The following is a 55,928-nucleotide window of genomic DNA, read 5'->3' as shown; positions in this document are numbered from 1 at the left end:
GTTATCTCACGGATGATCGAATGGTCGTTTGCAGACGGGCTCATCCCCACACGACCGGCGCCCGAAGAGCTTTTCCTCAGTATCGCCTAGTCGGTGCAAATACGCAGCTTCCTGGATTGACGATCTGTTGCGCGATGGCGATGGCAGCTTCGTCGTCATCGCCATGTCAACCGCTCGGTAGTGGGCGCATCGCCCGCTACCGAAATCGGTTCAACCCTGCAGGGAAGCATCTCGCTCGCTTCGGGATAAGCGGGCTGCGCGTGGATCAGCTGCCCCGCAACGCGATCAGGTTGACGTCGATGGTTCGTGCCCTGAAGCCGGCTTCGCAATAGCAGAGGTAGAACTCCCACAACCGGCGAAAAGGCTCGTCGAAGCCGAGCGGTGCGATCTCGGACCAGCGCTCCAGAAAACGCCGGCGCCACTCCTTGAGCGTCAAGGCGTAGCTCTCGCCGAAGTCGAGTTGCTCGGTGACGGAGAGACCGGCTGCTTCCGCCTTGCTCTTCACCGCAGGGACGGATGGCAGGCAGCCGCCGGGGAAGATGTAGCGCTGGATGAAATCGGTGCCCTGCTGATAGTCCTCGAACATATGTTCGTCGATCGTGATCGCCTGCAGGACGACCCGGCCGCCGGGCCGTAGCGAGCGGCGCAAGGTGGCGAAGTAGGACGGCCAATATCCCCGCCCGACCGCCTCGATCATCTCGATCGAGACGATGCGGTCGAACTGGCCGGAGATGTCGCGGTAGTCCTGCAGTTGCAGGCTGACGCGTTCGCCCAGGCCGGCCTCGGCAATGCGCCGCTGCGCTGCCTCGAGTTGCGAAGGCGACAGGGTGATCGCGGTCACGCGGCAGCCTTCGCGGGCCAGCCGCTCCGCCAGCGCGCCCCAGCCGCAGCCGATCTCGAGGATATGCTCGCCGCCGGAAAGGTCGAGCATGGCGACGATCCTGTCGAGCCTGCGCTGCTGCGCGGCTTCGAGGGTTTCCGTCGGCGTTTCGTAGAGCGCCGAGGAGTACATCATGCTGGCGTCGAGCCAATGGCCGTAGAACGCGTTGCCGAGGTCGTAATGCGCCGTGATGTTGCGGCGGCTGCCCGCGCGGGTATTGGCATTCCGCACATGCCGGAAGCGATTGAGCAGGCGTGCCGGCCACGCGCCGGAGGTCAGCCGGCGCAGCGTGGCATCGTTGCGCGCGCCGAGCTCGATCAATGCGGTGAGATCGGGCGTATCGAGATCGCCGTCGCGATAGGCCTCGGCCAGTCCGATATCGCCGTCGAGCAGCAGCCGCCGCATCGCGCGCCACTTCTTCAGGATCAGCGTGGCCTGAGGGCCGGGTGCGCCATGTCCGTTCTGGAGGCGCTCGCCCTCGGGCGTGACGACGGTCAGGCGGCCGACGGCGATGCGCGCGAGCGCGCGGCGCAGGAACCAGCGCGACAGGCTGATGCCGCGCGGCAGCTCAAGCGATTGCTCGACCATGGGGAGATTCTGCTCTGTCTCGGGCCGGCTCATGGCTGTATCGGTCCTTTCGCATGAGGCGTCACGGCGTTGCCCGGGCTGAAGGGCTGTTCCGGTGGGGCCGGATGCGGCCGCCAGGGAATGCGCTTCGCCAGCAGACGTAGCGCATGCCAATGAATGGCGGCGGTGACTTTCAAGGTCAGGAGCGGGTGGCTCGCCAGCAGCCGCAGCAGTGCCGCGTCGCTCACTGCCGCGCGCCTGCCGCTCATCGTGGCGGCGATCAGCCGGCCCCCGGCATCGTGACCGTCGATGGTGATTGAGACATTCTCTGCGGGCGGTACGACCTGGAAGGCATAGCGCATCGCCAGACCCATGAAGGGCGAGACATGGAGGAGCTTGCGGGCCTCCTGCCGGAGCGGCTCTCCCGAGGCATCGGCCGGCGCGACGTAGCTGTGGATCTCGCCGAAGGTGTTGTGCACCTCATAGACGGTGGCGCAGAGGCTGCCGTCACGGCGATGGCAGAAATAGGTGCTGATCGGGTTGAAGGCGTAGCCGAGGATACGCGGCATCGTCAGCAGCCGGATCGGGCCATCGTCCCAGGGGATATCGGCGCTCGCCAGAGCTTCGCCGATCTGCGCCCGCAAGGGTCGCCCGCTACGGTCGCCGTAATCGGCATCGCGAAAGGCGTAGAGATTGAAGCGATTGCGCGAGAAGGTTCTCAGGCTCGCGGCGAGCGCATCGATCTCCTCGAGGTCGAGCAGCATCCAGAAGACGCGATAGGCCAGGGCATGCGGTTTCGGCCGGAACCGGCGGTGTCGCACCTGCCCGACGTAAAGGGCGGAGTTCCAGCTCATGCCGCCTGCTCGCGCTGAGCGGGCAACGGGATGCGGCCGGACTCGTCGCGCACGCGCCAGGGCCGCCGCACGCCGCCGAGCGCCTCGGCGACCGCGAGCCCGGCCTGTAGCCCGTCCTCATGAAAACCGGATCCGAAATAGGCGCCGCAGAACCAGCTGCGCCGACTGCCCTGCAGCGACCAGAGCCGCGTCTGCGCGTCGAGCGCGGCGGCATCGAACAGCGGGTGCTCGTAGATCTCCTCATGGAGGATGGTCTCCTTGCGGAGCGTGTCCGGCGGGTTGAGGGTGACGAAGAGCGGCCGCTCCTGCGGCAGGCCTTGAAGCCGGTTCATCCAATAGGTGACGGCGCAGGCGGCCTCTGGCCGGCTCCGGTCGCCGATATGGTTCCAGCTTGCCCAGGCTCGCCGGCGCCGAGGCATCAGGGCCGTGTCGCCATGCAGCACGGTACGGTTGCGGCTGTAGCGGAAGGCACCGAGTGCCTCGGCCTCCGCCGTGCCGGGGTCGGCGAGCAGGGCCAGCGTCTGGTCGGCATGAACAGCGAAGACGACCTGGTCGAAGCGCTCGCTCCAGCCGTCGCCCGCGAGCACGACCTCGTTCGGCCCGCGCCTGACTTGCCTCACCGGCGAGCCGGTCCTGACCTCACCCGAAAAGGCGTTGCGCAGCCTCTCGACATAGACGGCGCTGCCGCCGGTCACGGTGCGCCAGGCCGGCCGATCGGTGAGCTGGAGTAGCCCGTGATTGTGATGGAAACGCAGGAAGGCCGCGGCAGGATAGGACAGGATTTCCGCGCAGGGCGCCGACCAGATCGCCGCGGCCATCGGCAGAAGGTGGTCGTCCCGGAAGGCGGCGCCATAACAGCCGGCTGCGAGGTAGTCGCCCAGCGAAATCTCCGCCGCAACGCCGATCAGAGCATCACGCGATGCGGCGCGGTAGAAGCGACGGATGTCCTGCAGCATCGCCCAGAAGCGCGGGCGGAACAGGTTGCTGCGTTGAGCGAACAGCCCGGTGATGCTGGTGCCGCTATATTCCAGGCGGCCGTCGTCGAGCGATACTGCAAAGGACATCTCGGTCGGCTGCGTCGCGACGCCAAGATGCTCCATCAGCGCGATGAAATTCGGATAGGTCGCCTCGTTGTAGACGATGAAGCCGGTATCGACCGCCGTCTCGCCGCCATCCCCGGCGACGCGAACCGTGTTGGCGTGCCCGCCGAGCCGAGCGGCGGCCTCGAACAGCACGACGTCGTGCGCCTGTCCCAGCAGCCAGGCGGCGGAGAGGCCGGAGATACCGGCACCGATCACAGCGATCCTCATCGGCTTGTCCAGCGCCCGTTCCATCTCCGCATCCCCGCTTTTCATGAGGGGTATACGCGGGGGGCTCCGTTCTGGATTTGCCGCGGATCGTCAAAAGCGCGTTGGCCGGGTGACCCGAAGGCCGGGCTGCGGCGTAAGCGAAGAGGGATCGGAGAGTCGCGAGGGTTGGGCGATGAGTGCGAATGGCCTGAAGCGAGTGATCGCGGCGATCGGCGCCTATGCCGCGCATCCCGACCCGCGAGCGGCGATCGCCAATACCATCGCGCTCGTGATCGTCTCGAACCAGCCTTTCTATCCGCTTTATCTCTACTGGGCGGTGTCGCCGACGATCTCTCCGTCCTACGTCACCTTCCTGTCGACGCCCTTCTTCGCGGCGGTGCCGGCCGCGATGCGCCGCAGCCCACTTCTCGGGCGCTCGCTTTTGCTAATGGCTGGCATCGGCAACACGCTGCTGTGCCGCGTCGCGTTCGGCCCGGGCTCAGGCGTCGAAGTCTTCCTGTTTCCTTGCCTCGTGCTCGCGCTGCTGCTGTTTCGCCGCTCCGAACGGGCGTTTGCCCTGGGCTTCGCTGCGCTCGCATTCGTCGCCTATCTGCTGCCTGCGGAGATGCTCGGCGCGCCGCTGCATCTCTACGAGCAGGGCGAATATGCGGCGCTGCAGCGCCTGAATTTCCTGAGCGCGGCCTCGCTGACCGCGCTGATCGGCTGGCTCTTCGCTGCCCGCCTCGACACGATTTCGCGCTCCGATGAAACCGGCGGCGCTCGTGGCGCGTAGACGAGGGGCATTCGCTGAAAGGACATTGCCATGAGGCGTTTTCCGCTCGCTCTCGCTTTCGCGTCTCTTTCGGCCGCGAGCGCGGCCGCTACCGATCTCGACGGCACATGGCTGCGCGACGACGGCAATGCGCGCGTGCACATCGCGCCCTGCGGCGACAAGATCTGCGCCACCAATCTCTGGATCGGCGACACCAGCAAGGGCGAGGCGGCCGGCGACAAGCTCATCATGACCATATCGCGCCAGCCCGACGGGACCTTTTCCGGGAACGCCTACGATCCCAAGCGCGACTGGAGCTATTCGATGACGATCACGGCGACGGCCGGCGCGCTCACCACGCGCGGCTGCATCGTCGGGCGCCTGATCTGCCGCGACGTGAACTGGAAGGCCGCCGAATGATATCGGCTCGTCCTGCCGGAGCCCATCGGCCGGTGATCCGGGGCGGCGACGCCGGCGTATCTCGCATATGGTTGCCGCACTCGCCCTGACTGTCGATGGCATGCGCAAGGCGGGAGCAGCGCAAGGAGGTCGTTTCGTCGTCTTGTTCGACCCCAACACATTGATTGCCGCGATCGCATGCTCGGGTGACCGGGCAGCCTTCGTCGCGCTGTTCGACCATTTCGCGCCGCGCGTGAAGGGGCTGCTGATGCGCGGCGGTACCCCTGCGGAGCTGGCCGAGGAGGTCGCGCAGGAGACGCTGCTGACAGTCTGGCGCAAGGCGGCGCTGTTCGACCCCGCGAAAGCGAGCGCATCGACCTGGATCGCGACCATCGCGCGCAATCAACGCATCGACATCGCCCGTCGGGAAACCCGGTCGCGGCTGTCCCAAGTTTACGAGATCCTGGATGAAGAAGCCCCCGAACAACCCGACACGACCCTCGCTGGAGCCGAGCGCGAGGCGCGCGTGCGGGCTGCGATGACGCAGCTTTCTGCCGATCAGTATCGCGTCGTCGAACTGGCCTTCCTGGAAGGCTTCAGCCACCAGGATGTTGCTCAACGCCTCGCCATTCCGCTCGGCACGGTCAAGTCGCGGCTGCGGCTGGCGCTGTCGCATCTGCGCGGCAAACTGGAGGATTTGCGATGAGCATCGCGCATCGTCCATCCGATGAAATGCTGGCTACGTTCGCCGCGGGCCAACTCGACGAAGGCCTTGCGCTGGTGGTCGCCGCCCATGTCGAGGCGGATCGCGAGAGCCGGAAGCGGGTGCAGGAACTGCAGGCTGTGCAGGGCGCCCTCCTCGATGCGGTCGAGCCCGTCGCGATGGATATGGGGCCGCCGTATTCGCGGCTGGTCGGGCCCGATGCTGCAGGGTTCGGCCAAGCTTCGCCGGCGACCGAGCATGGGCTGCCCGGAGTGCTGCGTCCCTATGGCCTCGGCCCGTGGCGGCCGATCGGTATCCGGATCGCCCTGCGGCGCGTCGAGGTTCCCGGCGCGGAAGCGCGCGTGTTCATGCTGCGCGCCGGGCCGGGCATCGCATTGCCGCATCACAAGCATAGCGGCCTCGAATGGACCACGATCCTCTCGGGCGCCTACGAGCACGAATACGGGCGTTATGCGGCCGGCGATTTCGACGAAGCCGATTCCGACCATGATCACACGCCGCGCGTCGACCCGGTCGAGGGCTGCACCTGCATCGTCGCCATGACCGGAAACGTGCTGTTCCAGGGCTGGCTCGGCCGGCTGCTGCAACCGCTGGTGCGGCTGTGACCATCGCCTCCTTCGCCATGGCCGTCGTTTTCACGGCCGTGGCGATGTCGGGGTTCATGGCGCTGGCGACGCTGATCGAACGCCGCAGCGGCAATTCCGGCTGGATCGACGTGGTCTGGACCTTCGGCCTTGGCGCGACCGGCATCGCCGGCGCGTTGCTGCCGTTCGGGGCGGGACCGATGTCGCGGCACTGGCTGGTGGCCGGGCTCGCGCTTGCCTGGGCGCTGCGGCTTGGGCTCCACATCGCGCGCCGGACCAGCGGCATCGCCGAGGACCCGCGCTATGCGAAGCTCAAGCGCGACTGGGGTAACGATGCCCCTAGGCAGATGGTCCGGCTGCTCCAGATTCAGGCGCTGGTCAGCATTCCGCTGGCGCTGGGGATCGTCCTGGCGGCGCATAGCCCTGCGCCTGTGCTGGGATGGCAGGACCTCGCCGGTATCATCGTCTTCGTCGCCGGTCTGGCGGGCGGTGCGGTCGCGGACGGGCAGCTGCGTGCCTTCGCCCGTTCCGGACGGGGCGGCGTCTGCGATCGTGGCCTGTGGCGCTGGTCGCGACACCCAAACTACTTCTTCGAATGCCTGCTCTGGTGCTCCTACGCGGTGATCGCGCCCGGCATGTCCTATCCGTGGGGCTGGCTCGCTCTGCTGGCGCCGGCCTGCATCACGCTGCTGCTCACGCGCATCTCGGGCATCCCGCCATTGGAGGAGCACATGCTCGCCAAGCACGGCGCGGCCTATCGGGCCTACCAGAACCGAACCAGCGCGCTGATCCCGCTGCCGCCGAAAGGAGCGATGCCATGACCTTCATGCAGAGGCTCTCGAACTGGGGCGAGGGGTTGCCCGTGCCCGACGCCGTCAGCCGCATGGTGATCGCCTCGCTGGTCGGGCGCACGGATCGGTCGCTCGCGACGCAATCCGCCGATGCGGCGGCATTCGCGCGCGGGATGGCGGCGTTCCCGATCGCTGTTCATACCGACACCGCCAATACACAGCATTACGAGGTGCCTGCCGCCTTCTTCGATCAGGTTCTCGGAGCGCGGCGGAAGTATTCCTGCTGCTACTACGCCGACCCCGGGGATACCCTGGCGACTGCGGAAGAGACGGCGCTGACGCTGACGGCGGAGCATGCCGACCTCGCCGATGGGCAGGATATCCTCGAGCTCGGCTGCGGCTGGGGCTCGCTCTCGCTGTGGATGGCCGAGCGCTATCCGAAGGCGCGGATCGTCTCGGTCTCCAACTCGGCCTCGCAGCGCGCCTTCATCGAGGAGCAGGCCGTTCGGCGCCGGCTCGTCAACCTGCGGGTGGTCACGGCCGACATGAACGATTTCGCCTCGGAGGAGCGCTTCGACCGCGTCGTCTCCGTGGAGATGTTCGAGCATATGGCGAACTGGCAAGCCCTTCTCGGGCGGATCCATGGCTGGCTGAAGCCGGACGGGCGGCTGTTCTTCCACGTCTTCGCCCATGCGCAGGGTTGCTACCGTTTCGATGCCGCCGATACCGGTGACTGGATCGCGCAGCATTTCTTCACCGGCGGGCTGATGCCGAGCGCTGCGCTGGCCCATCAGTTCCCCGATCTCTTCGCCGTCGAGGCGGAGTGGCGCTGGAGCGGCGAGCACTATCGGGCGACCGCCGAGGACTGGCTGGCGAATTTCGATCGCAACCTGCCGACGATCGACCCGATTCTACGCCAGGTCTACGGTGCGGAAGCGCCGCTCTGGCGTCGGCGCTGGCGCCTGTTCTTTCTGGCGACGAGCGGGCTGTTCGGCCATGCGGCCGGGGCGTCATGGGGCGTCAATCACTATCGCCTGCGCCCGGCCTGACGGGCAGGGGCTAAACCCAGCCCCATTCCATGGCGCGGCGGACCGCGCCATAGGCGATCCAGCTGCAGAAACCGACCACGACCGTGCCATAGGCGAGGTCCGCCAGCGTGATCGTCAGCGTCCACGGGCGCAGCGTGGCGTAGTTCGTCAGGTCATAGGTCGCATAGGCGAGGAGGCCGATCAGGGCGCCGTTGATGAGCGCGGCGCTCGCACTTCCATCGCGCAGGGCAGGCATGAGCGCGAAGTGCACGACACCGAGCGGAAAGCCGAAATAGAACAGTGCCGCGGGCCAGTAGCGCACCTGCTCGACGATCAGGTCGCCGAGGGCCGGCCGATAGAGCCTCGCCGTCATCGTGCCGAGCCAGATGGCATCGCAGATTCCGAAGGCGACGAGGAAGGCGATGTAGGCGGCGACGAAGCGCATGACGACCTCCGGGGCTGTGCATGGAGATACGTCGCGCATGCGGCCCCGGTTCAGTAGCGGCGTCGCTTTCGCATGATCGGCCCCGCGGATCCAAACGGCCCGGCCGGGCGTATAAGCCGAATGCACTCAAGCCGATGGCGATCATGACGACCGAAATCTCCCGCCGTGCGATCGTTCCTGTGCTAGCGGCGGGAGCGCTTCCAGGCTGCTCCACGCTCCGACCGGGTGGCCTGACCGACCGCGCACGCGATGTCGCCTATGGCCGCCATCCCCGGCAGCGCATGGACATCTATGTCCCGCAAGGTGGCGGTACCGACAGGCCGGTCGTCTTCTTCTATGGCGGCTCGTGGGCCAATGGCAGCAAGGAGACCTACGCCTTCGTCGGAGAGGAGTTCGCCGCTCGGGGCTTCGTCACCGTGATCGCGGATTATCGTCTCGTTCCCGAGGTCCGCTTTCCGGTCTTCATCGAGGATGGCGCCCTCGCTCTGCGCTTCGTCCGTGACCACATCGCTCGTTACGGCGGCGCTCCGCGCCAGGTTCACGTCATCGGCCACTCGGCCGGCGCCTACAACGCCATGATGCTGACGCTGGACAGGCGCTATCTTGCCGCCGCCGGGCTGCCTTCGCGTTATATCCGCTCCGCCGTCGGGCTTTCGGGCCCTTATGATTTCCTGCCGCTCGACATCGAGGTCACGAAGGCTGCATTCGGAAACGCCCGCGACCTTGCGCAAACGCAGCCGATCAACTTTGCGCGCAGCGACGCTCCGCCGATCCTTCTGGTGACCGGCTCCGACGATACCACCGTGCTGCCGCGCAACAGCGAGCGGCTCGCGGTCGCGCTGCAACGGGCCGGCGCGAGATCGGTCTCTCTCAAGATCTATCCCGGGCTCGGCCACGCCGAAACAGTGGCAGCGATTTCGAGCCTTCTGCAGTGGCGGGCGCCGATCCTGGACGATGTCACGGGGTTTCTCACCTCGACGCGCTGAATACCGCACCGCATACGATGCTTCTTCTGCGGCTGTGCAGGCCCACCCGTGGACTGAGGCGCCGTGAGCTTGTAGCGAAATCTCCACGGACAAACCGCCGCTGCCCGGGCAAGCCGATGCCGCCAGCGGGCGGGTCCGAATGGAGACTGCAGATGCCCAAGCTTTGCAAATTCACCTCGCCGAAGGACGGCCAGCCYGTCTACGTCAACCCCGATCAGGTCGCCGCGGTCTACACGTTCAAGGGCCAGCCACCGGACACGATCATCGCTTTCCGCAAGGACTTTCTGCTCGGGGTGAAGGAGAGCCTCGATGATGTCGTGAACGCGCTCGAAAAGGCGGCGGCGGCCAGCGGCTCCTAGGCAGGGACGAGCTTCGGCGGAGGCGGCGCGCAGGCGTTGGATTCTCGGCCACGGACCCCATATCCTCTGGCTCAGGAGGTGCATGATGGCCAGCGGCTGGGCCCCTGACGGGGCCGTTCAGGATCAGATCGATGATTCCGTCAACGACGCGGTTCGGCTGGCGCGGGCGCAACTGCCGTCCGGTCCGGGGGAGATTCATTGCCAGGAATGTGGCGACGAAATCCCCGAAGCGCGCCGCCGCGCCATGCCCGGCGCCCGGCTCTGCGTGCATTGCCAGGCGGGCCATGATCGGCCGGCGGCATCATCCGCCTATAACCGGCGCGGCAGCAAGGACAGCCAGCTCAGATAGGGGTCACGGAGAGCCTGTAAAACGCCGCAATGCTCGGCATTGGCGGAGCTTTCATCGCCCGACCGTTCCGGGCTCATAGGCGATACGATCGATGCCGTGGCGCGCGAGCTTGTCGTAGAACGTCTTGCGGGGAATGCGGAGCTTCTCCAGCGCGGCGCGGACATCGCCCTGGTTTTCCTGCAGGGCTTCCCGGATCAGCGTCGCCTCAAAGGCGTTGAGTCGTTCGGGCAAGCTCAGCGCTTCGGTTTCGTCCTGCTTTCGGACCGGCAGCAGGTTGTCCGGCAGGCCGAGTGCGACGCGCTCGGCGAAGTGGACGAGTTCGCGCACATTGCCCGGCCAATCGTTCTCGACGAGGTGGCGCTCCACGGCACGGTCCAATGGCGGCACCTCCCGACGATATTTTTCCGCGGCCCGCGCCAGGAAGCGGGTGAAGAGCAGCGGGATATCGCGGCGGCGCTCGCGCAGCGGCGGTATGCGCAGGGTCACCACGTTGAGGCGGTAGTACAGATCCTCGCGGAAATCGCCGCGTTGCGCGGGGTCGCCGAGATCGACCTTGGTCGCGGCCACGACCCTCAGATCGACGCGGCGCAGATCGTTCGAGCCGAGCGGCGCGATCTCACGCATCTCCAGGACCCGCAGCAGCTTGACCTGGGCCGTGATCGGCATGCTCTCCAGCTCGTCGAGGAAAAGCGTGCCGCCGCTGGAATGCTCGATGCGGCCGATGCGTCGTTTCTGCGCGCCGGTGAAGGCGCCCGGCTCGTAGCCGAAGAGCTCGCTCTCGATGACGCTGTCTGGCAGCGCCCCGCAGTTCAGCGCGACGAAGGGCTTGTCGCGCCGCCGGCCGAGACGGTGAAGCAGGCTCGCGACGACCTCCTTGCCCGTGCCCGTCTCGCCGAGGATCAGCACGTCGACATCGACATCGGCGAGCTCTCGGATGGTCTGGCGCAGGCGGGTGATGCCGGCCGTTTCGCCGATGAGGGCGCCGTCCTCCTCGCCCTGCGCAGCCAGCATCCGCAGGCGGCGGTTCTCGAGGATGAGCGCGCGCTTCTCGGCCGCGCGCCGCAGGCTCTCGACGAGGCGCTCGCCGGCATAGGGTTTCGCGATGAAGTCGTAAGCGCCTTCGTTCATCGCGCCGACCGCCGTCTCGATGTCGGCATGGCCCGAGATCATGATCACCGGGATGTCACGGTCGAGTGCCTGCAAGCGCCGGAACAGCTCGATCCCATCCATGCCGGGCATGCGGATATCGGTGACGACGATACCCGGATAATCGGGTCCGATCCGCTGCAGCGCCGCCTGGCCGGAGGGCAGCGCCATCGCCCGGAACCCGGCCAGGCGCAACGCCTGCACATTGGCGTCCCGCAGATCGGGATCGTCGTCGACGAAGGCGACCTCGATCGCGTCGATGGGAGCGCCGGGATCGGTCATGCAGCAGCCCTCTTCAGATCAATGACGAAGCTCGCGCCGTCGCCCGGCCGGCTCCTGGCGGTCAGCGTGCCGCCAAACGATGTGACCATGTCCTGCGAGATCACCAGCCCAAGTCCGAGCCCCTTCGGCTTCGTTGTGCTGAACGGAGTGAAGAGCTGCGCCAGCGCTTCCTGCGACAGGCCGGGGCCGCGATCCGTGATCGTGACCTCGACCCGGTCGCCGCGCGGGGTGACGGTGATGGCGAGCGCGGGCTCGCCCCGGTCGCCGCCTTCGAGCAGGGCCTCGGTCGCGTTGCGCAGGAGGTTGACCAGCACCTGTTCGAGCTCGATCGGCCGGGCGGTGACGAGGACCGATTCCGGCGGGGCCGTGACGACCGGCGTCACGCCGGCCTGACGCAGCGGGCCTTCCAGCAGGGTCAGCGCGCCTTCAATGACACTGGCGACGGGAACGGGCACAAGCGGCCCCTTGCCGCGCCGCGCGAAGCCGCGCAGGGCCTCGGTGATCGCGCCGATCCGGTCCGTCAGCGAGACGATCCGCACCAGCGCGCCGTCGGCCTCGGCGGCGTCGGAGCGCTTCAGGAAGGCCCGGGCATTCTCGGCATAGGTGCGCAAGGCTGCCAGCGGCTGGTTGACCTCATGGGCAACGCCGGCGGTAATCTGGCCGAGTGTCGCGAGGCGGTTGGCCTTGGCTAACTCCTCTCTGACGTTTGACAGGCGCTCCTGCGCCCGGGTCCGCTTCGCCATCTCGGCGACGAGGCGTTGATTGGCGCCGGCGAGCTCGGCCGTCCGTTCGGCGACGCGTTCCTCCAACTCGGCCTTCGCCCGGGCGTCCGCCTCGCGCCGTGCCAGATTGTGCTGGCGGCGGCGCAGGGCGAAGGCGGCGAGCGCGGCGCCCGGCATCAGCACGAGCGCGACCAGCGCCTGCGATTGCGAGCGGCCGGAGGTAATCACCGCATCGACAGGCAGCAGCACCTCCAGTGCCCAATCCGTCGTCGGAACGGGCTGGCGCATCTGGACATAGCGACCGGCGAGCGGGCTCCGCCCCTGTACCAGCTCTCCCTGCGGCCGCAGCGGCAGCAGCGTCAGCGGCGCTGCGCCGAACTGAAGCGAATCCCGGATCGCAGCTGCCGTCGCTGGGTCGAGCGGAGCCTCGACCCGGAAGCGCCAATCCTCGATCGTCGCGAGCAGCACCACGCCGCGCCGGTCGACGACATAGGTCTCACCGCCGAGAGCCCGCCAATCCGCCTCGACCCGGTCGAACTCGACCTTGACGACGATCACGCCGAGGCTCTGGCCGGCCTCCTCGATCCGCCGCGTGATATAGAGGCCTGGCCGCTGGCTGACCGTGCCGAGCGCGAACTGCTCTGCGCTTCCGGTGGCGACGGCCCCCCTGAAATAATCGCGGAAACTGTAGTCGCTGCCGACGAAGCTCGTCGGTTCGTTCCAGTTGCTGGCCGCGATCGCGACGCCATCGGGACCGAGCAGATAGATCACCGCGGCCCGCGCCTCGCGCGCGATGATCTCCAGCTTGAGGTCGAGCCCGTGCCGGCTGCCGCCGGCCAGCGCCTGCCTAACGTCCGGATCGCGGGCGAGGATGACCGGCAGGGCGCGCTGCTTTTCGAGTTCGCCGCGCAGGATGGCGAGAGCCAGCGTTCCCGCATCCTCGGCGCGGGCCTGCGTGCCCGCGATGGCGCGGCTGCGGCCGATCTCGCCGGCGGCGAACAGCGACGCGATGGCGACCGCCGCTGCAGCCAGTCCGAAGACCAGCCAAAACAGCCTGGCAGTGCCTTTCCCCAGATCGAGCAATGGGCGGCTCATGCATTGTCGTTGTGCGGATTTCCGCACAAATCAAGAGGGGTGCGTGCGGGTTCTCGCCAGATGGTTTCAAGAAGAACGACCGCTCGTCCGCTAACATCTTGTTTTGTCGAATTTTTTGCATTTTCCGGCAGTTGGCACGCCGGTTGCCCAAGGGGCGCAGCGGTTTCGAACAAGAGCAAAACACCGCAGACCCAAGGAGCACATCATGGCGACTACGCTCGATCTCGCGCACGCCCAGCCGGCGGCGCGACCGAAAAAATTCTACCAGCAGCTCTATGTACAGGTCCTGTTCGCGATCGCGGTGGGCATCCTGCTCGGCCATTTCTGGCCGGAACAGGGCACGGCCATGAAGCCGCTCGGCGATGCCTTCATCAAGCTGGTGAAGATGATCATCGCACCGGTGATCTTCCTGACGGTCTCGACCGGGATCGCGGGCATGAGCGACATGCAGAAGGTCGGGCGCGTCGCCGGTAAGGCGATGATCTATTTCCTGACGTTCTCGACGCTCGCCCTGATCATCGGCCTCATCGTCGGCAATATCGTCCAGCCGGGCGCCGGGCTGCATATCGGCGCAGCCAGCCTGGATGCCAAGGCGGTGCAGGGCTATGCGGCCAAGGCGCATGACTCGAGCATCATCGGCTTCCTGCAGAACATCATTCCCGACACCATCGTCGGCGCCTTTGCCTCGGGCGATATCCTCCAGGTGCTGTTCTTCTCGGTGCTATTTGGCCTCTCGCTGTCGATGGTCGGCGAGCGCGGCAAGCCGGTGCTCGATTTCCTGCAGGCGCTCTCGACCCCGATCTTCAAGCTGGTCGCGATCCTGATGAAGGCGGCACCGCTCGGCGCCTTCGGCGCGATGGCCTTCACCATCGGCCGCTACGGTATCGGCTCCGTCGCCAATCTCGCGATGCTGATTGCAACCTTCTACCTGACGGCGGCGATCTTCGTGCTTGTCGTGCTCGGCGCCGTCGCCCGCTACAACGGCTTTTCGATCCTGGCGCTGATCCGCTACATCAAGGAGGAGATCCTCCTCGTCATCGGCACCAGCTCCTCCGAAGCCGCTCTGCCGAGCCTGATGGAGAAGATGGAGGCGGCTGGCTGCAAGCGCTCCGTCGTCGGCCTGGTCATCCCGACCGGCTATTCCTTCAATCTCGACGGCACCAACATCTACATGACGCTGGCTGCGCTGTTCATCGCGCAGGCGATGGACATCCATCTGCCGCTCGGCGACCAGATTCTGCTGCTGCTCGTCGCCATGCTCAGCTCGAAGGGCGCGGCCGGCATCACCGGTGCGGGCTTCATCACGCTGGCGGCGACGCTCTCGGTGGTTCCCGCCGTCCCGGTCGCGGGCATGGCGCTCATCCTCGGCATCGACCGCTTCATGTCGGAATGCCGGGCTGTGACCAACTTCATCGGCAACGCCGTCGCGACGATCGTGGTGGCGCGCTGGGAAGGCGAGCTCGATCAGGACCAGCTGCAGGCGGCACTGAGCGGGCACTCTCCGCTGGTGGTGGATGGCGAGGTGCTGGCGGTTCCGGCCGAGTAAGATCTGCGAAGGCCCGCAGCGCCATGCCCATACGGCGCTGCGGGCTCTTCTAGTATCTGTTGCGCTGGGTCACATCGCGGATCGCGGTCAACCCCGACAACGCCTGGGGTGACTTGTTCGCCTTGTAGAGCGCCTGGAAGACCTGGTCGGCGTCATCGAAGCGACCGAGATTGAAATAGGACCACCCGCGCATCAGCATCAGGTCGGTGGTCTCGGGGGCGTAGCGCGCGCGGCCCGAAAGCGTGACCAACGCTCCGTTGAAATCCTTGGCATCGTATTGCGCGTAAAAGCGCTCCGAGAGGAGCAGGGCCGAGAGCTCGTTGCGTCGCGCGACTGGCAGCGCTGCGCTGCTTGCCGCCGCGCTGGCCTCCGTCGTCAATCCCTGCTGGATCTTGGCATAAGCCAGGCCCGCGGCTGCATCGGCGGCGACCTGGGCACTGCCGCTGCGCCGCGCCGCCTCGAAGGCCTCCGCCGCCGCAACCGGGCGCTTGAGGTTAAGCAGGCACCAGCCGCGCTGCAGGGCGGCCGCACCAGACGAGCCGGCACCGCAACTGCCGCTGCTCGGGCGTGCCGCACTCGGTCGGGGGGACGCCGCCACGACCGCCGTGTCGTCTTGTGCCACCGCGCGACGAGGGCGCTCCGCAGGACTGACGGGGCGAGATATGCGTTCCACGGGCTCGACGGCGGGCTCTATCCGCGAAACCGGACGCGTATCGGGAGCCACGGGTCGATCCGCCTGGGGCGAGGGCCTTCTGCGCGCGGGATTGAGAATGTCGGCGATCCGCTGGGAACGACCGCCCCATTCGGTCATGAGGGCCCGCAGCCCGCCTTGATCGCGCAGGCGCTGGCGCACGAGCGCGAGTCCATAGGCTGCCGGCTCGTAGCCGCGGTCCCATGACAGAGCCGTCTCAAACCAGGTGCCGGCCGGCACGGTTTGTCCCGAGTTGTAGGCATACCAGCCGAGTGCCGCCGCTCCGGGTGCGTAGCGGTCCGTTCCGACCGTCTTGACGATGCGTTCGATCACGTTGCGCTCGAGCCGCAACGGCGGCTCCTGAGTGAGCAGCGCGGTGACGACATCGAGATAGGCCTTGCGGTTGGCGGCTCCGGCCTCCAGCCATTGCGCGCCGAGCGTCTCGGCCTCCTGGTATTTCCGCGTCGCGCCCAGAGCGAGCACCGCGCCTTCGGCGGCCTTGGCGCCGCCATTGCGCGTGAGCGCGGTCTGGAACCATGTCGCGGCCTTGGCCGGGTCGTTGTGGTGGAGGGCGTAGAAGCCGAGCAGTATCGGGTCGTCCGCCGTGGCGGCAGCGTTGGCGAGCGCCTCGATGCGGCGGATATCCTCTGGCGTTGCGGTCTGAGCCGGGTCGTCGGCCGCCTTGCCGATATGGCGCCGCGCGAGCTCGTCGCGGATGCTCGCGAATTCGTTCTGCCGCTCCTGTGCGAGGAGCGGGTCGACGAAATTCTCCGGCAGCGTGGTGATCACCTTCTGCATCGTGCCGATCCGCTCGGCCGGGTTGGTGCAGTTGGCGAGAACATAGGCGTAGGCGTCGCGCGCGCGTTCCGGCTTGCCGGTCTGGACGAAAGCCTCGCCGACGCGCCAGAGCGCATCGACATTGGCGCAGGTCAGCAGGGCCGGCGTCTCGGTGCCGAGGCGGATGACCTGTTCCCACTGCCGGGCGTTCGATGCGTTGACGAGGCGCTGGCGGGCCTCGGTCAGATCGAGCTGCGCGACGAGATCGGCCGGCGCACGCCAGTTCGGATCGGCGCTGCTGCGCTGCGCTATCGCGGCGCGCACCTCGCCGTATTTGCCGTCGGCGAAGAGCTTCCACATCCGTTCGAGTTCGGGGTCTCCGACCTGGCCCTGCGATGTCAGGTCGGTCGGTGGCCTCCACTCGGGATAGAGCGCGCGCAGCCTGGCGAGCTCGGCTTCGAAGCGGCGGGTGTCGCCCTGCGCCGCGAAATAGCGCAGCGCGGTTTCGTCGACCTTCTGCGGTTGCGGCTGGGACTGTGGCGGCGCAGCCGCTGGCCGGCCGGGCACGCTGGGAGCCTGCGCCAGTTCGATAGCTGTTTCCGAGCCCGGCGTGGCCGATTGCGCCTGTCCCTCAGCCTGCGCGGACCGAATCATGGATTGCGACGGCTTTACGTCCTGGCCGTAGCGACCGAAGGCATAAAACGCGACGCTCGATGCCGCGACGAGGATCAGGGTCGATTTCACATGCATTGCGGATACCTCTCGCTCAGCATGGAGAGGGAGAGAAGGTGCAGGGTCGACGGATAGTAGAGCGTCGGCTGGAAGGTTTTCAGCTCCTCCGGAATCGGGGTGCCGTCGAGCGCGCAGGCCATGGCGGCGGCCAGAATGCGATAGCCGGCATCGGCCAGCGGCTCGACCGGCTTGCCGCTGCGCACATCGATGACCGCGGTGCCGTCGGCCCAGGCCTGCCGGAACGGCGCGAGGCGTGCCTTCTCGCCCAGCCCCGCGCGCAGCAGATAAAGCGGGATGCGGATCGCGTTGTAGCCGAACTGTGCGGGGAAACCTTCGGCCGGCTTTGGCTCGGCCCTGATCGACAGCCATTCGGGCGCCAGCATCTTTCGCTTCGCCAGATCGTCGAGCAGCTTGAGCCCGCTTGCCTGGAGCTGCATCCAGACGGGCTCGCCGGTCAGCTGGGCCATGACCGGGAGGGCCTCGAACACCCAATAGGACGGGTTGATCACGGGGCCGTCGGCGCGATCCTTTTCCGAAAAGCCGACTGCGGCCGGCATCAGCCAGACATCGCTGCCGCGCTTCATGAGCGCCACCTTCGCCAGCGAGCGGGCGATCTGGCGCGCGGCGGCGGTATAGGCCGGCATGGTCCAGCGGCTGCCGGCGCAGGCGAGGGCGTGGGCGATCAGCAGATCGCCGTCGCTGGCGTTGTTGATGTCGCTGACGCGTGGGGTTGCCTTCGGATCCCAGCGCCACGCCGCAAGCCCGTCGTCCCGGATGAGGAGTTCGGTGCGGGTGAAGGCGAAGATGCTGGCGAAGGTGCTGCGGTCCCCCGCCAGGCATGCCAGCAGGAGCCCGTAGCCCTGGCTCTCGCTATGGCTGATCCCGCCATTCGCATCGTCGATGACGCGGCCCTCGGCCGTGACGAATTTCTGCCGGTACAGCGCCCAGGCATCGGCAGGCACGGTCGCCTGCGCGTTGGAGAGGAAGCCGAAGAAGGTTGCGGCCAGCACGGCGAGAAAACGTTTCATGATCGACGCCCCAACCGTCCGAGCATGAGCGAGGTTCCAATGCCCAGCCCGATGCAGGCCGTGAGGAGGGCCAATGCGTAGATCCCGATATTGCTCGACATCCAGTTGGCGAAGACCAGCCGCATATTCGCCAGGCTGAAAGGCCTGGTCATGACGAAGGAGGTGCTGTCCGCGGAGATGATGTGGGCTTCCTGGGCACCGCGAAAGGCAGTGATCTTGCCGGCCATGCCCGCCCAATTACCGGGCGAGACGATCCTGTCCACCGTGCTTTCCAGCGCCTCCTCGCGGCGGGCGATGAAGGCGGTCCAGACCTGCCTCGTATCCGGGTCGGCCGCCTGGACGGCGATGAGATCGGTGCCCTCAGCCGGCTCGTAGAGCGTGGGCGCGCGCGAGGGGGTACGCAGCTGCGCGAAGGACAGGTCGAAGGTTCGCTGGAGCCATTGGTCGAAGGCGATGAAATAGCGTGCGAGCGGGCCGCCCAGCGAACCGCGCCAGCGCTCGCGGACGCCTTCCGTGGTCGGTGCCGCGCCGCCGGACGCTTCCGGCGTCGCTTGCCGGCCCTGCAGCCGGTTGATCACCGCATCGAAGACGGCGGCGCCTTCCGCATCCGGCGTCACCACCACGGCATCGGCGCGCAACGGCCAGGTCGCACGGACGTTGTCGGCGATGCCTACGCGCGGGAGCAGGCCGGCCGGCAGCTGTCCGGCGGCGCCGACGATCAGGACGGGCCGGTCCCCAACGGCCGCGGTGCCCGCCAGCACATCGACGGCGAGCGGCCGGCTGGCGCGCTGGGCGATGCGCGCCAGCAATGTCGTCGCGGCGCTGAGATTGGCGGGGTCCTGCCGGCCCATGATCAGCGCGACCCGCGATGCGACCGAATAGGGGAAGCCGGTGCCGGCGACCGCCGCGAGATTGGGGCTCACGCCGATCTTGGCGAAGTCGGGGATGGCAAGCGCGGTCGTGTCGAACAGCGCGAAGCGGCTCTTGCCGGGCAGTGTCGCCCCCGGCCCGCAGGCCAGGTCCGATTTCGTCACGGTGACGGTCTCGAACCAGACTTCGTTGACGCCTGGGCGGAAATGCCGAAGTGGCACGGTGATCGGAAACTGCTGGAAGAGACCGCCCGTTGCGGTATTGAGCGGCACGGTCGCGGCGACGTTGCCGTTGACGAAGATCTCGATATGGCTGTCGCCTGGAAGGACCTCGTTCGAGTAGGCACCATCCAGATAAAGCGTCGCCTCGCCATAGGCGTTGGCATAGAAGTCGCCGGGCATCGCGACGACCGCACGCACGCGCATGCGGCGCCCGGACGATTCCTGGGTGGCGATGCCGAGCTCGGAGAACCGCACCACCTGCCGGTCGGAGATGAAGGGCGCATCGGGCACGTGCCAGCTTGCGGTATCCATGGTCTTGCGGTTGATGTTGGCGGGCCGGGAAACCGGCGCGGTCAGGATCTTGCCGACGATCGCGTCGAGATCCGGCCAGCTTTCGCCGGTGACAAGCAACATGTCGGCGCCCTTCTTCGGGCTCGGCACGAAGCCGAGGAAGCTGCGGCCACCGGCTTCGGCGGGCAGCGCTCCCAGCAGGGCGCGTATCTCTTCGTTCGTGCCGAGTGCGACGGTCAGCGTCCCCGGGCGGACACGGTCCGGCATTTGTTCGGAGACTTTCACCGCCACCTGGCCATAGCGGCCGCGCAAGGCGAGTGCCTGTGCGACGGCGAAGATGCTGTTCGCCGAAATGGCGCGCGAGGCGCCGGGCGCGACGATGACGATCGTGGTCTGGCCGCCCTCGTCGGCGCCGATGGCCGGAAGATCGTCGATGCCGCGCAGGCGGAACTGCTGCGCGTTCGGGCCCTTGAACGTCAGCCGGGTGCCCGCGCCGTCGATGCGTGTCCACAGCTCATAGGTCGAGGCGACCGTGCAGTCCGTCCGATGCCGCTGCAGGACTTCGAAGCTGATCGTATTCTGCCCCGGCCGGAGCAGGCCCTTGCGAACCGCGGTGGAGCTATGCTTGAGGCGATCGGACGAGGCGATGGGCACCTCGATGATCCGCTCGCCATTGAGGCGAACGGCCAGCCGCGACACCTCCGGCATCACCACGAGCGCGTTCTGGAAGGCGACGTCGAGGCTCAGATCGGTTCCTGCTTCGTCCTGCGACAGGTAGAAGGCCCAGCTGCGCGTGTCGCTCTCGCCTTCGAGCGTGACACGCGACGCAGGCAGCAGCGGCTTGAACGCGAAAGCCGGAGCCGGGGTCGGCGCCGCCTCTCGCGATGGAGCGGGGGCAGGGGCCGCAGGCGGCGGCGCGGCCGGCTGCTGGCTCGGCGGGGCGATCATGAAGGGCGCCGGTGCGGGAGCAGGCGACGGCGGCTCCTGTGCGGCAAGATGCGAGATCAGCCCCAGCGCCAGCGGAGCGATCGCAGCCGCGAGAAGGGGTAATCCGAACCGCTTCATTCCGCCGCTCCCGGCCGCGAGGGAGAACGGGAAAACCGGTAGAGACCGAAGAAATAGGAAAGGCCGCGGCTGGTCTGGAATACCGCCATCCGCAGGAAGCGCAGCGTGCCGTAGATCACGCCCATGTTCTGGCGCCGCGCCTTCTGGAACTGGCTCCAGTTATCGGCGTCGGAGAATGCGAGGTCGGCGATGATCCGGCTGTGCAGCGGTTCGCTCGGCTCGTAGCTGCAACCCAGCATGAGCCCCTTGTCGTCGGGAGCAAGGCGCATGACGCGTACGGGCAGCGAGCCGCGCGGCATGTCGATCGTCGTCTCGAACGAAACCTGCCCGACGGTGCCGACCGGCACCTTGTCGAAATCCTTCGACATCACGCGGATGGCGATGCCGTCGACCGATACGTTCTCCGTGACGACCGGGGCGGTCCGGCCGTCGATGGTGATCTCGCCGCGGCGCTTCACGGCAAAGCGACGCGCGGCGCGGCCTTCCGGCCGCTCGGAGACGACGCCGAGCGCACAGCCCGCCATCAGCAGGTTGAGGATGTTCCACAGTCCCACGACCAGGGTCGTGTCGGCGTTGTACGGCTCCGCGACCGTGCGCCAGTAGGTCGCGATGACGCCGAGAAACAGCACGGCGAAGATGATGAAGAACGGTTTGCCGAGCTCGGAAACGCGCCTGCTTTCGAGCGACTCGTTCTTCGCCGTGACCTTGAAGGTCGGCTTGGTCGGCCTCAGCAGCACCGAGATCACCGCCGGCAGCAGGTAGACCGACTGGATGAACTCGTAGAGCTCGGAGATCCACGGCCAGCGATAGCGGCCGTAGAGATAGTTCTGCATCATCAGGTTCACCACCATGTAGCTGAGCACATAGGCGATGAACTCGGCGCCCGAGGCGGTGAAGATCTCCAGGCCGAAGAACAGGTAGAACAGCGGCGCGATCAGGAAGGTCAGCCGCGCGAAGGGGAAGAGCCAGAACAGGGCCGAAGACGAGTAGCAGAGGCGCTGCGGCAGGGAGAGGCCGCTCTTGAACATCGGGCGGTGGAACAGCAGGATCTGCATCATGCCCTGGGCCCAGCGCGAGCGCTGGCCGATGAAGCTGGTGAAGGTCGCCGGCTGAAGGCCCGCGATGAGCGGCTTGTCGACATAGACGCTGTGCCAGCCGGTCGCGTGCAGGGTGATCGCCGTCTCGGCATCTTCCGTGATGCTGCGCCCGGAGAAGCCGTTCGTCGTCTCCAGCGCGGTGCGGCGCAGGACCGCGGCCGAGCCGCAGAAGAACGAGGCGTCCCATTTGTCGAGGCCGCGCTGGATGATGCCGTAGAACATCTCGTTCTCGGAGGGCATCATCTTGAAGGTCTTGAGATTGCGCTCGAGCGGGTCGGGATTGATGAAGAAGTGCGGGGTCTGGACGAGGAAGAGCTTCGGGTCCTGCCCGAAATAGCCGACCGTCTCGGTCAGGAAGCTGCGCGCCGGAGCATGGTCGGCGTCGAAGACGACGATCAGCTCGCCTTGCGAGTTGGCGATGCCGTTGTTGAGATTGCCGGCCTTGGCGCTGATGTTGCGCTCGCGCGTCAGATAGGTGACGCCGAGGCCTTCGCACAGCGTCTGCAACGTCGCGCGGCGCTCCCGCGCGGCGCTGGCCCCGACGAAGTTGTCGGCATTGCATTTCTCGTCGGTGCCGCCGTCGTCGAGCAGAAACACCTTCAGGCGGCCTGGCGGGTAGTCCATCGCCAGTGCGGCCGAGAGCGTCGTCGCCAGAAGCTCCGCGTCCTCATTGTAGGAGGGGACGAAGACATCGACCGTCGGCGCGTTCTCCGGGTCGATCGGCGGCGTCTTGCGCTTGGGCAGCGGCATCGCGACGACGAACAGGCTAAGGAAGAGCATGCCGATATTGTAGAGCTCGGCGAGATAGACGATCAGGCCCGGGATGAAATCCTCGAGCTGGTTGACCGGCGGCAGCGTGCTGGTGGTGCGCCAATAGATGTAGCGCAGCACGATGGCGGTCCCGAGGCCCAGCGCGATCAGCCGCCAGACGCCGTAAGGCCTCAGGAATTTGAGGATGATCATCGCGGCGACCACGATCGCGCCGGCGATCAGATGCGCCTGCAGGCTGATCGGCAGCGTGATGAGCACCACGACCACGATCGCGGTGATGGCCCAGAAGATGACGTAGCTGGCTGTTCGCATCAGGCGTCCGGCAATCTGGGGTTACGCTCAGGGCGCGGGCGGCGGTGGAACGGTCGGATATCCTTCGAGAGGCTTGTCCGGGATGGGCTCGGGGGCTTCCTGCATACGGCGCTCGGCGCGCGGCGCCCGTGCCGGGCGCGGCCGTGCGACGGGCTGCTGCTCGAAGGCATCCGCGGCGGAGGCCTGCGGCACCGGATAGATCGGTGCTCCGGCCCTTCCGAGCTCCGGCGCGGGCGACGGCGCGTCACCGATCGGGTTCCAGCCCGGCCGCCGCAGCGAGGCGTTGATCGAATAGCTGTAGGCGAGGCGCAGCAGGCTCGCTTCCGTGGCGACGGGGTCGCAGACGCGGATGTGGACCGAGATCACCCCCGATCTCGGGAGGAATATGCTGTCTCCGTTCGCCATGCGCTGCCAGGCATAGAGGCAGGCCTCGCCGCCCGCTCCACGCCCGAAGGCGTAGCCGAAGGGGCCGAACTTGTTCTGGACGAAGACGGCTGCCGGGGCCATGGCGACGCCGGGCAGGTGCTCTTCCATCTCCTGTGCGATGGCGAAATCGTCGATGCTCGGTTCCCTCAGCAGATTGCCCTCGACGCCCATGCTGTCCGGGAGATCGGCGGCCGTCAGGAAGGCGACGTGGATCGCGTTCTCGCCAGGCGTGCGGCCGCGCGTCGCCAGGGAAACCACCTGCGAGACGGCGTTGTCGTAGCTGCGCTGCGTGACCCCGGTCACGGGGAGGCTGCCGGGCGGAGGCAGGGCCAGCGCCCTGCCGACATCGACGGTGACGGCTCGCGACGCGCTCATCAGCTCGGAAGTGGAGAGCTTCTGCTCGCCGCAGCCGGCTCCAGCCAGACCCAGGCAGGCTGCTGCTGTGTATATCGCCATGCGCCTAGCCGCCGGGCATCGCCTGGGCTGAGGCGGCCTCGAAACACTCATCGGCGAGCCGGTCGATGTCTGCTCGGCATCGTCATGTCTTGACCATTGGTTAATACAGGTTAACGCGCCGTTACCTTCGACCGTGTGACCGCAATACGACCGTCAGGCTCGAACCCCCGACCGCAATACAGATGATTCGCGAGATTATTCCAACCTTGGATCTTTGCCGGACGGAGTGTCCAGGGCGCGATGCCATGGCGATCAGGCGGTGCGGAGAGGCTCTTTGGTCCGATGATGACGGCCCGCCGACCAGCCGCATGGATTGACAAAGTGGTCGCTTCCGGGCGCCGGCACTTTGAAAACACCTGTTGAGAAGACGTCAGGCCGACGAATCAAGGATCGCATGCGAGCCAAATCGCCATGCAAGAACGGTCGATGAGACTGCAGGCGATGCAGGGCGGCCCGGGGCGTTCAAGTACAAAGCCTTGAGGGATACCGATTCTGCGATCCTCGCCATGGGCGCGGCATTTCCGCCGCGGGCTTGCGCCGTCGCGCCGGGCGCGGCAACAATGGCGGATGATCAGGATATCGATAGCTGCAATCGCCGTTGCCATCCTCGTGGCTGGCTGCGTATCGTCCCCGCCGCGACCGGTCTCGGGCGCGCCGGCTGCCTCGTCCAAGCGGATCGTTCGAGACAGCTTCCAGCTGATCCTACCGGACGGCACGCGCGTGAACCCGGACTCGACCGGCGGCTTCGAACTGCCCAACGGTGATTACGTCAAGCGCGATCCCGGCGGCGCGCTCATCCTGCCGACAGGCGCGCGCTGCCTGCCCGACCAAGGCGGATATCTCTGCCCGTGATCGCGTAGGTCAGGCTATGGCGGCCGGGAATGATCCTTCCGCCTTGTGGGTCTTGATCGCTATGAGCCGCTCGAATGCGGCGCCAAGTCAGCCTCCGTGCTGCTGCGATGCCTTGCCGTCTGCTGCCGCCGTTTCCGCGGCCTGCTGGCGCGATGGCGACGATGTGTTCTCGTCGTCGAGTACATGGTTGTGGCTGCGGTACGCCCATATTTCCTTGGCCGCTTCCCAATGCTCGCGGTCGCGGCCTTCGGGCTGGCCGTCCTTCATCCACAAGCCGTAGGCGATCTTCCTGATCTCGCGTTGTTCGTCCTGCATGGGTCGTCTCCATGACCGTTCCCCGTCGCGCGGCGGGGGATTTTGGCCTCAGGGAGTGCAACGGTCCTGCCGTGCAGGAGATCAACGGCATGCGGGCCGCGCTGTTCCGTCGCCGACCTCAGATTGAGGAGCGGCGCCGGGGCCAGGTCTCAGGCCTTGGCCGGGGTCAGTGCGGCGTCGGCGGATGGCTCCGCTTTCGGCTGAGCCGGGCGGCGCGCATAGCGCTGCGCCAGCACGGCGCAGGCGAAGAGCTGCGCCTGGTGGAAGAGCATCAGCGGCAGCACGATCAGGCCCAGTGCCTGGCCGGGGAAGAGGATGTTGGCCATCGGGATGCCGCTCGCCATGCTCTTCTTCGAGCCGCAGAAGACGATGGCGATCTCGTCCTCCTTCGAAAAGCCGAGGCGGCGGCTGAGGATGGTCGTGATCGCCAGCACCACCGCGAGCAGGACCATGTCGAGCAGCAGGATGAGGCCAAGATCGCCGAGCGTGACCTGCGACCAGATGCCGGCAACCATGCCCTCGCTGAAGGCGGCGTAGACGACGAGCAGGATCGAGCCGCGGTCAACGATAGAGATCGGCGCCTTGTGGCGCTGAAGGAGGGGCCCCACCCAGCGGCGCAGCAGCTGGCCGGCGACGAAGGGCAACAGGATCTGCAGTGCGATGCTCTCCACCGCCTTCGTGCTGAAGCCGCTGCCATGCGAGTTGAGCAGCGCGACGACAAGCAGGGGCGTCAGCACGATGCCGAAGAGGTTGGAAACCGAGGCGCTGCACAGCGCCGCCGCGACATTGCCCCGCGCGATCGAGGTGAAGGCGATCGAAGACTGCACGGTCGAGGGCAGGATGCAGACGAAGATCAGCCCGGCCACGAGCTCCGACGGCAACCAGCCACCGAAGAGGCGCGTCAGCAGGAGGCCGAGCAGGGGGAAGAGCACATAGGTGCTGGCGAAGACCAGCGATTGCAGCCGCCAGTGCAGCAGCCCCTCCCAGACCGCCAGCGGCGAGAGGCGCGCCCCGTAGAGAAAGAACAGAAGGGCGACCGCCACCGTGACGGCATCGTTGGCGATCTCGGCACCGACCCCGCGCGCCGGCAGGATGGCCGCGACCGCGACCGTCGCCATCAGCGCAATCAGATAAGGGTCGATGCCGAAGCGGGCGAGGGTGCGGCGGATCATCTGCGGTCCTTCAGGTGAGATGCTGCCTTCTAATCCTTTTCCGCCTTATTTTGATCCGGACTGGACATGATATCGCTCATCATGAATCATGATAACATGAAGCCGCTCGATCCCGTCCTGTTGCAAAGCTTCCTCAAGGTCTGCGAGACGCTGAGTTTCACCGAAGCCGCGCGGCAGCTCGGTCTCCGCCAGTCCTCGGTCAGCCAGCATGTCGCGCGATTGGAGAAGAGGGTCGGGCGGCGGCTATTGTCGCGCGACACACATGAGGTGCGCCCGACGCCGGACGGCGACGCCATCCTGCCCTTCGCGCGGGAGGTTCTGGAGGCCGGCAATCGGATCGAGCGCTATCTCAAGGGCTCGACACTGCGCGGGCGGCTCCGGCTCGGAGTTTCCGAAGACTTCGCCTATACGGCGCTGCCGGACATTCTGGCCGAATTCGCCATGCAGCATCATGCCGTCGATCTCGAACTGACGGTCGGCCTCAGCGGCCTGCTCTACGAGCAATACGATGCCGGCGATCTCGACCTGATCTTCGCCAAGCGCCGCAAAGGCGACGAGCGCGGGGAAGTCGCATGGCAGGAACGCCTCGTCTGGATCGGGCGGCCGGGTGCAAGATTGGCCGAGCAGCGCGAGGTGCCGCTGGTGCTCTATCCGCCGCCGAGCATTACGCGCGTCCATGCGATCGAGACGCTGGAGCAGGCCGGGCGCGCCTGGCGCGTCGCCTGCACCAGCGGCAGCCTTGCGGGCCTGCGCGCGGCGACGGTGGCAGGGCTCGGCATCACCGCCCATTCGGCCCGGCTGATTCCGCCGGGGCTGGCCGAGGTCGAGCCGCGCGAGGCGCTGCCGACGCTCGGGACGATCGAATTCGTCGTCATCGGCGGACAATCGCATCAGGAGGCGGCGCGGGCGCTTGCTGCCAGCATCCTGTCAGGTGCGGGGCGCCTCCTTCCTTCAGTGCCGACGCGGCGCGGCAGGAAGGTCTAGCTACGCATGCTCTGCGTCCAGCGAGGCGCATCTTCAGCGAGGCTCCTCACGTCGGAAGCATCGTGGTTCGGAACGGATATCGCTCCGCCGTTGTCAAACACGAAAGGAACTTCGTGGTAGCGAATACGGAGGTTCATTCGGGGGAGGAACCGATGCCTGTCGTGCTGATGTTCGCTGAGAGTTTGCGCCGCCACATCGGCCTCATCATCGTCGCTATATTCACGCTCGGTATCGCCATGCTCGTCAGCGACGAGACGAAGAACAGCCTCGACATGGACGGCGTCAGGATATTCGCCGGCTATCTTGGAATTGCGATCTGGTGTCTCGCCAGCCTCTATGCGGCGCATCGGCTGGTGTGGCTCGCCCTCGTCGCGCGCGATCCTTCGCCACTCAGGACATTCCTGAAGCCGTGCAAGAGCTTCCTCCTGGATGGCCCGCGCATGGCCAATTTTGTCGTGGGAATGGCGGCCATTACGGCCTTCGTTGCGGGGTTCGGCGTCCTCAAGGGCGCGATCGCCGTGCTGAACCCATTCAAATGGGACGTCGCATTCTCCGATATCGATCGCGGGCTGCATTTCGGCCGGTTGCCGCATGAATACTTCTGGTGGCTGATCGAATGGCCGGCGGGCATTTGCATCGTCAATCTCTTCTATAATCTGTGGTTCTTCATCATGATCGGAACCATTCTGATCACCGTCGCCGCTCGCGAAGATGCGCCCCTGCGCCAACAATATCTCATGACGTTCATGGCGATCTGGCTCGTCGCGGGGTTCTTCATCGCCACCGTCTTCTCTTCCGCCGGACCCTGCTTCTTCGAGGATCTGGGCCTCGGCGACCGCTACAAGCCGCTCATGGATGCGCTGGCGCGCTCATCCAAAACCTGGCCGATCTGGGCGTTGTCTACCCAGGACATGCTATGGGAAGGCTATACGGGCGAACGCCCGGGCGCGCTCGGGATCAGCGCCTTCCCCTCCATCCATGTGGCGACTTCGGTCCTGTTCGCCCTGTATTACAGCGAACGCCGGAAGCTCGTCGGGGTTTTCATGTGGATCTTCGCCGTGATCATTATGATCGGCTCGGTCGTCCTCGGCTGGCACTATGCGGTCGACGGCTATACGGGCGCGATCCTGGCCTGGATCATTTGGCGAGTCGTCGGAGTCTACACGCAGCGCAAGGCTGGTGTCGTCGAAGCGAGCGTCCAGCCGGCCTGATCGCGAGAACACGGCTTTCCGGATGCCTCGGTAGCCGCAGACCCTAATCCCGCGCCAGCGCGACCACCGGGTCGAGGCTCGCGGCGTTGCGGGCCGGCAGGAAGCCGAAGGTCAGGCCGATCAGCGTCGAGCAGGTGATGGCGACGGCGAAGGCCTCGCCCGAATAGATGAAGCTCACCTGCGAGCCCGAGGCTTCGAAGGCGAAGCCGATGGCGAGCGCCAGCCCGATTCCGAGCGCGCCGCCGATGAAGCAGACGAGCGAGGCCTCGATCAGGAATTGCTGGAGGATGTCGCCGCGGCGCGCGCCGACCGCCATGCGCAGGCCGATCTCGCCCGTGCGCTCGATCACCGAGACCAGCATGATGTTCATCACGCCGATGCCGCCGACCAGGAGCGAGATCACCGCTATCGAGGAGATCATCAGCGTCAACGTCGCGGTGGCGTTGGTGATGGTGTTGCGGATCTCGTCCTGGTTCAGGATGAAGAAGTCCTTGGTGCGATGGCGATGGGTCAGGAGTTCCGTCACGGCCTCCTGCGCCGCCGCCATCGGCGTCTCGTCATCGACGCGCAAGGTGATGCTGCGCAGCGAGAGATCGCCGAGGAAGCGGCCTTGCACGGTAGTGTAGGGCAGAAAGACCTGCGGGTTCTGGCTGCCGCCGAAGCCGCCCTGCTGCTGGCGCATCACGCCGACGATGCGGCAGGGCACGGAGCCGATCAGGATCACCGTGCCGATCGGATCGGCCGGACCTTGCGGGAAGAGCACGCCCTGCGCGTTCTCGTCGATGACGACGTCCTGCGCGAGCGTGCGGACGTCCGACGCGTCGAAGAAGGAGCCGCGCGCCAGCACGCTGCCGCGCACGTCGAAATAGCGTTCGCTGACGCCGTTGACCTGCGCGGTGGCCTCGATATTGCCGAAGCGGATCGTCGCGCTGGTCGTCACCGTCGGCGTCACGCTCGCGGCATAGGGCTGGGCAGCGAGGACCTGAGCGTCGAGCACGGTCAGGGTTCGGACCCGGCCGGAGCGCAAATCGCCGAAGCCGGCGCCGGGGAAGATTTCGAGCGTGTTGGTGCCGAGGCCGGAGATGTTCTGCAGCACGTTGCGCTTGGCGCCCTCGCCGAGCGCGACGACGCTGACGACGGCCGCGATGCCGATGACGATGCCGAGCATGGTCAGGGTCGTCCGCAGCTTGTGGGCGGCCATGGCGCGCACCGCCATGCCGAACGCCTCCTTCAGCCGGCCGAAGGCGGCGCGCAGGCGCCCGGCCGGCGGCGGGACGGGGGAGGGCGGAATCGCGGCTTCGGACTGAGGCGCCGTGCGCCGGTCGGCGACGATCCGGCCGTCGCTGAGCTCGATGATGCGATGGGCGCGCGCTGCGACATTCATGTCGTGAGTGACGAGAATGACGGTGTGGCCCTCGCGGTTGAGTTCCTCGATCAAGGCGAGCATCTCCTCGCCGCTCTTGCGGTCGAGCGCGCCGGTCGGCTCGTCGGCGAGGAGGACGCGGGCGCCGTTCATCAGCGCGCGTGCGACCGAGACGCGCTGCTGCTGGCCGCCCGAGAGTTCGGAGGGCCGATGCGTCGCACGGGTGGCGAGGCCGAGCCGCTCCAGCAGCATGGCGGCGCGTTTCTGGCGCGGGCCGGGCGTGATGCCGGCATAGATCGCGGGCACCTCGACATTGGCCAGTGCCGTCAGCTCCGAGAGCAGGTGGTAGCGCTGGAAGACGAAGCCGAAATATTCGCGCCTGAGCCGCGCGAGCTCGTCGGGATCGAGGTCGCGGGTCGGGCGCCCGTCGATCTCGTAGGTGCCGCCTGTCGGCCGGTCGAGGCAGCCGATGATGTTCATCAGCGTCGACTTGCCGGAGCCGGACTGGCCGACGATCGCGACCATCTCGCCCGCTTCGATGACGAGATCGGCGCCGTCGAGCGCGGATACGGTCGCTTCGCCGCTGCCGAAGTCGCGCCGCACGCCTGCGAGACGGATGAGCGGCACGCCCATCTCAGAACCCGAAGGCCGAACGGGGGCGCCGGGTCTGGCGCGTGGCGTCCGGGCCGCCGGCGCTGCGGGTGGTGACGACGCGCTCGCCCGCCTTCAGGCCCGAGCTGATCTCGGCGACGATCTTGTTGTCGAGCCCGACGGTGACCTTACGCTGCTCCGGCTTGCCGTCCGCGCCGAGGACATCGACGAAGGTATTGGGGCCGCGGCGGCGTATGGCCGTGGAGGGCACGGTGACGACGTTCTGCGCCCGGCCGACGATCACCGTGACCTGCGCGGTCATCGAGGTCATCAGGCGCCCCTCCGCGTTCGGCACCTCGAAGAGGGCGTTGTAGTAGACCGCGCTGGTGCTCGTGGATGAGGAACTGCTGGCGGCGGAGGAGCTCGTGGCGTTCTGCGTCTTCAGCGTGTCAGGGGCCGGCTCGACGAAGGAGATCTTGCCGGGGAAGCGCTGTTCCGGCGCGCCGAGCACGCTGAAATAGACCTCCTGCCCGGCCTTCACTCTGAGCACGTCGGCTTCCGAGATCTTCGCCTTCACCGTCATCGTCGAGACGTCGCCGAGCACGACGATGGTCGGCGCCGACTGGACGGAGTTCAACGTCTGGCCTTCCTGGGCGACGACGGCGAGCACGGTGCCGGCGCTCGGCGCGGTGATGCGGGTATAGCCGAGATTGGCGCGGGCGTTCTCGACCTTGACCTGGCTCGAGACGATCTGCGCGTCGAGCGCCTCGATCTGGGCGCCGGTCGTGTTGACCGTCATCTCGGCGTTCTCGTAGGCGTCGCGCGAGACGGCGTTCTGGCCGATCATCTGCTTCTGCCGGGCGAGCACGGCCTGGGCATAGACGAGGCTGGCCTTGCGTTCCGTGCGCTGCGCCTTGAGCGCGGCGAGATCGGCCTCGGCCGAGCGCAATGTGTTCTGCAGGGTGACGCCGTCGATCTGGGCGATCAGATCGCCCGCTGCGACGTTGTCCCCGAGTTTGACCTTGAGCGAGACGACGCGGCCGGTCGCCTGCGCGCCGACGCTGACCTGCCGGATCGGCTCGAGCGCGCCGGAGGCGAGCACGGCTTCCTCGACATTGCCCATCGTCGCCTCGACGCTCGGGAGGCTGACGGCCTCGGCCGGCGTGGCCTGCCGAGCCTGCCAGACATAATAGCCGCCGGCGGCCGCGACGATCAGGGCAGGGAAAAGGAGGCGGCGCAGCCTCATGGTTGCGGTTCCTCTATGGGAATGAGGCGCGGGCGCGGCCCGGTTTCGCCGTCGATCACGGCGGGCACGGAGACCGCGACGGGCCTGAGCCAGCCGCCGCCCAGCGCCTTGTTGAGAGCGATGAACTGGGTGACGAGCGCGACCCTACTCTGGATCAGCGATTCCTCGGCGCCATATTCCGAGCGCTGCGCTTCGAGCACATCGAGGAAGCTGACATTGCCGGAGGCATAGAGCGCACGGGACAACCGCGCCGCCTCGCCCGAAGCGCGGGCTGCTTCCGACAGGCTGCCGAGCCGGAGCCTTTCCTGCCGCAGCCCGACCAGCCCGTTCTCGACATCCTGCAAGGCGGTGAGCACGGCGAGCCTGAACGCCGCGTCCTGTCGGTCTCGCTGGGCCCTGGCCGCATCGACCGCCGCCGCCAGCTCGCCGCCGTTGAAGATCGGCACGCTGAGGCTGGGGCCGATCGACCAGCCGATGGCGCTGTTCTTGGCGAGGTCGCCGAGCTTGATCGCCGAGGTCGAGATGCTGCCGGTCAGCGAGACCGACGGGTAGCGGTTGGCCTCCGCCTGGCCGATGCGCGCGGTCGCCTGCGCGAGCAGGCGCTCGGCCGAGCGGACATCGGGGCGGCGGCGCAGCACATCGGCGGGAATGCCGGCGCGCGGCGGCGCCGGCGTCGCGGGCACCGCGGCCGGGCGGGCGAAGTAAGGAGCCATCGCGGCCGGCGGGCGGCCCGTCAGCACGGCAAGCCGATGCTGGTTCTGGGCGAGCGAGGTTTCCAGCAGGGGAATCTGCGATTCCGTGCTCGCGGCCTGTGCGGTGGCGCGGGAGGTGTCGATGGCGGAGATGTCGCCGGCCCGAAAACGGGTGCGGGTCAGCGCCTCGGTCTCGCGCTGGGTCCGCGCCGTGCTGCGGGCGAGCGCGATCCGCGCCTGCAGGCCGCGCGACTCGACATAGGTCGAGGCGACATCGCCGATCAGCGTCAGCATGACGGAGTCCAAGTCGTCGAAGGCGGCGTCCGTGCCGTATGTCGCGGCCTCGACGGCGCGGTCGCGGGCGCCGAACAGGTCGATCTCCCACGACGCGTCGAAGCCGGCGCGGAAGCTGTTGCGGGTCACGAGCGCCGAGCGCGAGCGGTTGGCGATGGCGCCGCCATCGACCTGCGGGAAGAGCGCGCCGACCGCCTGCTCGCGCGCGGCACGGGCATCGCGGATGCGGGCCTTGGCTTGCGCGACATCGAGATTGCCGGCGATGGCCTGATCGATCAGCGCATTGAGCGTGGGGTCGCGGAGGCTGCGCCACCATTCGGATGGCTTCGGCGCCTTCGGCCCGCTCGTCGTCGCGCTCCAGCGCTGCGGCATGTCGAGCGTGGGCGGCGTGTAGTCCGGCCCCACGGCACAGGCGCCAAGACTCAACGCCAGCATCAGCAGGGTTGCGGAGCGAATCATCGCGGCCACAATGCCGCGAAAACCCGAGGCCGCCAGCCTTTCACCCCGTCCATGCGCAATATTTCGTCCCTATGGCAATCCTGCCAGTAAAGGGGCGGAGATTGCAGCTAGATGGCCATGCGATGCGAAAGCGTCTTGACCGTCATGTAGTGCGACAGGCCCTCGGCCCCGCCCTCGCGGCCATAGCCGCTATCCTTGACGCCGCCGAACGGCACCTCCGCGACGGAGGCTTCCAGCGTGTTGATCGAGACGTTGCCGGCCTCGATGCCTTCGGCGATCTGGTCAGCGCGCGCCGCGGAATGCGTGAAGGCGTAGGCGGCGAGGCCGAAGGGCAGCGAGTTCGCCTTTTCGAGGGCTTCCTCGACCGAACGCACCGGGTTGATCAGCGCCATCGGGCCGAAAGGCTCTTCGCGCATGGCACGGGCATCGTCCGGCAGATCGGCGATCACCGTCGGCGGGAAGAAATAGCCGCGATTGCCGAGCCGCTCGCCGCCGGTGAGCACGCGGGCGCCGCGAGCACGGGCATCGGCGGCGAGGGTTTCCAGCGCCTCGATGCGGCGGTGGTTGGCGACCGGGCCCATCTGCGTCTCCGCGTCGAGGCCGTTGCCGACCGTCACCGCCTGCGCCTTCTCGACGAAGGCCTTGGTGAAGCGCTCGTAGATCGATTCCTGCACGAAGAAGCGCGTCGGCGAGGTGCAGACCTGGCCGGCATTGCGGACCTTGCGGGTGGCTGAGAGATGGCCGGCCGCGACCGGGTCGACATCGTCGCAGACGATGACCGGGGCGTGGCCGCCAAGCTCCATCAGCACGGGCGTCATGTGGCGCGCGGCCAGCTCCGAGAGGTGCTTGCCGACGGCGGTCGAGCCGGTGAAGGCGACGAGGCGGGTCTGCGCCTGCGGGATCAGATAGCTCGAGATCTTGGCCGGCACGCCGAAGACGAGGTTGAAAACGCCGGGCGGCACGCCGGCATCGTGCAAGGCGCGGGCGATGTGGAGGGCGCCGGCCGGCGTCTCCTCCGCCGCCTTGATGATGATCGAGCAGCCCGCCGCGAGCGCGCCCGCGATCTTGCGGCAGGGCTGGCTCATCGGGAAGTTCCAGGGCGAGAAGGCCGCCACCGTGCCGACCGGCTGATGCATCACGACATAGCGGATGCCGGGCTCGCTCGGTATGACGCGGCCATAGGCGCGCTGGCCCTCGGCCGCATCCCATTCGAAGAACTCGCAGCCGCGGACCACCTCAAGCCGCGCCTGGGCCAGCGGCTTGCCGTGCTCCAGCGTGATCGCGAAGGCGATCTCCTCGACGCGCTCGCGCATCAGCGCGGCGGCCTTCAGCATGATCTCGGCACGGATGCGCGGCGCCATCCGGCTCCAGACCTTGAAGCCCTCGGCGGCGGCCGCGAGGGCATCGTCGAGATCGGCATGGGAGGCGAGGGGGACCGCACCGATGACGCTTTCGTCGGCCGGGTTCAGAACCGGCTGCTCCTCGGCCGTCTTCCGCCAGGCGCCGCCGATATAAAGCTTGAGGTCGGGATAAATCGTCATGAAAGCCTCGGCTGGCGGCGTGTTCAGCGGTCCGTCGGGGTCGTTTCCGCTAGTCTCAACGAGACCATAGGTGCGGGCTCATTCTGTGATCCAGTCGGATAAATCAGATAAATTCAGATTGATCTGATTATGAATAATGTGGGTTTGCTGCGAGCGTCATTCCGGGGCGAAGCAAAGCTTCGACCCGGGAATCTCACGACGAGAAGGCGCTGGTTTCCGAGATGCCCGGGTCAAGCCGAGGGCATGACGGTAGGTGCGCCTACCGCACGAGCGTCCGCACGCGGTTCTCGATCAGCCTGACCAGCCCGAGCGCCGTCATTTCGGAGGATTTCGGGTTCGAGGCCAGCGGACGGTTCTCTATGGCGATCTCCAGCTTCCCGAAGTCGCCGCGCGCGCTGAGCTGGTGGCCGTTGCCACCGGCGGCCGGGTCGGCGATGAGCTCGACGCGGGTACGATCAAGCCCGAGGCCGGCCAGCGCCGAGATCACCGCGACATTGGCATTCTGGGGGAAGCGGGAGGCGGCTTCGCGGGCAGTGCCGATGAAGAAGGATGTCGCTTCAGTCAGCTCGTCGAGCGCGACGAGGCTTTCGGCCGGGGTGCCGCGCCATGCGGAGGGTGGCTTGACGATGCGATGGACCACTTCGTCGAGCGGCAGCACGGAGGCCGCGGCGATGGCGTCGATGCCGGCGAGCGCGCCGGGCGGGATCAGGATCTGGCTACAATGGGCCTCGGCCGTGGCGACCAAGCGGTAGAGCAGCGCGGTATCGCAGAAGGCGCTGGTCGAGGCGACGGCGAAGGCGGGCGCGGATCGGAGCGCCGCCTCGCCCCAGATGCCGACCGACTCGCGCCCGGCCGCCTCGACGACGAGATCGAGATCGAGGCCTTCGAGTGCGTCGGGCGTCGTAATCATGGTTGCACCGGCCGGAGCATCACCGGCTCCGGCGGCATTGCGGACACCGACCGCGGCGATGACAATATCGGTGCCGCCATCACGGTCCGCCAGCAATTCGACGATGCGGCGGTTGATGGCGCCCCAGCCGATCAAAGCGAGGCGCAGGGGCTTGCGAGGGTGGTGCGTCATGAGCCTTTGCCCGTGTGGAGCGCAAGGTCGAGCAGTGCGCCGCCGTTCAACCCTTCGAGCATGCTGAAGTGGTGGCCCGGGCAGATCAGCGGGGCCGGCGCCTGCCACCTTTGCGCGAGAGCGGTCGATTGCGCCTTGAAGGCGTCGCTCTCGCCTTCGCCGACGGCGAAAGCGATCCGCGCCGTTTGCGGGCGAGGCTGGACGATGGGGCTGAGCCGCGTCGCACGCGCCGCGTCGTCGAGGCCGAGCATGCGGCCGAGGGGGAGATAGCCAAGCGGCTTCAGGTCGAACAGGCCGGAGAGCAGCAAAGCCGAGGCGATCGGCGGGGCTTCGGCTGCGCAAAGCGCCATGGCTGCGAGATGCGCGCCGGCGGAATGGCCGCAGATGTGCAGGCTGTTGGCATCGAGGCCGAGCGCATCGGCTTCACGGACGAGGAAGTTCAGCGCCGCGACAGTTTGGGCGATGCTCGCTTCCAGCGGCGTGTCCGGCGCCAGCCCGTAATTCGGCATGGCGACGGCGTAGCCGGCATCGAGCAGCCCTTGTGCGAACTGGGCATGCTGCACCTTGTCCGAGGCCTGCCAGTAACCACCATGGATGAAGACGAAGATCGGCGTAGGGCTCGCTCCGGCGGGACGATAGAGGTCGAGCGTTTCGAAGCGGCCGGGGCCATAGGCGAGGTCGACGCCGCCATGATTGGCGCGGAAGGCCTCGCCGTCGCAGCTCCACTGTCGGAACAGCGCCTTCATGTCGGCCTGCAGGCGCGGGCTGTATTGCCGGCCGAGATCGCGCAGCGTGTAGCCCTCGACGATCGTGTCGGGCAGCGGCTGCGGAGCGAGGTGCCGGGCGCGGATGGTCAGGCCGGGCTCTGTCTTGGGCTGAAGGCGGATCGGCGGGCGGAAGCCGGCGAAGACCTCGCGCCAGGCGAGCTCAACGGTGTGGCGAGAGAGATGGAAGGCTTCCGGCCGGTCGGTCTGCCAGATCATGCCGGTGAGGTGATGCGGGCCGCAGCCTGCGGCGATCAGCCCAGCCAGGATGTCGCTCAGCGCGTCCCGCAAGGCCTCGACCGGATCGGCCTCAGCGCTGTGGGCCACGATCTCAGACTCCGACATAGCGATGCACCAGCTCGGCATTGGCGGCGAGGTCGTTGCTTGAGCCCGACCAGACCGTGCGGCCTTTTTCGATGATGTAGTGCCTGTCGGCGATGCGCTTGAGCACGTTGATGTTCTTGTCGATCAGCAGGATCGACTGGCCCTGCGCCTTCAGAGCCTCGATGCAGCCCCAGATCTCGGCCCGGATCACTGGCGCCAGCCCCTCGGTCGCCTCGTCGAGGATCAGGAGCTTCGGGTTGGTCATCAGCGCGCGGCCGACCGCGAGCATCTGCTGCTCGCCACCCGACAGCGTGCGGGCGGACTGGCCGGCGCGCTCCTGCAGGCGGGGGAAGAGGGCGTAGACCCGTTCCAGCGTCCAGGGCGAAGAGCGCTTCAGCCGGTTCGAGGCGGTGGCGACGAGGTTCTCGCGCACGCTCAGCGTTGGGAAGACCTGCCGCCCCTCGGGCACGAGGCCGATGCCGCAGCGGGCGATCTTCTCCGGCGCGATGCCGGCTACCGCGCGCCCTTCGAAGCTGATCTCGCCGCCCTTCGGCGCGAGCAGGCCCATGATCGAGCGCACCGTGGTGGTCTTGCCCATGCCGTTGCGGCCGAGCAGCGTCACGACCTCGCCCTCGGCGATGTCGAGGCCGACATCGAACAGCACCTGGCTCCTGCCATAGGCGGATTGCAGGCTGCGCACGCTCAGCATCAGGCGTCTCCCTCGCCGAGATAGGCGATGCGCACTTCCGGATTGTCGCGGATCTCGTTGGCGGTGCCGGTCGCGATGACGCGGCCATAGACGAGAACGGAGATGCGGTCGGCCAGCGCGAAGACCGCATCCATGTCGTGCTCGACCAGGAGCATGGTGATGCGGCCCTTCAGCGCGGAGAGCATCGCGACCATCTGTTCGCTCTCGGCATGGCCCAGCCCTGCCATCGGCTCGTCGAGCAGCAGCAGGCGCGGCTCGCAGGCGAGCGCAATCGCGAATTCGAGCTGCTTCTGCTCGCCATGGGAGAGATCGGCGACCTTGACCTCGGCGCGGTGGCTCAGGCCTGCCGTAGCGAGATGCTGGCGGGCGCGGCCGCGCAGGCCCTCGTCGCGGCGCGCATTGGCGAAGAAGCGGAAGCTGTGCCCCTCATGCGCCTGCACCGCGAGCGCGACATTGTCGAGCATCGTGAAGTCCGGCAGGAGCTGGTTGATCTGGAAGGTGCGGGCGAGGCCGCGCCCGACGCGCTGCGACGTCGGCAGGGCGCCGATCTCCTCGCCCTCCAGCAGGATCGCGCCCTCGTCCTGGGTCAACTCTCCGAAGAGCTGGGTGATCAGCGTGGTCTTGCCGGCGCCGTTCGGGCCGATCAGCGCATGGATCTCGCCGTCGCGTACGTCGAGATCGACGCCGTCGGTGGCGACGAGCCCGCCGAAACGCTTGCGCAGGCCGCGCACCGAAAGGAGCGGTCGCGTCATGGTGATGTCGGTCATGGCGCGCTCCTGCCGCCGAGGCCGAGGCGGTTGAAGAGCCCGGTCAACCCGCCCTGGGTGAAGAGCACGACCAGCAGCAGGATCGGCCCGAGCACGAGCTGCCAATGCTCGGTCCAGCTCGTCAGCACGGTTTCGAGGATGACGAGGGCGGCGGCGCCCAGCAGAGGCCCGAGCAGGGTGCCGACGCCGCCGAGGATGACCATGATCATCAGCTCACCGGATTTGGTCCAGTGCAGCATGTCCGGGCTGACGAAGCGCAGATAGTTCGCCATCAGCGCGCCTGCGAGGCCGGCACCCATGCCGGAGATGACGAAGGCGGCGAGCTTGTAGCGATAGGGCGCGATGCCGATCGCGGCCATGCGCCGCTCGTTCTGGCGGATGCCTGCCAGCACCATGCCGAAGCGCGAGCCGACGATGCGCCAGAGCAGCAGGAAGACCAGGGCGGCGACGACGAGGCAGATGAAATAGAAGGTCGTATCGTCGCGGGTGTTGAGCTCGAACAGCGCATTGCGGCGGCGGATCGTCATGCCGTCGTCGCCGCCATAGGCCTTGAGCGAGACGAAGAGGAAGAACAGCATCTGCGCGAAGGCGAGCGTGATCATGATGAACTGCACGCCGCTGGTGCGTAAGCTGAGCGCACCGATGAGGCAGGCGAACAGGCCGGCGACGAGGATCGCTGCGGGCAGCGTGATCAGGAGCTGGTCCGTGCCGGGGATGAAGCCGAGGAAGAGGGCGTCGTCCGTCATGGTCCGATAGAGGATGCCGACGACATAGCCGCCGATGCCGAAGAAGGCGGCGTGGCCGAAGGACACCATCCCTCCGAAGCCGAGCGCCAGATTGAGGCTGGCGGCGGCGATGGCGTAGATCAGGACGCGGGTCGCCAGCGGCACCAGCGCCGGCTGGCCGATCGCCTTGACGACGAAGGGCAGGGCGATCAGCGCAACAGTGAGCGCGAGCAGCGCGATGGTGCGGCCCAGTGCGGGCGTCGCGGCATGTGCGCGGGTGAGGGCGTCGTCAGACATGGGCGGGGAACAGTCCCTTGGGCCGCACGAGCAGCACGATCGCCATGAGCAGGTAGATGCCCATCGAGGCGAGGCCGGCGCCGAGCGCGTCGGCTTCCGAGCCGGTCATGACATGGCGCAGCAGGCCCGGCATGAAGGCGCGCAGCGAGGTGTCGACGAGGCCGACGATCAGCGCGCCGAAGAAGGCACCGCGGATCGAGCCGACGCCGCCAATCACCACCACGACGAAGGTCATGATCAGGATCTGCTCGCCCATGCCGACCTGCACGGCGAGGATCGGCCCGGCCATCAGCCCGGCGAGGCCGGCGAGCAGGGCGCCGAGACCGAAGACGGCCGTGTAGAGCAGGCGGACATCGACGCCGAGCGCGCGGACCATCTCGCGATGAGTGGCGCCGGCGCGCACGAGCATGCCGACGCGGGTGCGGTTGATCAGCAGGTAGAGCCCGAGCGCGACGAGGAGGCCGACCGCGATGATGGCCAGCCGATAGACCGGATAGATCAGGCCGGGCAGGAGCTGGACCGAGCCGTTGAGCGCCGGGGGCACCGAGACGAAGAGCGGCTGGCGGCCGAACAGGATCGTCACGCTCTGGTTGAAGATCAGGATCAGCGCGAAGGTCGCCAGCACCTGGTCGAGATGGTCCCGCGCATAGAGCCGGCGCAGCACGACCACCTCCATCACCATGCCGATGATCGCAGCGGCGGCGAGGCCGGCCAGCACCGCGAGCAGGAACGAGCCGGTCTGCGCCGCGGCGAACGCGGCCGCATAGGCGCCGACCATGTAAAGCGAGCCATGGGCGAGGTTGATCACGCCCATGATGCCGAAGATGAGCGTCAGCCCGGCCGCGAGCAGGAACAGCATCACGCCGAACTGCAGGCCGTTGAGCAATTGTTCGAGAACGAGCGTCATCGCTGCCATATCCGGGCGGAGGCTCCAGAGGCCGTCCGCCGTCGTTCCAAAGCCGGAGGGGCTTACCCTGCGATGGAAACGCGCCGTCATTCCGGGCTTGTCCCGGAATCCATCATCGAGCGCTGAGCGTTACGATGGATTCCGGATCGGCGCCGCTCGCGCGGCTTGTCCGGAATGACGACTGCCTTTCCAATGCTGTCCAGGGTTATCGATTCAGAGCTTGCAGTCCTTGGCGTAGACGTCGCCATGGTCGCTCAGGACCTTGTCGACCGTCTTCAGGACCGGCGTGCCGTCCGCACCCTTCTCGACCTTGAGCGCGTACCAGTTCTGGATCGGATGCTGGTTCTTGCCGAACTTGAAGGCGCCGCGCACCGACTGGAAATCGGCCTTGGCGAGGGCGGTGCGGAGCGCCGCGACATCGGTCTTGCCGCTCGTCGCCTTGAGGGCGGAGGCAATGGCGAGCGCGGTGTCGTAGCCCTGGCTGGCATAATAGGTCGGCACGCGGTTGTAGGCCTTGGTCCAGGCTTCCACGAACTTCTTGTTCGCCGCGTTGTCGAAGTCGGTGTTCCAGTGGGCGGTGACGTTGAGCCCGACGGCGGCGTCGCCGACGGCCTTCAGGGTGGTGGCATCGAGCGAAGGCTCGGCGAGCACCATCGGCACCTTACCGAGCAGGCCGGCCTGCTGGTACTGGCGCAGGAAGGCGATGCCGAGGCCGCCCGGATGGAACTGGAAGACGACGTCGGGATTGGCCGAACGGATCTGCGCCATCTCGGGTGCGAAGTCGGTCTGGTCGAGGCGGGTATAGACCTCGCCGACGACCTCGCCCTTGAACAGGCGCTTGAAGCCGGTGAGCGCATCCTTGCCGGCCTGGTAGTTCGGGGCGAGGATGAAGGCCTTCTTGTAGCCGAGATTGGTGGCGTATTGCCCGGCGCTCTCATGCAGGCTGTCGTTCTGCCAGGCGACGACGAAGTAGTTCTCGTTGCACTCCTTGCCGGCGAAGTTCGAGGGCGCTGCGTTGGGGCTGACATAGAGCGCGCCGGAATCGACGATGTCGGGCACGGTCGCGCCGGCGACGTTCGAGAAGACGATGCCGGTCATGATCTTGATGCCGTCGGTCTTCAGCATCTTCTCGGCGATCTGCTTGCCCTGGCCGGGCTTCAGCGCGTCATCCTCGACGACGAGCTCGACCGGCACGCCGCCGAGCTTGCCTCCCTCCATGTCGATGGCAAGCTTGAACGCGTCGCGGATGTCCTGGCCGAGATAGCCGCCGGGACCCGAAAGCGTGGTGATCATGCCGATCTTGACCGGCTGCTGGGCGAAGGCGGTGGAGGCCAGCAGCAGCGATGCCAGGCCGAACGAGGCGGCCAGTCCTGTCTTCGTGTGTTTGAGCATGGTTGTCTGGTTCCCCTGTTTATTGGTCGTTGAATTCATGATTTCCCCGGCTTGTCCACGGTGAGGACAACCTGATCCCGCGATACCGGAAGGTAACGAAACGATACCTCGCTTCCCGCCTCTTCGATCCTGCCGAAGGACGGCGGAGCAAAATGATAGGGCGCGACTATCATATGTTCCCCCGCGCAACGACGCAGGATGCGGTCACGCATCGACAGCGCTTCGGAGGGGTTTCCGCAGAAATTCGAGTTCAGCCCGGAAATGATCAGCTGGATCGGATGATGGATGAGATCGGCCAGAAAACAAACATCGTTCTCCTCCGTCTTCAGTCTGACGATGGTCATTCCCGGCGAGTGGCCGGGCGCGGGCTCGAGAGACAAGCCGGGCGCGATCTCCGCCGGCGTCTCGACGGCAGTGAGGACACCCGCCTCGACCAGCGGCAGGACGCTGTCGACGAAGGCGCCGTGCAGGGTGGCGCCGGACGGGTCGGCGTCGTGGAGCGCCGACCAGTGATCGAGCTCGGCGCGGGGGGCCACATAGCGCGCCCTCGCGAATGTCGGCCGCCAGCGCTGCCCGTCATGGACCGTGTTCCATCCGACATGATCGGCGTGGAGATGGGTATTGACGACGAGATCGATACTGTCGGGAGGAAAGCCCAGCGCCGTCAGGACGTCGAGGAAGCGCCCGGAGCGGCGATGCCATGCCGGGCGATCGGGCCGTTCCTTGTCATTGCCGATGCCCGCATCGATCAGGACGGTCAGGCCCGGCCGGGCGATCACATAGCTGTTGAAGCTGAGATCGAGCGTCGCGTTCGCGGCATCGACGGCGCTTTCGGGCAATCGCGCGGCGGCCGCCGCCAGATCGGCCTGCGTCAGCGAGCCGAACATCGCCTTCGCCGGCCAACCGATGCCCTCGATGTCGGCGACCCGATAGATTCGGGTCGAACCGATGCTCAGCAGGTCAGCCGTGGCAGAGAGCTCGGGAAGTCGCAGGCGCGTCACCTCGGCCATGTCACGGCACCCGCAGCTTGCACTGCGCAGCGAAGGGATCCCTCGGTTCGCTCAGCAACTTGGTCCGGGTGCGCAGGCTCGGCTTTCCGGCCTCGTCCTTGTCGACGACCATGGCCCACCAGTCCTGCACCGGATGCTGGTTCGCGCCGAACTTGAAGGTGCCGCGGGTCGATGCGAAGTCCGCCTTCAGCATCGCCTTGCGGAAGGCAGCGGCGTCGTTGACGTTGCCGCCGCTCCCCTGCAGCGCGGCGGCGATCGCCTGGGCGGTGTCGTAGCCCTGGGCCGTATACATCGTCGGGGTGCGGCCATAGGCCTTCGCGAAGGCTGCGACGAAGGCCTTGTTGGCCGCGTTGTCCAGATCCGTGTTCCAATGGCCGGAGACGTTGAGGCCGATGGCCGCGTCGCCGACGGCCGCAAGGATCGTGTGATCCATCGACGGCTCGGCGACGACCATCGGCACCGCCCCGAGCAACCCCGCCTGCTGGTACTGGCGCAGGAAAGCGATGCCGAGGCCGCCGGGCTGGAACTGGAAGACGACGTCAGGCTTCGCTGCGCGAATCTGCGCCATCTCGGGTGCGAAGTCGGTCTGGTCGAGGCGGGTATAGACCTCGCCGATGACGTCGCCCTTGAAGAAGCGCTTGAAGCCTGCGATCGCGTCCTTGCCGGCCTGGTAGTTCGGCGCCAGCACGAAGGCCTTCCTGTAGCCGAGGGCGGTCGCGTTCTGGCCGGCGCTGCCCTGCATGGTGTCGGTCAGCCAGGAAATGACGAAATAGTTCTCGTTGCACTCCTTGCCGGCGAATTCCGAGGGGCCGGCATTGGCGCTGACATAGACCGCGCCGGAATCGACGATATCAGGCACGGTGGCGCCAGCGACGTTCGAAAATACGATGCCGGTGAACAGCCTGATGCCGCCGGTCTTCAGCATCTTTTCGGCGATCTGCTTGCCCTGACCCGGCTTCAGACCGTCATCCTCGACGACGAGCTCGACCGGGACGCCCCCGAGCTTGCCGCCCGCCATGTCGATGGCGAGTTTGAAGGCGTCGCGGATGTCCTGGCCGAGATAGCCGCCGGGCCCCGAGAGCGTAGTGATCATCCCGATCTTGACCGGGGCCTTCTGGGCTGGGGCACCGCCGGCGGTCACCAGGGATAACGCGATGCCGAGCAGCGCTCCGCACAGTTTCATTCCGAACTCCGGTCGTTCCAAGCTACCTGCCGATCCATTCCAGCACGGCGCCTTTGCGTCACCGCGCCCTGCGCGGTCCGTAGGCGCGCCGCCCGGGGGCGGCGCGACGCTCGTCAGAGGCAGACCCAGCCGGCAGGCGGCTCCTTGCCCGGATGCAGGGTGCCGCAATGCGGGCAGGTACGGGCCTGCTCGTTGCCATAGAACTCACGGTAGAGCGGCGGCAGGTCGTCGACGATGCTGACGAGGTCGACCTCCACACGATGGACGAGGCCCTGGCACTCGAAGCAGTACCATTCGAAGGCGTCGAGCCAGCCTTCCGGACGCTTCGGTTCGATGACGAGGCCGATCGAGCCTTCCTGCGGGCGCTGCGGCGAGTGACGCACATGCGGCGGCAGCAGGAAGATCTCGCCCTCGCGGATCGTCACGTCATAGTGCTTCCCGTCGTCGACGACCTTCAGCATCATGTCGCCCTTGAGCTGGTAGAAGAACTCTTCGACCGGGTCGTCATGATAGTCGGTGCGCCGGTTCGGGCCGCCGACGACCGTCACCATCAGGTCGGAATCGGTCCAGACCTGCTGGTTGCCGACCGGGGGCTTGAGCAGGTGCTTGTGCTCCTCGATCCACTTGTTGAAGTTGAAGGCCTTCAGCCGTCCTTCGGTCGCCATTTCTCCACCTCTCCCGTTGTCGTCTCAGGTCTTGTTCAGCCGGCCTTGGCGAGCGGGGCGCGGCCGGGCTTCAGGCCGCACCTCTCGAAGGCGGCGCGCGTCGCGGCCTTCTCGGCCTCGGTCAGCTCCAGCATCGGCGGCCGGACCCGCCCGCCGACCTGGCCGAGCAGCTCCTGCCAGTATTTCTGGTGGGAATGGGGCTTCTCGGCGGGCCTGGTGCTGCGTAGCGCCTCGCGCACCGGGTTCAGGCTGTCGCGCAGCGCGCGCGCCTTGTCGGCTTCGCCGCGGAAGGCGAGATCGGTGTATTCGCGCATGCGCAAATCATTCGCCGTCTGGATCAGGTAGGGCGGCGAGGAGCAGAGATAGAGCTGCCAGCCGAGCTCGAGGATGTTGTCGAGCCATTCCTCCTCGGAGGCGGTGCTGACCAGGATGCGGTCGCCGGCCAGCCGGGTGAGCTCGGCATACATCGGGCGCGGCACGCTGTACTTGATCGCGACGACGTTCTCGATGTCGGCGAGGCGATTGCAGAGCTGCGGCGAGAGCAGATAGCCCGAGTCCGGATGGCTCCAGAGCGCGATGCCGATATCGACCTTCTCGGCAATGGTCCGGTAGTACTCGTAGACCGTCTCGTCCTGCGCCTTGAAGAAATGCAGGATGGGCGCGTGCACGACGATGTAGTCGGCGCCGACCTTCTGGGCGTGTTTCGCGAGGTCTATCACCACGTCCATGTTCTGGTCCGAGCAGGACATGATGGTCTGGCCGCGCCCGGCCGATGCCTCGACCGCCAGCTCGAAGTTGCGCTTGCGCTCCTCTATCGACATCGAGAAGAACTCGCCCTGCTTGCCGGCGATGAACAGCCCGTCGATCTTCAGATCGTCGAGCCAGTGACGAATGTTCTCCCGGAAACCGTCCTCGTCGATCGCGAGCGAGGGGGTGAAGGGGGTGAGCGCGGCCGCCCAGATGCCCTTCATATGGGCGCGGGCATAGGCCTTGGCGTCCTTCTTCGCGTATTTCATCGAGCCTCACCTCGCATTCCGGAACGATCCGGGCGGGAGGGCGGCCTTGTGGTGAGGCGGCGTCCCCGCCGTCCATCCCCCATGCCGCCATCCTTTGCGTTCCCGCCCAGGCGTCGCCCCGTATGCGATTGGGGCGATGAGGGATGATGGCATGACAGGCGGGGTATACGGCAACTCATAACATTCGTATGAATTCGGAACCTGTCCTTATAAATCCGGGAACCGCATGGCGATCACGCTGCGCCAGATTCAGGCCTTCCTCGCCGTGACCGAGCAAGGCACCTTTACCAAGGCGGCGGAACGGCTGCACATGGCCCAGCCGGCGCTTTCCCAGCTCGTGCGCGACCTCGAGCGCGAGCTGGGCATCCGCGTGCTCGATCGCACGACCCGGCGCGTCGAGCTGACCGAGGGCGGGCGCGAATTCCACGGCGCGGCGCTGAAGATCGTGCAGGACCTCGACACGGCCGTGCAGAACGCCAACGGGCTGGCGGAGCGCCGGCGCGGGCGCATCGTGGTCGCGGTGCCGCCGCTGCTCGCGGCCGTGATCATGCCGCCGACGATCGTCGCGCTGCAGGAGAAATACCCCGGCCTTCAGGTCGTGATCATCGATGCCCGCAACGATCTCGTCGTCGAAGCGGTGCGATTCGGGAAGGCGGATTGCGGCGTCGGGACCTTCTCCGCGCTGGAGGATAATATCGAGCGCACGCCGCTCGCCCGCGACAGCCTGATGCTGTTCTGCGCGCGGGGCAGTGGCTTCGCGGAGCGGGAATCGGTGCTCTGGCGCGATCTCGCCGACGAGCCCCTGATCACGCTGACTCGAGACAGCGGCATCCGCCTGCTGGTCGAGGTCGGCTATGAAAGCGCCGAAATCACCCTGAAGCCGGCCCATGAGGTCGCGCAGATCACCACGGCGCTGGCGCTCGTCGAGGCCGGGCTTGGGATCGCGGTGCTCCCGACCTATGCGAGGGCCGTCGCGCCGGCGACGGTCATAGCGCGGCCATTGGCAGAACCCTCGATCGCCCGGGACATCGTCATGATCCGGCCGAGCGGGCGCTCGGTCTCGCCGGCGCTCTCGGCCTTCGAGACGCTGCTGCGCCGCTTCGTACGACAGCTGGCGCCGAGCGAGGAGAACTGAAGCGCGATGCGGGTGCTGCGGAAAGCAAAAAGGCCGCCCGGTGAGGCGGCCTTCTGTCCCTGTATTTCAAGGGCACCAAATGGTGGGCGCGACAGGGATCGAACCTGTGACCCCTACGATGTCAACGTAGTGCTCTCCCGCTGAGCTACGCGCCCGTTTGCCGCCAGAAGCAGCTTCCGGAAGCGTGTCCGGGGCCGTGCGGGCCGCGATCACGCTGCGAGTGAGGGGGGCTATAGCGGCTCGCTTCGCGGCTTGCAAGGCGTTTGCCGCATAAATTCTCCGAGCCCGTTTGCAAATTCGTGATGGCGGTCTGCGAACGATGTTTTTCGGCGTTTCGGTGCTCACGTACAAACGTACGCTGCGCTCCGATGCTCGAAAAACCCCTTTCTCGACACGCCCTGACGAATTTTCAAATTGGCTCTCAGGCGGCCAACAGCTTCTCGACTTCGTTGACGAGCTCGCGCAGGTGGAAGGGCTTGGAGAGCACCTTCGCATCCTTCGGCGTCTGCGAATCGGGGTTGAGCGCGACGGCCGCGAAGCCGGTGATGAACATCACCTTGATGTCGGGGTCGAGCTCGGTGGCGCGGCGCGCCAGCTCGATGCCGTCCATCTCGGGCATGACGATGTCGGTCAACAGCAGCTCGAACGGCTCCTCGCGGAGCCGGTTATAGGCCGAGAGACCGTTATCGAAGGAAGCGACGTCGTAGCCCGCATTCTGCAGGGCCTTGACCAGGAAGCGACGCATGTCGTTGTCGTCTTCCGCGAGCAATATCTTCGTCATGGGCCTGTTCTGTCCGTCCCTAAGGCCTGTGTTTCGATGCGTCTGGCGCCCGGATGGCCGCCGGGTCTGGAACGGCTGGGTACTCACCCGTCCGCGCAGTTGGAACCATGCCGTTGTATAAGGCAGCATCGTGGTAAACAACGCGTGAATCCAATCCGGGATTTCCACGGGTTCACGACACCGCTTCAACCGGCGTGGTTTGTGTGCTTCAGTCGCGCGAGATGAGCTTCTCCTCCGCCCCCTTTCCGCCCGGCCCCGACGATGTCGTCGCCGAGATCGAGCGGCCGTTCAGCCTGTACCAGCCAGCCCTCCAGGTCGTGCCGGTCGTGGTCGACGTGCCGCATGCGGGGCGCCGCTACCCGCGAAGCTTCGTCGAGGCGGCGCGGCTGCCGCTGCGCAGCCTGAGGCGCTCGGAGGATGCCTTCGTCGACCGGCTGTTCGGGCAGAGCGTTGCGCTTGGCGCGCCGCTGCTGGTGGCCGAGTTCCCGCGCGCCTATCTCGACGTCAACCGCGAGCCCTATGAGCTCGACCCGCGCATGTTCGAAGGCCGTCTGCCGCCCTTCGCCAATACGCGCTCGATGCGCGTCGCGGGCGGGCTCGGCACCATCCCCCGCATCGTCGGCGATGCGCAGGAGATCTATTTCGGGCGGATCCCGATTCAGGAGGGGCTCGCGCGGATCGACGGGCTCTACCGGCCCTATCATGCCGGGCTTCGCAGCCTGGTCCAGCGCACGCAGGGCGTGTTCGGCACCTGCATCCTCGTCGATGCCCATTCGATGCCCTCGGCCGGGCTCGACCGGGACGGGCTGTCGAAATCCGACATCATCCTCGGCGATCGCTTCGGCACCAGCGCCGCGGGCTACATCATCGACATCGCCGAGCAGGCCTTCACCCGGCTCGGTTTCAGCGTCACCCGCAACAGGCCCTATGCCGGCGGCTTCATCACCGAGCATTACGGGGCTCCGGCGGCTGGCGTTCATGCGCTGCAGATCGAGGTGAACCGGTCGCTCTACATGAACGAGGCGACGCTGGAGCCGCATGCCGGCTTTGCCGCAGTCGAGCAGGCGATCGCGAGCGCGATGGCCGATTGCTTCGCGCGCTGGAGCGGATGGCTCGACGACTGGCGCGAGGCTGCCGAATAGGCTTCAGGCCGGCCAACACTGACGTGAAAGGGCGCCAAGCCAGAAAAAAGGGCCGCACACTTGCGTGGCGGCCCAAGTCTAGGGAGGAAACGCCCAAGGAGGGCAATGAAGGTTTGAGGTTATCTCCCCTTCGCAGTGCACAATATGAGAGTGCGGTGCAAAACGCAAGCGCAATCGACCAAAATCGGAGATGGCATGCGCATGGCGCATGGCGAACCTTGAGATTATCGACGTTTTCGCGGTTTTCGCGTCATTCAACAATTTACGAGCCGGTAATCCAGGGCATTGATGCTGCGGAGCAGCAAACGGGAGACATTGTCATGAGCGCAGTCGATTTCGGCGCTTTCGTCGCGGAACTGGCGACGCAGTCGGGGCGGGCCATCCTGCCCTTCTTCCGCGCGCATCACGCGACCGAGGACAAGTCGCAGGGCGGCGTGTTCGACCCGGTGACCGAGGCCGACCGCGCCGGCGAATCGGTGATGCGCCATCTGATTAAGCGGCAATTCCCCGAGCATGGCGTGCTCGGCGAGGAGTTCGGCAGCGAGAACACCGAGGCCGAGTATGTCTGGGTGCTCGATCCGATCGACGGGACGCGCGCCTTCATCTCGGGGATTCCGGTCTGGGGCACGTTGATCGGCCTGACGCGCGCGGGCGTCCCGGTCTACGGCATGATGCACCAGCCCTTCTCCGGCGAGCGCTATTCCGGTGACGGGCGCGAGGCGCGCTATGAGGGCCCGGGCGGGCCGAAGAAGCTGCGCACGCGGCCTGTGGCCGATCTCGCCGCCGCGACGCTGATGACGACCTCTCCGGCGTTGTTCAAGGATGAGGAGGCCAAGGCCTTCGCCCGCGTCGAAAGCGGGGTCAGGCTCTCTCGCTATGGCTGCGACTGCTATGCCTATTGCATGCTGGCCGCCGGCCATGTCGATCTGGTGATCGAGAGCGGTCTCAAGCCCTATGACATCGTCGCGCTGATCCCGATCGTCGAGGGCGCGGGCGGCATCGTCACCTCATGGGATGGCGGCAGCGCCGCCAGTGGCGGGCGCATCCTCGCCGCCGGCAGCAAGGCGCTGCATGAGGCTGCTCTCGCGCGGCTCGCCGGCTGAGGCGGGCGCCGCCTGGTCTTCTCCGGGAATGAAGGCGTCGAAGGCGGCCCAGAACTGGGCGCGAATCGCGTCGTTTTCCATCAGGATCTCATGGCGCGCCGTCGGCAGGACCAGCGCCGCGCCAGTCTTCAGGCGCGCCGCGAAGCGCTCGATCGCCGGCGTCGAGACCACCGGGTCCTGACCGGCGGCGACGATCAGCGTGGGCACTTTGACCTCCAGCGCGGCCGAAGGCGCGTTGAGGCGGGCCATGAGGCGGAATGCGGTCCGGACCCAGGCGATGGTCGGGTCGCCGATGCTGAGATGGCGCGCCTCGGCCGAGAGCGCGCTGTTGCGGGCATAGCGGACGGCGTCGCTCGTCAGCCGGTTGCCTTCGAAGGGCTTCGTCGCGATCGCCGTGTCGCCGCCGCCGGGAATGAAGGCGCGGCCGAAGCCGAGCCAGAACAGCAGGCTCGCGAGGCGGCTCGCCCGGACCGGATGCGCGATCATGGTGAGCCCGAGCATCGGCGCCAGCGCGACCATGCGAGAGACCGGCAGGGCCCCGAAGCGGGCGGCATCGAGGCAGATCGCGGCACCCATCGAATGGGCGAGCACGAAATAGGGCGGCGGGAACTTCGCCTGCATTTCGGCCATCGCCAAAGCGAGGTCGGCCTCGTAGTGCTTGAGATGCCCGATGTGCCCCTTGCGCTCGCGCCGGACGAAGCGCTGCGAGCCGCCCTGGCCGCGCCAGTCGAAGGTGAGGACATGGAAGCCGCGGCGGCGCAGTTCGGCGACGGCCTCGCTATAGCGCTCGATGAATTCGGCCCGGCCCTGGATAAGCACGACGGTGCCGCGCACCGGCTTGACGGTCGGGCGCCAACTCGCGAACCGCAAGCTCGCGCCGTCCCGCGTCGTCGCGAACCACACCCTGCCATGGCCCGGCACGTGGTAGCCGGGATGGGCGAAAAGAACGGCCTCGGCCATCGGCTCACTCCGCGTCGCCGCGGCTGCTTCGCGCAGCCGCCGAACTGCTCTCGGGCTTCGCTTATGCCTCCGGGCGAGGGCTCTTGAAAAGCCGGAAAGCCACCCCAGATCACTTCTGCGCAGGCCGAAACCGGCTGCGCAACCTCAAACCAGGCCCGCGCTCAGACGAGGCGGGCTGACCAGATTGTCGCTTCCTCGGAGGACATACCATGCGTCATTTCGATCTTTCCCCGCTCTATCGCTCGACCGTCGGCTTCGACCGCCTGTTCTCTCTGCTCGACCAGGCGACGAGCAACGACGCGGCGCCGACCTATCCGCCCTATAATATCGAGCGGACCGCCGAAAACGCCTACCGCATCACCATCGCGGTCGCGGGTTTCGGTGAGGGCGACCTCGCCATCGAGTCGAAGGAGAACACGCTTTCCGTCAAGGGCGAGAAGCAGGTCGGCGAGGGTGCCGAGAAGCGCGAGGTCCTGCATCAGGGCATCGCCGCTCGCGCCTTCGAGCGCCGCTTCCAGCTTGCCGATTATGTGCAGGTGACCGGGGCCAGCCTCGAGAACGGCCTGCTGCATATCGACCTCGTGCGCGAGATCCCCGAGGCCAAGAAGCCCCGCCAGATTCCGATCGGCGGCGGTTCGGCCAAGGTGCTCGAAGCCAAGGTCGCCAAGGCGGCGTAACGCGAAAAGCCCGCTGGGCTGAAAGAGAAAGGCTCCCGGAAACGGGAGCCTTTTTTGTTGGTCAGAAATGAGAGCTTCGGGGCAGAACCATCAGTTCAAGGGAGCCACCGGAGCGATCGGCGTTTCGGGCTTTGGCGTCGTCGGAGTCGGGTCGACATGCTGCACGGGCGGCATGGACAGCGCTTCCGGCGCCGGAGCGGCGGTCGACAGCGGCGGCTTGCGCTCGCCGTCCTCGGTGCCGCGCACGTCGCTCGGATTGACCAGCCTGGGCTTGTCGGCGCCGGTCTCCGGATTGGTCGCTCCGGGCGAGGGCTGCGGGGGCCTTACCACCGGCGGCGGGGCCACCGTCGCCGGGGCGCTCGCCTCGGCGGGCGGTTTCTCCGCCGGCTTGGCCGGCTCGGGCACGGGAGGCGCGGCCGGGGAGGGCGGCGAAACGGTGGCGGGAGCGCTGGCTTCGGCGGGTGGGCGCTCTACCGGCTTGGCCGGCTCGGGCACGGGCGGCGCGGCCGGGGAGGGCGGCGAAACCGTGGCGGGAGCGCTCGCCTCGGCCGGCGGTTTCAGCTCGGCGGGTCGTTCGGGCGGCTGGGGGGCGAGGCGCGGACGCGGCGCCACATGTTCCTCGCGCGGATCGACGCGGGCGACATCGGGCGCCGGCACGGACTGGCCGCGCAGCGGAATGCGGCGGATCAGCTCGCCGGCATAGGCGTCGAGTACCAGGCGCTGGCGCTGGCCGCCGGCGGTGATGCCATCGACGACATAAGTGTCGTCCCGCCGGATCGAGCGATCGATCCGGACCAGGCCGTAATTGCGCGCGGCGATGCGGTTGACCGTGTAAGGCGAGACGGCCGCCGGTGCACGGGGCACAGCCCTCGGCGGGCGCGGCGCATACCCGTAATCATAGCGATAGCCGTAGCCGTAGGCCGGGTACGGATCCTCGTCATAGTAGTAGTATTGGGCGCCGGCGGCTCCCGCCGTGCCGGCCAGAGCGCCGGCCACGACCAGGCCCATCAGCGCGATGCGCCCCGGTGCGGACGAACGATTTGCCATGCCATACTTCCTTAACGACTGCGTTGGTTGCGGGCAGTCTTGTTAGGGATTGCGGCGGGCATGGGGTTTGAAACGGGGCTGAAATGCGCCGCTTCAACCGGCAATTGCGGTGATCAGGCGTTCGACATGGTCGGGCTCTGTCGCGAAGGACATGACGAAGCGGCCGACGATCTCGCCATCCTGCAGAGGCGCCTCCGGCGGCAGCGAACGGGCCGACCAGTCGTAATAGCCGATGCCGGCCGCCTTCAATCGCTCCTGGACGGCAGGCGGCAGGACGAGGAACACCTCGTTCGACTGGCAGGGCCAGGCGAGGCGTGCCTCGCTGCCCTGCGCCACCGATTCCGCCAGCCGCTTCGCCTGGGCGTTGGCATGGCGGGCAAGGTCGAGCCAGTGGTCGTCGGCGAGCAGCCCCTCGAACTGGGCGCCGAGGAAGCGGCCCTTCGACAGGGTCTGCCCGGCGCGCTTGCGGCGCCATTTCATCTCCTCGGCATGGGCCGGGTCGAAGAAGATCACGGCCTCCGCCGCGAACGCGCCGTTCTTGGTGCCGCCGAAGGAGAGGACGTCGACGCCGGCCTTCCAGGTGATCTCGGCCGGCGAGCAGCCGAGGGTCACCAGCGCATTGGCGAAGCGGGCGCCATCCATATGCAGCTTGAGGCCGCGCGGCGTGATCGCCTCCTTCAACGCCCGCACTTCGGCCGGCGTGTAGACGGTCCCGCATTCGGTGGCCTGGGTGATCGTCAGCGCCTGGGCCTGGACCTGGTGGAAATCGCCGGCGCGCAGATGGGAGAGCGCCTCGGTCACGGTCTCCGGCCGCAGCTTGGCGCCCACGCCGGGCAGGTCGACGAGCTTGGCGCCGTCCGTGAAGAATTCGGGGGCGCCGCATTCGTCCTCGACGACATGGGCCTCCTCATGGGTGATGACTGCCCCCCAGGGCCGGACGATGCTGGCCAGCGCCAGCGCATTCGCGGCCGTGCCGGTCAGCACGAGGAAGACGGCGACCTCGCGCTCGAAGATCGCGGCAAAGCGCTCCTCGACGCGACTGGTCCAGTCATCCTTGCCGTAGGAGGAGGCGGAGCCCGCATTGGCGGCGGCGAGGGCGGCCATGACGCGGGGGCTGGCGGCGGCGGTGTTGTCGCTGAAGAAATCCATGGCGCAGCGTTAGGCGGCTGGCGATGTGCTGCCAAGCGACCGTGCGGAAAGGGGGGCTTGCGCGGCGCGCCGGGCTGAAACGTGGCAGGAGGCGCAAAAACAAGAAGCGTGCTGCCGGAGTCGTGCTTTCATGCCGGAAATGTCTGGTGCGGATTCGATTTTGCAATAAAATTTCGCCGCGGTGCGAAATAGGCGCTTGTGCGTAGATTGGAATTCTGGCAAGTTCATCGCAATAGGACAGTGTTGCTGTCCCATTTTTCACCGCGCCGACCGAAAGCCGCTTCAGGCTGGAGGTCGCGCCGTCGCAATGGAGCGGAGCATGACGAGGGGCCGGGCTGCTGATGCCAAAGCCAACCGTACGTGCGCCGTCCGTAAAACGACGGCCTGAAGACAGGCGCGAGCGGGCGAGAGCCGCCCGAGGCGCCTGCGGAGGACGCGGGCGCGGTGGAAACAAAGCGCAAGCCAGCCTCTGACAAGACGACGGCCGATCCGCCTTGGCCTCATCCTTGCTGCTGACGCAAAGTCGGCATCGAGGCCGCAGCGGAGAGGATTGTGGACTGACGGGTCTCCCGCCGGCGGCGAGCCAGCGGGGTTCTGGGAAGCGGGGTTTGACGATGAGCGCGACCAGCAAGCCGAGCGGCGCAGTGAGCTTCGAGCGTTTTCCGGCCGTGCGCGATCCGGCCATGCCGACGCATCAGGGCCTCTACGACCCGGCCAACGAGAAGGATTCCTGCGGTGTCGGCTTCATCGCCGACATGAAGAACCGCAAGAGCCACGCCATCGTGCAGCAGGGCCTGCAGATCCTGCACAATATAGATCATCGCGGCGCTGTCGGCGCCGATCCGAAGCTCGGCGACGGCTGCGGCATCCTCACCCAAATCCCGCATCGCTTCTTCCAGGAAGAATGCGCCAGGATCGGCATCGACCTGCCGGAGCCCGGCCACTACGCCATCGGCCAGTTCTTCATGCCGCGCGATCCGGCGATCCGCGCGCTGTGCGAGGAGATCATCTCCCAGACCGTCGAGGAGGAGGGGCTCGTCTTCCTCGGCTGGCGCAACGTGCCGGTCGACAACTCCGACCTCGGCAAGGCGGTGCTGGAGACCGAGCCGGTGCATCGCCAGCTCTTCGTCGGCCGCCCCGGCGACATCACCGACGAGGACGAGTTCGAGCGGCAGGTCTATGTCCTCAGAAAGTCGGTCTCGAACAAGGTCTACAAGCATCAGGAGCGCAAGACGGCGGAATACTACCCCGTCTCGATGTCCTGCCGCACCATCGTCTACAAGGGCATGGTGCTGGTGAACCAGCTCGGTTCCTACTTCAAGGACCTGCAGGACGCGCGTTTCGAGAGCTCGCTCGCCCTCGTCCACCAGCGCTTCGCCACCAACACCTTCCCGTCCTGGCGGCTCGCCCATCCCTACCGGATGGTGGCGCATAACGGCGAGATCAACACGCTGCGCGGCAACGTCAACTGGATGGCGGCGCGGCAGGCGAGCGTCGATTCCGACCTGTTCGGCTCGGATATCTCGAAGCTCTGGCCGATTTCCTATGAGGGGCAGTCGGACACGGCCTGCTTCGACAACGCGCTCGAATTCCTGGTGCAGGGCGGCTACTCCCTGGCCCATGCCATGATGATGCTCGTGCCCGAGGCCTGGGCCGGCAACCCGCTGATGAACGACGAGCGGCGCGCCTTCTACGAATACCACGCCGCGCTGATGGAGCCCTGGGACGGGCCGGCCGCCATCGCCTTCACCGACGGGCGCCAGATCGGCGCGACGCTGGACCGCAACGGCCTGCGTCCCGCGCGCTACCTCGTCACCGATGACGGGCTCGTGGTGCTGGCCTCCGAATTCGGCGTTCTGCCGATCCCGGAGGAGAAGATCGTCGAGAAGTGGCGCCTCCAGCCCGGCAAGATGCTGCTGATCGACCTCGAACAGGGCCGCATCATCGGCGACGACGAGATCAAGACGTCCCTGTGCCTCGCCAACCCCTACAAGGACTGGCTGAAGCGCACCCAGATCGTGCTGGAGGATCTGCCGCCGGTCGAGGCGCGGGCCTCGCGCACCGACGTGCCGCTGCTCGATCGCCAGCAGGCCTTCGGCTACACCACCGAGGATGTCCGCCTGCTGATGGCGCCGATGGCGGTGACCGGGCAGGAAGCCGTGGGCTCGATGGGCACGGACACGCCGATCTCGGCGCTCTCGCTCAAGTCGAAGCTGCTCTACACCTATTTCAAGCAGAACTTCGCGCAGGTTACGAACCCGCCGATCGATCCGATCCGCGAGGAGCTGGTGATGAGCCTGCTCTCCTTCATCGGGCCGCGGCCGAATATCCTCGACCTCGAAGGCACGTCGCGGCGCAAGCGGCTGGAAGTGCGCACGCCGATCCTGACCAATGACGATCTCGAGAAGATCCGCTGCATCGGCCATTACGAGGACCGGTTCGACACCAAGACGATCGACTTCACCTATCCGGCGCGCGAAGGCGCCGCCGGCATGGAAGGCGCGCTGGAGCGGCTCTGCGAGCGCGCCGAATCGGCGGTCCATGGCGGCTACAACATCATCATCCTGTCCGACCGGCAGGTCGGCTCCGACCGCATCCCGATCCCGGCGCTGCTGGCGACGGCGGCGGTGCACCATCACCTGATCCGCAAGGGCCTGCGCACCTCGGTCGGCCTCGTCGTCGAGAGCGGCGAGCCGCGCGAGATCCATCATTTCTGCTGCCTCGCCGGCTACGGCGCCGAGGCGATCAATCCCTATCTCGCCTTTGACACCCTGCTCGACCAGCACGCGCAGGGCGCCTTCCCCGAGGAGGTCGACGCC

General features: G+C 67.0%; 50 protein-coding genes and 1 tRNA gene (1 of these 51 cut by a window edge). 18 read left to right on the top strand and 33 right to left on the bottom strand.

All coding sequences use genetic code 11. The features are described from left to right. Positions 1–265 precede the first annotated feature (265 nt). Genes AC1DVA_RS12775 through AC1DVA_RS12765 form a run of 3 tightly spaced genes read right to left on the bottom strand, consistent with a single transcriptional unit; the run spans position 266 to position 3,635 of the window. A complete protein-coding gene (locus AC1DVA_RS12775; protein ID WP_265050135.1) occupies positions 266–1,501 on the bottom strand; it encodes an SAM-dependent methyltransferase in 1,236 nt (411 codons plus the stop codon). Next, positions 1,498–2,301, bottom strand: coding sequence for a DUF1365 domain-containing protein (locus AC1DVA_RS12770; RefSeq protein ID WP_265050134.1), 804 nt, complete (start codon positions 2,299–2,301; stop codon positions 1,498–1,500). The genes AC1DVA_RS12775 and AC1DVA_RS12770 overlap by 4 nt, the downstream gene beginning before the upstream one ends. Further along, positions 2,298–3,635, bottom strand: coding sequence for an NAD(P)/FAD-dependent oxidoreductase (locus AC1DVA_RS12765; protein WP_265050133.1), 1,338 nt, complete (start codon positions 3,633–3,635; stop codon positions 2,298–2,300). Before AC1DVA_RS12765 ends, AC1DVA_RS12770 begins: the two co-directional genes overlap by 4 nt. Before the next feature lie 148 nt (positions 3,636–3,783). Here AC1DVA_RS12765 and AC1DVA_RS12760 point away from each other — a divergent pair, with 148 nt between their 5' ends. The 6 genes from AC1DVA_RS12760 to AC1DVA_RS12735 all read left to right on the top strand — a co-directional run bounded on the left by AC1DVA_RS12760 (position 3,784) and on the right by AC1DVA_RS12735 (position 7,909). Beyond that, the gene (locus AC1DVA_RS12760) at positions 3,784–4,383 is read left to right on the top strand and encodes a hypothetical protein (protein WP_265050132.1); all 600 of its coding nucleotides are present in this window, start codon (positions 3,784–3,786) and stop codon (positions 4,381–4,383) included. Positions 4,384–4,413: 30 nt separating this feature from the next. Further along, positions 4,414–4,782, top strand: a complete 369-nt coding sequence (locus AC1DVA_RS12755; protein WP_476806120.1) for a DUF2147 domain-containing protein — start codon at positions 4,414–4,416, stop codon at positions 4,780–4,782. A gap of 142 nt (positions 4,783–4,924) precedes the next feature. Then, positions 4,925–5,467: a sigma-70 family RNA polymerase sigma factor gene (locus AC1DVA_RS12750; RefSeq protein ID WP_476806119.1), complete on the top strand. Its 543-nt coding sequence runs from the start codon at positions 4,925–4,927 to the stop codon at positions 5,465–5,467. Further along, positions 5,464–6,090, top strand: coding sequence for a ChrR family anti-sigma-E factor (locus AC1DVA_RS12745; RefSeq protein WP_265050129.1), 627 nt, complete (start codon positions 5,464–5,466; stop codon positions 6,088–6,090). The genes AC1DVA_RS12750 and AC1DVA_RS12745 overlap by 4 nt, the downstream gene beginning before the upstream one ends. Next, positions 6,087–6,890: a DUF1295 domain-containing protein gene (locus tag AC1DVA_RS12740; RefSeq protein WP_265050128.1), complete on the top strand. Its 804-nt coding sequence runs from the start codon at positions 6,087–6,089 to the stop codon at positions 6,888–6,890. Before AC1DVA_RS12745 ends, AC1DVA_RS12740 begins: the two co-directional genes overlap by 4 nt. Next, complete coding sequence (locus AC1DVA_RS12735) at positions 6,887–7,909, top strand: SAM-dependent methyltransferase (RefSeq protein ID WP_476806118.1); 1,023 nt, start codon at positions 6,887–6,889, stop codon at positions 7,907–7,909. Before AC1DVA_RS12740 ends, AC1DVA_RS12735 begins: the two co-directional genes overlap by 4 nt. Before the next feature lie 10 nt (positions 7,910–7,919). Here AC1DVA_RS12735 and AC1DVA_RS12730 read toward each other — a convergent pair whose 3' ends face one another. Next, the gene (locus AC1DVA_RS12730; RefSeq protein ID WP_265050126.1) at positions 7,920–8,333 is read right to left on the bottom strand and encodes a DUF2177 family protein; all 414 of its coding nucleotides are present in this window, start codon (positions 8,331–8,333) and stop codon (positions 7,920–7,922) included. A 143-nt stretch (positions 8,334–8,476) separates the two neighbouring features. On the opposite strand from AC1DVA_RS12730, the gene AC1DVA_RS12725 reads away from it, so the two are divergent. The 3 genes from AC1DVA_RS12725 to AC1DVA_RS12715 all read left to right on the top strand — a co-directional run bounded on the left by AC1DVA_RS12725 (position 8,477) and on the right by AC1DVA_RS12715 (position 10,027). Further along, a complete protein-coding gene (locus AC1DVA_RS12725; protein WP_476806117.1) occupies positions 8,477–9,319 on the top strand; it encodes an alpha/beta hydrolase in 843 nt (280 codons plus the stop codon). 152 nt (positions 9,320–9,471) lie between these two features. Then, positions 9,472–9,678: a hypothetical protein gene (locus AC1DVA_RS12720; RefSeq protein WP_265050124.1), complete on the top strand. Its 207-nt coding sequence runs from the start codon at positions 9,472–9,474 to the stop codon at positions 9,676–9,678. 82 nt (positions 9,679–9,760) lie between these two features. After that, complete coding sequence (locus AC1DVA_RS12715; protein ID WP_476806116.1) at positions 9,761–10,027, top strand: DksA/TraR family C4-type zinc finger protein; 267 nt, start codon at positions 9,761–9,763, stop codon at positions 10,025–10,027. A 51-nt stretch (positions 10,028–10,078) separates the two neighbouring features. Here the strand turns inward: AC1DVA_RS12715 and AC1DVA_RS12710 are convergent, their stop codons facing one another. Further along, complete coding sequence (locus AC1DVA_RS12710) at positions 10,079–11,455, bottom strand: sigma-54-dependent transcriptional regulator (RefSeq protein ID WP_265050122.1); 1,377 nt, start codon at positions 11,453–11,455, stop codon at positions 10,079–10,081. After that, a complete protein-coding gene (locus AC1DVA_RS12705) occupies positions 11,452–13,272 on the bottom strand; it encodes a sensor histidine kinase (protein ID WP_476806115.1) in 1,821 nt (606 codons plus the stop codon). Before AC1DVA_RS12705 ends, AC1DVA_RS12710 begins: the two co-directional genes overlap by 4 nt. A gap of 205 nt (positions 13,273–13,477) precedes the next feature. Here AC1DVA_RS12705 and AC1DVA_RS12700 point away from each other — a divergent pair, with 205 nt between their 5' ends. After that, a complete protein-coding gene (locus AC1DVA_RS12700; protein ID WP_265050120.1) occupies positions 13,478–14,818 on the top strand; it encodes a dicarboxylate/amino acid:cation symporter in 1,341 nt (446 codons plus the stop codon). A 49-nt stretch (positions 14,819–14,867) separates the two neighbouring features. Here the strand turns inward: AC1DVA_RS12700 and AC1DVA_RS12695 are convergent, their stop codons facing one another. From AC1DVA_RS12695 to bcsN, 5 genes are read right to left on the bottom strand one after another with little or no spacing between them, the layout of a single operon-like run. Then, positions 14,868–17,036 (bottom strand): tetratricopeptide repeat protein, encoded by a 2,169-nt coding sequence (locus AC1DVA_RS12695; protein WP_476806114.1) that lies wholly within the window; start codon positions 17,034–17,036, stop codon positions 14,868–14,870. After that, positions 17,027–18,046 (bottom strand): family 8 glycosyl hydrolase, encoded by a 1,020-nt coding sequence (locus AC1DVA_RS12690; RefSeq protein ID WP_476806113.1) that lies wholly within the window; start codon positions 18,044–18,046, stop codon positions 17,027–17,029. Before AC1DVA_RS12690 ends, AC1DVA_RS12695 begins: the two co-directional genes overlap by 10 nt. Then, on the bottom strand, positions 18,043–20,493 hold the full coding sequence (locus tag AC1DVA_RS12685) for a cellulose biosynthesis cyclic di-GMP-binding regulatory protein BcsB (protein WP_476806112.1): 2,451 nt from the start codon (positions 20,491–20,493) through the stop codon (positions 18,043–18,045). Before AC1DVA_RS12685 ends, AC1DVA_RS12690 begins: the two co-directional genes overlap by 4 nt. Further along, entirely contained in the window at positions 20,490–22,673 is a 2,184-nt protein-coding gene (gene bcsA, locus AC1DVA_RS12680) for a UDP-forming cellulose synthase catalytic subunit (protein ID WP_476806111.1), read from the bottom strand. Before bcsA ends, AC1DVA_RS12685 begins: the two co-directional genes overlap by 4 nt. A 27-nt stretch (positions 22,674–22,700) precedes the next feature. Then, positions 22,701–23,555: a cellulose biosynthesis protein BcsN gene (gene bcsN / locus AC1DVA_RS12675; protein WP_476806110.1), complete on the bottom strand. Its 855-nt coding sequence runs from the start codon at positions 23,553–23,555 to the stop codon at positions 22,701–22,703. A gap of 567 nt (positions 23,556–24,122) precedes the next feature. Here bcsN and AC1DVA_RS12670 point away from each other — a divergent pair. Continuing rightward, positions 24,123–24,407: a hypothetical protein gene (locus tag AC1DVA_RS12670; RefSeq protein WP_476806109.1), complete on the top strand. Its 285-nt coding sequence runs from the start codon at positions 24,123–24,125 to the stop codon at positions 24,405–24,407. A gap of 87 nt (positions 24,408–24,494) precedes the next feature. Here AC1DVA_RS12670 and AC1DVA_RS12665 read toward each other — a convergent pair whose 3' ends face one another. Both AC1DVA_RS12665 and AC1DVA_RS12660 read right to left on the bottom strand, forming a co-directional pair. Continuing rightward, positions 24,495–24,722 carry a DUF2934 domain-containing protein gene (locus tag AC1DVA_RS12665; protein WP_476806108.1) on the bottom strand — a complete coding sequence of 76 codons (228 nt, stop codon included), beginning with the start codon at positions 24,720–24,722 and terminating at the stop codon, positions 24,495–24,497. Between the two features lie 149 nt (positions 24,723–24,871). After that, positions 24,872–25,894 carry a bile acid:sodium symporter family protein gene (locus tag AC1DVA_RS12660; protein WP_476806107.1) on the bottom strand — a complete coding sequence of 341 codons (1,023 nt, stop codon included), beginning with the start codon at positions 25,892–25,894 and terminating at the stop codon, positions 24,872–24,874. Positions 25,895–25,990: 96 nt separating this feature from the next. Here AC1DVA_RS12660 and AC1DVA_RS12655 point away from each other — a divergent pair, with 96 nt between their 5' ends. Together AC1DVA_RS12655 and AC1DVA_RS12650 are read left to right on the top strand one after the other, a co-directional pair. Next, positions 25,991–26,878, top strand: a complete 888-nt coding sequence (locus AC1DVA_RS12655) for a LysR family transcriptional regulator (protein WP_476806124.1) — start codon at positions 25,991–25,993, stop codon at positions 26,876–26,878. 152 nt (positions 26,879–27,030) lie between these two features. Next, positions 27,031–28,089: a phosphatase PAP2 family protein gene (locus AC1DVA_RS12650; RefSeq protein ID WP_476806106.1), complete on the top strand. Its 1,059-nt coding sequence runs from the start codon at positions 27,031–27,033 to the stop codon at positions 28,087–28,089. A 43-nt stretch (positions 28,090–28,132) separates the two neighbouring features. Here the strand turns inward: AC1DVA_RS12650 and AC1DVA_RS12645 are convergent, their stop codons facing one another. From AC1DVA_RS12645 to AC1DVA_RS12575, 15 genes are all read right to left on the bottom strand, one after another. Continuing rightward, positions 28,133–30,085 carry a MacB family efflux pump subunit gene (locus AC1DVA_RS12645; RefSeq protein ID WP_476806105.1) on the bottom strand — a complete coding sequence of 651 codons (1,953 nt, stop codon included), beginning with the start codon at positions 30,083–30,085 and terminating at the stop codon, positions 28,133–28,135. A gap of 1 nt (position 30,086) precedes the next feature. Further along, the gene (locus tag AC1DVA_RS12640; RefSeq protein ID WP_476806104.1) at positions 30,087–31,289 is read right to left on the bottom strand and encodes an efflux RND transporter periplasmic adaptor subunit; all 1,203 of its coding nucleotides are present in this window, start codon (positions 31,287–31,289) and stop codon (positions 30,087–30,089) included. Further along, the gene (locus tag AC1DVA_RS12635; protein WP_476806103.1) at positions 31,286–32,734 is read right to left on the bottom strand and encodes an efflux transporter outer membrane subunit; all 1,449 of its coding nucleotides are present in this window, start codon (positions 32,732–32,734) and stop codon (positions 31,286–31,288) included. The genes AC1DVA_RS12640 and AC1DVA_RS12635 overlap by 4 nt, the downstream gene beginning before the upstream one ends. A gap of 107 nt (positions 32,735–32,841) precedes the next feature. After that, positions 32,842–34,275 (bottom strand): NAD-dependent succinate-semialdehyde dehydrogenase, encoded by a 1,434-nt coding sequence (locus AC1DVA_RS12630; protein ID WP_476806102.1) that lies wholly within the window; start codon positions 34,273–34,275, stop codon positions 32,842–32,844. A 259-nt stretch (positions 34,276–34,534) separates the two neighbouring features. After that, positions 34,535–35,356 carry an aspartate dehydrogenase gene (locus tag AC1DVA_RS12625; protein ID WP_476806101.1) on the bottom strand — a complete coding sequence of 274 codons (822 nt, stop codon included), beginning with the start codon at positions 35,354–35,356 and terminating at the stop codon, positions 34,535–34,537. Further along, positions 35,353–36,447 (bottom strand): alpha/beta hydrolase, encoded by a 1,095-nt coding sequence (locus tag AC1DVA_RS12620; protein ID WP_476806100.1) that lies wholly within the window; start codon positions 36,445–36,447, stop codon positions 35,353–35,355. The genes AC1DVA_RS12625 and AC1DVA_RS12620 overlap by 4 nt, the downstream gene beginning before the upstream one ends. 4 nt (positions 36,448–36,451) lie before the next feature. Beyond that, on the bottom strand, positions 36,452–37,153 hold the full coding sequence (locus AC1DVA_RS12615; RefSeq protein WP_476806099.1) for an ABC transporter ATP-binding protein: 702 nt from the start codon (positions 37,151–37,153) through the stop codon (positions 36,452–36,454). After that, positions 37,153–37,905, bottom strand: a complete 753-nt coding sequence (locus tag AC1DVA_RS12610) for an ABC transporter ATP-binding protein (protein WP_476806123.1) — start codon at positions 37,903–37,905, stop codon at positions 37,153–37,155. Before AC1DVA_RS12610 ends, AC1DVA_RS12615 begins: the two co-directional genes overlap by 1 nt. Positions 37,906–37,916: 11 nt before the next feature. Continuing rightward, positions 37,917–38,942 (bottom strand): branched-chain amino acid ABC transporter permease, encoded by a 1,026-nt coding sequence (locus tag AC1DVA_RS12605; RefSeq protein WP_476806098.1) that lies wholly within the window; start codon positions 38,940–38,942, stop codon positions 37,917–37,919. Beyond that, on the bottom strand, positions 38,935–39,849 hold the full coding sequence (locus AC1DVA_RS12600; RefSeq protein ID WP_476806097.1) for a branched-chain amino acid ABC transporter permease: 915 nt from the start codon (positions 39,847–39,849) through the stop codon (positions 38,935–38,937). The genes AC1DVA_RS12605 and AC1DVA_RS12600 overlap by 8 nt, the downstream gene beginning before the upstream one ends. Positions 39,850–40,062: 213 nt before the next feature. Further along, positions 40,063–41,241 (bottom strand): ABC transporter substrate-binding protein, encoded by a 1,179-nt coding sequence (locus AC1DVA_RS12595; RefSeq protein ID WP_476806096.1) that lies wholly within the window; start codon positions 41,239–41,241, stop codon positions 40,063–40,065. A gap of 35 nt (positions 41,242–41,276) precedes the next feature. Continuing rightward, complete coding sequence (locus AC1DVA_RS12590) at positions 41,277–42,251, bottom strand: MBL fold metallo-hydrolase (protein ID WP_476806095.1); 975 nt, start codon at positions 42,249–42,251, stop codon at positions 41,277–41,279. Between the two features lies 1 nt (position 42,252). After that, positions 42,253–43,434 (bottom strand): ABC transporter substrate-binding protein, encoded by a 1,182-nt coding sequence (locus AC1DVA_RS12585; protein ID WP_476806094.1) that lies wholly within the window; start codon positions 43,432–43,434, stop codon positions 42,253–42,255. 113 nt (positions 43,435–43,547) lie between these two features. Continuing rightward, a complete protein-coding gene (locus AC1DVA_RS12580; RefSeq protein WP_265050097.1) occupies positions 43,548–44,099 on the bottom strand; it encodes a 3-hydroxyanthranilate 3,4-dioxygenase in 552 nt (183 codons plus the stop codon). 35 nt (positions 44,100–44,134) lie between these two features. Next, positions 44,135–45,115: a dihydrodipicolinate synthase family protein gene (locus tag AC1DVA_RS12575; protein WP_476806093.1), complete on the bottom strand. Its 981-nt coding sequence runs from the start codon at positions 45,113–45,115 to the stop codon at positions 44,135–44,137. Positions 45,116–45,341: 226 nt separating this feature from the next. Here AC1DVA_RS12575 and AC1DVA_RS12570 point away from each other — a divergent pair, with 226 nt between their 5' ends. Continuing rightward, complete coding sequence (locus AC1DVA_RS12570) at positions 45,342–46,250, top strand: LysR family transcriptional regulator (RefSeq protein WP_476806092.1); 909 nt, start codon at positions 45,342–45,344, stop codon at positions 46,248–46,250. Positions 46,251–46,330: 80 nt separating this feature from the next. Here the strand turns inward: AC1DVA_RS12570 and AC1DVA_RS12565 are convergent. Beyond that, positions 46,331–46,405 (bottom strand) — tRNA-Val (locus tag AC1DVA_RS12565). A gap of 266 nt (positions 46,406–46,671) precedes the next feature. Next, on the bottom strand, positions 46,672–47,031 hold the full coding sequence (cpdR, locus tag AC1DVA_RS12560; protein ID WP_038363805.1) for a cell cycle two-component system response regulator CpdR: 360 nt from the start codon (positions 47,029–47,031) through the stop codon (positions 46,672–46,674). 221 nt (positions 47,032–47,252) lie between these two features. Here cpdR and AC1DVA_RS12555 point away from each other — a divergent pair, with 221 nt between their 5' ends. Together AC1DVA_RS12555 and hisN are read left to right on the top strand one after the other, a co-directional pair. Next, positions 47,253–48,173 carry an N-formylglutamate amidohydrolase gene (locus AC1DVA_RS12555; protein WP_476806122.1) on the top strand — a complete coding sequence of 307 codons (921 nt, stop codon included), beginning with the start codon at positions 47,253–47,255 and terminating at the stop codon, positions 48,171–48,173. Positions 48,174–48,493: 320 nt separating this feature from the next. Then, positions 48,494–49,276, top strand: a complete 783-nt coding sequence (gene hisN / locus AC1DVA_RS12550; RefSeq protein WP_265050093.1) for a histidinol-phosphatase — start codon at positions 48,494–48,496, stop codon at positions 49,274–49,276. On the opposite strand, the gene AC1DVA_RS12545 is transcribed toward hisN, so the two are convergent. Continuing rightward, positions 49,181–50,236 (bottom strand): alpha/beta hydrolase, encoded by a 1,056-nt coding sequence (locus AC1DVA_RS12545; RefSeq protein WP_476806091.1) that lies wholly within the window; start codon positions 50,234–50,236, stop codon positions 49,181–49,183. The two genes, hisN and AC1DVA_RS12545, sit on opposite strands and share 96 nt — an antisense overlap. Before the next feature lie 209 nt (positions 50,237–50,445). Here AC1DVA_RS12545 and AC1DVA_RS12540 point away from each other — a divergent pair, with 209 nt between their 5' ends. Next, a complete protein-coding gene (locus tag AC1DVA_RS12540) occupies positions 50,446–50,913 on the top strand; it encodes an Hsp20 family protein (RefSeq protein ID WP_265050091.1) in 468 nt (155 codons plus the stop codon). Positions 50,914–51,003: 90 nt separating this feature from the next. On the opposite strand, the gene AC1DVA_RS12535 is transcribed toward AC1DVA_RS12540, so the two are convergent. Both AC1DVA_RS12535 and AC1DVA_RS12530 read right to left on the bottom strand, forming a co-directional pair. Further along, positions 51,004–51,960, bottom strand: a complete 957-nt coding sequence (locus tag AC1DVA_RS12535; RefSeq protein WP_265050090.1) for a hypothetical protein — start codon at positions 51,958–51,960, stop codon at positions 51,004–51,006. A gap of 93 nt (positions 51,961–52,053) precedes the next feature. Next, entirely contained in the window at positions 52,054–53,109 is a 1,056-nt protein-coding gene (locus AC1DVA_RS12530; RefSeq protein WP_265050089.1) for a threonine aldolase family protein, read from the bottom strand. A gap of 614 nt (positions 53,110–53,723) precedes the next feature. On the opposite strand from AC1DVA_RS12530, the gene gltB reads away from it, so the two are divergent. Beyond that, positions 53,724–55,928, top strand: the 5' end (the start) of a protein-coding gene (gltB, locus tag AC1DVA_RS12525; RefSeq protein WP_476806090.1) for a glutamate synthase large subunit. Its footprint extends 2,484 nt past the window's final position; the window shows 2,205 of its 4,689 coding nt (coding positions 1–2,205); the start codon lies at positions 53,724–53,726; its stop codon lies off the right edge, out of view.

This window comes from Allobosea sp. P4_C6 (assembly GCF_056402015.1).
The sequence above is the reverse complement of the archived record's forward strand: the minus strand, read 5'-3'. Positions and strand labels throughout refer to the sequence as shown.

Coding starts and splice junctions, on each gene's coding strand:
- AC1DVA_RS12700 (WP_265050120.1), top strand. CDS start 13,478: ATGGCGACTACGCTCGATCTCGCGCACGCCCAGCCGGCGGCGCGACCG.
- AC1DVA_RS12660 (WP_476806107.1), bottom strand. CDS start 25,894: ATGATCCGCCGCACCCTCGCCCGCTTCGGCATCGACCCTTATCTGATT.
- AC1DVA_RS12695 (WP_476806114.1), bottom strand. CDS start 17,036: ATGCATGTGAAATCGACCCTGATCCTCGTCGCGGCATCGAGCGTCGCG.
- AC1DVA_RS12585 (WP_476806094.1), bottom strand. CDS start 43,434: ATGAAACTGTGCGGAGCGCTGCTCGGCATCGCGTTATCCCTGGTGACC.
- AC1DVA_RS12730 (WP_265050126.1), bottom strand. CDS start 8,333: ATGCGCTTCGTCGCCGCCTACATCGCCTTCCTCGTCGCCTTCGGAATC.
- AC1DVA_RS12635 (WP_476806103.1), bottom strand. CDS start 32,734: ATGATTCGCTCCGCAACCCTGCTGATGCTGGCGTTGAGTCTTGGCGCC.
- AC1DVA_RS12745 (WP_265050129.1), top strand. CDS start 5,464: ATGAGCATCGCGCATCGTCCATCCGATGAAATGCTGGCTACGTTCGCC.
- AC1DVA_RS12570 (WP_476806092.1), top strand. CDS start 45,342: ATGGCGATCACGCTGCGCCAGATTCAGGCCTTCCTCGCCGTGACCGAG.
- AC1DVA_RS12575 (WP_476806093.1), bottom strand. CDS start 45,115: ATGAAATACGCGAAGAAGGACGCCAAGGCCTATGCCCGCGCCCATATG.
- AC1DVA_RS12530 (WP_265050089.1), bottom strand. CDS start 53,109: ATGGATTTCTTCAGCGACAACACCGCCGCCGCCAGCCCCCGCGTCATG.
- AC1DVA_RS12765 (WP_265050133.1), bottom strand. CDS start 3,635: ATGGAACGGGCGCTGGACAAGCCGATGAGGATCGCTGTGATCGGTGCC.
- AC1DVA_RS12655 (WP_476806124.1), top strand. CDS start 25,991: ATGAAGCCGCTCGATCCCGTCCTGTTGCAAAGCTTCCTCAAGGTCTGC.
- AC1DVA_RS12670 (WP_476806109.1), top strand. CDS start 24,123: ATGATCAGGATATCGATAGCTGCAATCGCCGTTGCCATCCTCGTGGCT.
- AC1DVA_RS12595 (WP_476806096.1), bottom strand. CDS start 41,241: ATGCTCAAACACACGAAGACAGGACTGGCCGCCTCGTTCGGCCTGGCA.
- AC1DVA_RS12540 (WP_265050091.1), top strand. CDS start 50,446: ATGCGTCATTTCGATCTTTCCCCGCTCTATCGCTCGACCGTCGGCTTC.
- AC1DVA_RS12630 (WP_476806102.1), bottom strand. CDS start 34,275: ATGACGATTTATCCCGACCTCAAGCTTTATATCGGCGGCGCCTGGCGG.
- AC1DVA_RS12715 (WP_476806116.1), top strand. CDS start 9,761: ATGATGGCCAGCGGCTGGGCCCCTGACGGGGCCGTTCAGGATCAGATC.
- bcsN (WP_476806110.1), bottom strand. CDS start 23,555: ATGGCGATATACACAGCAGCAGCCTGCCTGGGTCTGGCTGGAGCCGGC.
- AC1DVA_RS12725 (WP_476806117.1), top strand. CDS start 8,477: ATGACGACCGAAATCTCCCGCCGTGCGATCGTTCCTGTGCTAGCGGCG.
- AC1DVA_RS12600 (WP_476806097.1), bottom strand. CDS start 39,849: ATGACGCTCGTTCTCGAACAATTGCTCAACGGCCTGCAGTTCGGCGTG.
- AC1DVA_RS12760 (WP_265050132.1), top strand. CDS start 3,784: ATGAGTGCGAATGGCCTGAAGCGAGTGATCGCGGCGATCGGCGCCTAT.
- AC1DVA_RS12755 (WP_476806120.1), top strand. CDS start 4,414: ATGAGGCGTTTTCCGCTCGCTCTCGCTTTCGCGTCTCTTTCGGCCGCG.
- AC1DVA_RS12640 (WP_476806104.1), bottom strand. CDS start 31,289: ATGAGGCTGCGCCGCCTCCTTTTCCCTGCCCTGATCGTCGCGGCCGCC.
- AC1DVA_RS12690 (WP_476806113.1), bottom strand. CDS start 18,046: ATGAAACGTTTTCTCGCCGTGCTGGCCGCAACCTTCTTCGGCTTCCTC.
- AC1DVA_RS12685 (WP_476806112.1), bottom strand. CDS start 20,493: ATGAAGCGGTTCGGATTACCCCTTCTCGCGGCTGCGATCGCTCCGCTG.
- AC1DVA_RS12625 (WP_476806101.1), bottom strand. CDS start 35,356: ATGACGCACCACCCTCGCAAGCCCCTGCGCCTCGCTTTGATCGGCTGG.
- AC1DVA_RS12775 (WP_265050135.1), bottom strand. CDS start 1,501: ATGAGCCGGCCCGAGACAGAGCAGAATCTCCCCATGGTCGAGCAATCG.
- cpdR (WP_038363805.1), bottom strand. CDS start 47,031: ATGACGAAGATATTGCTCGCGGAAGACGACAACGACATGCGTCGCTTC.
- AC1DVA_RS12545 (WP_476806091.1), bottom strand. CDS start 50,236: ATGGCCGAGGCCGTTCTTTTCGCCCATCCCGGCTACCACGTGCCGGGC.
- AC1DVA_RS12580 (WP_265050097.1), bottom strand. CDS start 44,099: ATGGCGACCGAAGGACGGCTGAAGGCCTTCAACTTCAACAAGTGGATC.
- AC1DVA_RS12665 (WP_476806108.1), bottom strand. CDS start 24,722: ATGCAGGACGAACAACGCGAGATCAGGAAGATCGCCTACGGCTTGTGG.
- AC1DVA_RS12710 (WP_265050122.1), bottom strand. CDS start 11,455: ATGACCGATCCCGGCGCTCCCATCGACGCGATCGAGGTCGCCTTCGTC.
- AC1DVA_RS12590 (WP_476806095.1), bottom strand. CDS start 42,251: ATGGCCGAGGTGACGCGCCTGCGACTTCCCGAGCTCTCTGCCACGGCT.
- AC1DVA_RS12535 (WP_265050090.1), bottom strand. CDS start 51,960: ATGGCAAATCGTTCGTCCGCACCGGGGCGCATCGCGCTGATGGGCCTG.
- AC1DVA_RS12555 (WP_476806122.1), top strand. CDS start 47,253: ATGAGCTTCTCCTCCGCCCCCTTTCCGCCCGGCCCCGACGATGTCGTC.
- AC1DVA_RS12615 (WP_476806099.1), bottom strand. CDS start 37,153: ATGCTGAGCGTGCGCAGCCTGCAATCCGCCTATGGCAGGAGCCAGGTG.
- AC1DVA_RS12705 (WP_476806115.1), bottom strand. CDS start 13,272: ATGAGCCGCCCATTGCTCGATCTGGGGAAAGGCACTGCCAGGCTGTTT.
- hisN (WP_265050093.1), top strand. CDS start 48,494: ATGAGCGCAGTCGATTTCGGCGCTTTCGTCGCGGAACTGGCGACGCAG.
- AC1DVA_RS12650 (WP_476806106.1), top strand. CDS start 27,031: ATGCCTGTCGTGCTGATGTTCGCTGAGAGTTTGCGCCGCCACATCGGC.
- AC1DVA_RS12605 (WP_476806098.1), bottom strand. CDS start 38,942: ATGTCTGACGACGCCCTCACCCGCGCACATGCCGCGACGCCCGCACTG.
- AC1DVA_RS12770 (WP_265050134.1), bottom strand. CDS start 2,301: ATGAGCTGGAACTCCGCCCTTTACGTCGGGCAGGTGCGACACCGCCGG.
- AC1DVA_RS12610 (WP_476806123.1), bottom strand. CDS start 37,905: ATGACGCGACCGCTCCTTTCGGTGCGCGGCCTGCGCAAGCGTTTCGGC.
- AC1DVA_RS12735 (WP_476806118.1), top strand. CDS start 6,887: ATGACCTTCATGCAGAGGCTCTCGAACTGGGGCGAGGGGTTGCCCGTG.
- AC1DVA_RS12645 (WP_476806105.1), bottom strand. CDS start 30,085: ATGGGCGTGCCGCTCATCCGTCTCGCAGGCGTGCGGCGCGACTTCGGC.
- bcsA (WP_476806111.1), bottom strand. CDS start 22,673: ATGCGAACAGCCAGCTACGTCATCTTCTGGGCCATCACCGCGATCGTG.